General features: G+C 68.8%; 42 protein-coding genes, 1 tRNA gene and 1 pseudogene (1 of these 44 running past the window's edge). 20 read left to right on the forward strand and 24 right to left on the reverse strand.

Annotated features, from left to right (window positions below; all coding sequences use genetic code 11):
* Nucleotides 1-41: 41 nt before the first annotated feature.
* The 6 genes from CKO31_RS09855 to CKO31_RS09880 form a co-directional block, all read right to left on the reverse strand.
* Entirely contained in the window at nt 42-548 is a 507-nt protein-coding gene (locus tag CKO31_RS09855; protein WP_200236496.1) for a DUF1249 domain-containing protein, read from the reverse strand.
* 74 nt (nt 549-622) lie between these two features.
* A complete protein-coding gene (trxA, locus tag CKO31_RS09860; RefSeq protein ID WP_200236498.1) occupies nt 623-994 on the reverse strand; it encodes a thioredoxin in 372 nt (123 codons plus the stop codon).
* Nucleotides 995-1,109: 115 nt separating this feature from the next.
* Nucleotides 1,110-2,861 (reverse strand): RyR domain-containing protein, encoded by a 1,752-nt coding sequence (locus CKO31_RS09865; protein ID WP_200236501.1) that lies wholly within the window; start codon nt 2,859-2,861, stop codon nt 1,110-1,112.
* 20 nt (nt 2,862-2,881) lie between these two features.
* Nucleotides 2,882-3,343, reverse strand: a complete 462-nt coding sequence (locus CKO31_RS09870) for an OsmC family protein (protein ID WP_200236504.1) — start codon at nt 3,341-3,343, stop codon at nt 2,882-2,884.
* 63 nt (nt 3,344-3,406) lie between these two features.
* A complete protein-coding gene (locus CKO31_RS09875; protein WP_200236506.1) occupies nt 3,407-3,850 on the reverse strand; it encodes a gamma-glutamylcyclotransferase family protein in 444 nt (147 codons plus the stop codon).
* Between the two features lie 35 nt (nt 3,851-3,885).
* The gene (locus CKO31_RS09880) at nt 3,886-4,119 is read right to left on the reverse strand and encodes a DJ-1/PfpI family protein (RefSeq protein WP_242475273.1); all 234 of its coding nucleotides are present in this window, start codon (nt 4,117-4,119) and stop codon (nt 3,886-3,888) included.
* A gap of 112 nt (nt 4,120-4,231) precedes the next feature.
* Here CKO31_RS09880 and CKO31_RS09885 point away from each other — a divergent pair, with 112 nt between their 5' ends.
* Entirely contained in the window at nt 4,232-5,347 is a 1,116-nt protein-coding gene (locus CKO31_RS09885) for a PA0069 family radical SAM protein (protein ID WP_242475274.1), read from the forward strand.
* A gap of 91 nt (nt 5,348-5,438) precedes the next feature.
* On the opposite strand, the gene CKO31_RS09890 is transcribed toward CKO31_RS09885, so the two are convergent.
* The 3 genes from CKO31_RS09890 to CKO31_RS09900 form a co-directional block, all read right to left on the reverse strand.
* Nucleotides 5,439-6,653: a glycosyltransferase family 4 protein gene (locus CKO31_RS09890; protein ID WP_200236512.1), complete on the reverse strand. Its 1,215-nt coding sequence runs from the start codon at nt 6,651-6,653 to the stop codon at nt 5,439-5,441.
* 319 nt (nt 6,654-6,972) lie between these two features.
* Nucleotides 6,973-8,061: a sulfotransferase gene (locus tag CKO31_RS09895; protein ID WP_200236514.1), complete on the reverse strand. Its 1,089-nt coding sequence runs from the start codon at nt 8,059-8,061 to the stop codon at nt 6,973-6,975.
* 111 nt (nt 8,062-8,172) lie between these two features.
* Nucleotides 8,173-9,126 (reverse strand): acetyltransferase, encoded by a 954-nt coding sequence (locus tag CKO31_RS09900; RefSeq protein WP_200236517.1) that lies wholly within the window; start codon nt 9,124-9,126, stop codon nt 8,173-8,175.
* Between the two features lie 253 nt (nt 9,127-9,379).
* Here CKO31_RS09900 and rlmN point away from each other — a divergent pair, with 253 nt between their 5' ends.
* The 7 genes from rlmN to CKO31_RS09935 all read left to right on the forward strand — a co-directional run bounded on the left by rlmN (nt 9,380) and on the right by CKO31_RS09935 (nt 17,011).
* Nucleotides 9,380-10,477 carry a dual-specificity RNA methyltransferase RlmN gene (gene rlmN, locus CKO31_RS09905; protein ID WP_200236520.1) on the forward strand — a complete coding sequence of 366 codons (1,098 nt, stop codon included), beginning with the start codon at nt 9,380-9,382 and terminating at the stop codon, nt 10,475-10,477.
* The gene (gene pilW, locus CKO31_RS09910) at nt 10,474-11,232 is read left to right on the forward strand and encodes a type IV pilus biogenesis/stability protein PilW (RefSeq protein WP_200236523.1); all 759 of its coding nucleotides are present in this window, start codon (nt 10,474-10,476) and stop codon (nt 11,230-11,232) included. Before rlmN ends, pilW begins: the two co-directional genes overlap by 4 nt.
* Before the next feature lie 76 nt (nt 11,233-11,308).
* Nucleotides 11,309-12,574 carry a histidine--tRNA ligase gene (gene hisS / locus CKO31_RS09915; RefSeq protein ID WP_200236526.1) on the forward strand — a complete coding sequence of 422 codons (1,266 nt, stop codon included), beginning with the start codon at nt 11,309-11,311 and terminating at the stop codon, nt 12,572-12,574.
* 59 nt (nt 12,575-12,633) lie between these two features.
* Nucleotides 12,634-13,269, forward strand: a complete 636-nt coding sequence (locus CKO31_RS09920) for a YfgM family protein (protein ID WP_200236528.1) — start codon at nt 12,634-12,636, stop codon at nt 13,267-13,269.
* A complete protein-coding gene (gene bamB / locus CKO31_RS09925) occupies nt 13,266-14,651 on the forward strand; it encodes an outer membrane protein assembly factor BamB (RefSeq protein WP_200236531.1) in 1,386 nt (461 codons plus the stop codon). Before CKO31_RS09920 ends, bamB begins: the two co-directional genes overlap by 4 nt.
* A 23-nt stretch (nt 14,652-14,674) precedes the next feature.
* Nucleotides 14,675-16,063 carry a ribosome biogenesis GTPase Der gene (gene der, locus CKO31_RS09930; RefSeq protein WP_200236533.1) on the forward strand — a complete coding sequence of 463 codons (1,389 nt, stop codon included), beginning with the start codon at nt 14,675-14,677 and terminating at the stop codon, nt 16,061-16,063.
* A gap of 216 nt (nt 16,064-16,279) precedes the next feature.
* Complete coding sequence (locus tag CKO31_RS09935) at nt 16,280-17,011, forward strand: response regulator (protein WP_200236536.1); 732 nt, start codon at nt 16,280-16,282, stop codon at nt 17,009-17,011.
* Nucleotides 17,012-17,524: 513 nt separating this feature from the next.
* Here the strand turns inward: CKO31_RS09935 and CKO31_RS09940 are convergent.
* The 6 genes from CKO31_RS09940 to CKO31_RS09965 all read right to left on the reverse strand — a co-directional run bounded on the left by CKO31_RS09940 (nt 17,525) and on the right by CKO31_RS09965 (nt 23,007).
* Nucleotides 17,525-18,271: a thiopurine S-methyltransferase gene (locus CKO31_RS09940; protein WP_200236539.1), complete on the reverse strand. Its 747-nt coding sequence runs from the start codon at nt 18,269-18,271 to the stop codon at nt 17,525-17,527.
* Between the two features lie 10 nt (nt 18,272-18,281).
* On the reverse strand, nt 18,282-19,052 hold the full coding sequence (locus tag CKO31_RS09945; RefSeq protein WP_242475275.1) for a class I SAM-dependent methyltransferase: 771 nt from the start codon (nt 19,050-19,052) through the stop codon (nt 18,282-18,284).
* A gap of 55 nt (nt 19,053-19,107) precedes the next feature.
* Entirely contained in the window at nt 19,108-19,986 is an 879-nt protein-coding gene (locus tag CKO31_RS09950) for a transglycosylase SLT domain-containing protein (protein ID WP_200236542.1), read from the reverse strand.
* A 928-nt stretch (nt 19,987-20,914) separates the two neighbouring features.
* The gene (locus CKO31_RS09955) at nt 20,915-21,571 is read right to left on the reverse strand and encodes a c-type cytochrome (protein ID WP_200236544.1); all 657 of its coding nucleotides are present in this window, start codon (nt 21,569-21,571) and stop codon (nt 20,915-20,917) included.
* Nucleotides 21,572-21,777: 206 nt separating this feature from the next.
* Entirely contained in the window at nt 21,778-22,419 is a 642-nt protein-coding gene (locus tag CKO31_RS09960) for an SCO family protein (protein ID WP_242475276.1), read from the reverse strand.
* 48 nt (nt 22,420-22,467) lie between these two features.
* Nucleotides 22,468-23,007, reverse strand: coding sequence for a gamma carbonic anhydrase family protein (locus CKO31_RS09965; RefSeq protein ID WP_200236550.1), 540 nt, complete (start codon nt 23,005-23,007; stop codon nt 22,468-22,470).
* 139 nt (nt 23,008-23,146) lie between these two features.
* Between CKO31_RS09965 and CKO31_RS09970 the strand changes: the two genes are divergently transcribed.
* From CKO31_RS09970 to CKO31_RS09990, 5 genes are all read left to right on the forward strand, one after another.
* Nucleotides 23,147-23,773 (forward strand): CNP1-like family protein, encoded by a 627-nt coding sequence (locus CKO31_RS09970; RefSeq protein WP_200236553.1) that lies wholly within the window; start codon nt 23,147-23,149, stop codon nt 23,771-23,773.
* Between the two features lie 132 nt (nt 23,774-23,905).
* The gene (locus tag CKO31_RS09975) at nt 23,906-25,981 is read left to right on the forward strand and encodes a M3 family metallopeptidase (protein WP_200236556.1); all 2,076 of its coding nucleotides are present in this window, start codon (nt 23,906-23,908) and stop codon (nt 25,979-25,981) included.
* 162 nt (nt 25,982-26,143) lie between these two features.
* Nucleotides 26,144-26,233 (forward strand) — tRNA-Ser (locus tag CKO31_RS09980).
* 617 nt (nt 26,234-26,850) lie between these two features.
* On the forward strand, nt 26,851-27,756 hold the full coding sequence (locus CKO31_RS09985; protein WP_200236558.1) for a PRC-barrel domain-containing protein: 906 nt from the start codon (nt 26,851-26,853) through the stop codon (nt 27,754-27,756).
* Between the two features lie 394 nt (nt 27,757-28,150).
* Complete coding sequence (locus CKO31_RS09990; RefSeq protein WP_200236561.1) at nt 28,151-28,540, forward strand: hypothetical protein; 390 nt, start codon at nt 28,151-28,153, stop codon at nt 28,538-28,540.
* A 166-nt stretch (nt 28,541-28,706) separates the two neighbouring features.
* Here CKO31_RS09990 and CKO31_RS09995 read toward each other — a convergent pair whose 3' ends face one another.
* Complete coding sequence (locus tag CKO31_RS09995; protein WP_200236564.1) at nt 28,707-29,945, reverse strand: ATP-binding protein; 1,239 nt, start codon at nt 29,943-29,945, stop codon at nt 28,707-28,709.
* A 281-nt stretch (nt 29,946-30,226) separates the two neighbouring features.
* On the opposite strand from CKO31_RS09995, the gene CKO31_RS10000 reads away from it, so the two are divergent.
* Nucleotides 30,227-30,733: a hemerythrin domain-containing protein gene (locus CKO31_RS10000; RefSeq protein WP_200236566.1), complete on the forward strand. Its 507-nt coding sequence runs from the start codon at nt 30,227-30,229 to the stop codon at nt 30,731-30,733.
* A 168-nt stretch (nt 30,734-30,901) separates the two neighbouring features.
* On the opposite strand, the gene CKO31_RS10005 is transcribed toward CKO31_RS10000, so the two are convergent.
* The gene (locus tag CKO31_RS10005; RefSeq protein WP_200236569.1) at nt 30,902-33,007 is read right to left on the reverse strand and encodes a CHASE2 domain-containing protein; all 2,106 of its coding nucleotides are present in this window, start codon (nt 33,005-33,007) and stop codon (nt 30,902-30,904) included.
* Nucleotides 33,008-33,187: 180 nt separating this feature from the next.
* On the opposite strand from CKO31_RS10005, the gene CKO31_RS10010 reads away from it, so the two are divergent.
* The gene (locus CKO31_RS10010) at nt 33,188-33,826 is read left to right on the forward strand and encodes a FecR family protein (protein ID WP_200236571.1); all 639 of its coding nucleotides are present in this window, start codon (nt 33,188-33,190) and stop codon (nt 33,824-33,826) included.
* 126 nt (nt 33,827-33,952) lie between these two features.
* Here the strand turns inward: CKO31_RS10010 and CKO31_RS10015 are convergent, their stop codons facing one another.
* Both CKO31_RS10015 and CKO31_RS10020 read right to left on the reverse strand, forming a co-directional pair.
* A complete protein-coding gene (locus CKO31_RS10015; RefSeq protein ID WP_200236574.1) occupies nt 33,953-34,717 on the reverse strand; it encodes an MBL fold metallo-hydrolase in 765 nt (254 codons plus the stop codon).
* Nucleotides 34,718-34,825: 108 nt separating this feature from the next.
* The gene (locus CKO31_RS10020) at nt 34,826-35,164 is read right to left on the reverse strand and encodes a DUF3127 domain-containing protein (protein ID WP_200236577.1); all 339 of its coding nucleotides are present in this window, start codon (nt 35,162-35,164) and stop codon (nt 34,826-34,828) included.
* A 338-nt stretch (nt 35,165-35,502) separates the two neighbouring features.
* On the opposite strand from CKO31_RS10020, the gene CKO31_RS10025 reads away from it, so the two are divergent.
* Nucleotides 35,503-38,370 carry a UvrD-helicase domain-containing protein gene (locus tag CKO31_RS10025; protein ID WP_200236580.1) on the forward strand — a complete coding sequence of 956 codons (2,868 nt, stop codon included), beginning with the start codon at nt 35,503-35,505 and terminating at the stop codon, nt 38,368-38,370.
* A gap of 129 nt (nt 38,371-38,499) precedes the next feature.
* On the opposite strand, the gene CKO31_RS10030 is transcribed toward CKO31_RS10025, so the two are convergent.
* Complete coding sequence (locus CKO31_RS10030) at nt 38,500-38,943, reverse strand: DUF29 domain-containing protein (RefSeq protein WP_200236582.1); 444 nt, start codon at nt 38,941-38,943, stop codon at nt 38,500-38,502.
* 351 nt (nt 38,944-39,294) lie between these two features.
* Between CKO31_RS10030 and CKO31_RS10035 the strand changes: the two genes are divergently transcribed.
* From CKO31_RS10035 to CKO31_RS10045, 3 genes are all read left to right on the forward strand, one after another.
* Nucleotides 39,295-39,567, forward strand: coding sequence for a type II toxin-antitoxin system Phd/YefM family antitoxin (locus CKO31_RS10035; RefSeq protein WP_200236584.1), 273 nt, complete (start codon nt 39,295-39,297; stop codon nt 39,565-39,567).
* 3 nt (nt 39,568-39,570) lie between these two features.
* Complete coding sequence (locus CKO31_RS10040; RefSeq protein WP_322789122.1) at nt 39,571-39,921, forward strand: PIN domain-containing protein; 351 nt, start codon at nt 39,571-39,573, stop codon at nt 39,919-39,921.
* Between the two features lie 403 nt (nt 39,922-40,324).
* The gene (locus tag CKO31_RS10045; protein ID WP_200236588.1) at nt 40,325-40,990 is read left to right on the forward strand and encodes a hypothetical protein; all 666 of its coding nucleotides are present in this window, start codon (nt 40,325-40,327) and stop codon (nt 40,988-40,990) included.
* Between the two features lie 191 nt (nt 40,991-41,181).
* Here CKO31_RS10045 and CKO31_RS10050 read toward each other — a convergent pair whose 3' ends face one another.
* The 4 genes and pseudogenes from CKO31_RS10050 to CKO31_RS10065 all read right to left on the reverse strand — a co-directional run.
* Nucleotides 41,182-50,082, reverse strand: coding sequence for an Ig-like domain-containing protein (locus CKO31_RS10050; RefSeq protein WP_200236590.1), 8,901 nt, complete (start codon nt 50,080-50,082; stop codon nt 41,182-41,184).
* Complete coding sequence (locus CKO31_RS10055; RefSeq protein ID WP_200236592.1) at nt 50,079-55,988, reverse strand: carboxypeptidase regulatory-like domain-containing protein; 5,910 nt, start codon at nt 55,986-55,988, stop codon at nt 50,079-50,081. The genes CKO31_RS10050 and CKO31_RS10055 overlap by 4 nt, the downstream gene beginning before the upstream one ends.
* Nucleotides 55,989-56,098: 110 nt before the next feature.
* The gene (locus tag CKO31_RS10060) at nt 56,099-56,641 is read right to left on the reverse strand and encodes a hypothetical protein (RefSeq protein ID WP_200236594.1); all 543 of its coding nucleotides are present in this window, start codon (nt 56,639-56,641) and stop codon (nt 56,099-56,101) included.
* A gap of 347 nt (nt 56,642-56,988) precedes the next feature.
* Nucleotides 56,989-57,282: pseudogene (locus tag CKO31_RS10065) on the reverse strand (AAA family ATPase); the annotation flags it as partial.
* 138 nt (nt 57,283-57,420) lie between these two features.
* Between CKO31_RS10065 and CKO31_RS26790 the strand changes: the two are divergent.
* Nucleotides 57,421-57,671: the start of a hypothetical protein gene (locus CKO31_RS26790; protein ID WP_242475277.1), read on the forward strand. Its footprint extends 370 nt past the window's final position; 251 of the gene's 621 nt are visible here — the first part of the coding sequence; the start codon lies at nt 57,421-57,423; its stop codon lies beyond the right edge, outside the window.

Below are 57,671 nucleotides of genomic sequence, written 5' to 3' on the forward strand. Positions count from 1 at the left end.
GGGCTAGGAGGGGCTGGGCGGGGCCGGCAAAGGCCGGAGTCTCAGGCGACCGACGGCGAAGGGGTGGAGCTCGCGTGACTGCGCCGACCGGCGTCGGGGCCGATGCGGTGGCCGTCGCGCAGGCACCAGCCGAGCCACTTGGACAGGAACAAATTGGCCTTCCACTTGGTGCGCAGGGCCGGCGACTCATAATGACTGAAGATGGGCAGCGCCGTCTGGCGCAGGTCCAGCACTTCCACCTGCTCGGCATCGTGGTAGGCCTTCAGCGTCGCATCCGGCTCCGGCAGCCAGTCCGCACGATCGCCGCCGGAAGGAAACACGTGGGTCAGCCGGAAGGTGGTGGTATAGCGGGCCTGCTCGATGACCTCCAGCTGCAGATAGGTATGTCCCGGCCGACCCGAGACCTGCACGCCGGAGAGGCTCGCGAGCCTCGGCACGAGCTGCATCAGGGCGCGATAGTTTTCTTCACACAACGCCATCAACACGCCCACCGTCGGCTGGTCGCCGGTGAGTTCGAGCTTGCTGATGATCGCGGAGGGGGCTTGCATACTGCGGGTGGGTCTTGAGGCTGTCACCGCCGACTGCTGGGAGCAGCCGGCGGACGGTGTTCGGCTTAGGGTGATCAGGCGTTGTCGCCCTGCTGGGCGGCGATGTCGGCGCGCACCTTGTCCATGTCCAGCTCGCCCGCTTTGGTCAGCAGCTCGCGGAAGGACCCTTCCGGCAGTGCGCCGGGCTGGGAGAAGATGATGATCTGATCGCGGAAGATCATCAGGGTCGGAATCGAGCGAATCTGGAAGTGCGCTGCGATCTGCTGCTCGTCTTCGGTGTTCACCTTCGCGAAGACAACGTCCGGATGATCCTCGGAGACCTTTTCGAACACCGGCGCGAAGGTGCGGCAAGGACCGCACCAGGGCGCCCAGAAATCGACAACCACGAAGGCGTTGTCCGCGACTGTGGATTCAAAATTCTCTTGCGTCAGTTCTACAACGGCCATGGCTCAACTCCCCGCGGCTATTTCACATGGCCGGCGAGGATAACAGATCGACCCAGCCCCCGCAGTTTCCCGCCAACAGGGCGCGGGCTTTGCCGGGGCGGGATGGATACTCGTCTCAGTAAGCGAAGTTCCAGCGGGCGTCGCCAGCCGGACTGAGGCGAACCTGCTTGGCGGGCAGGTGGGTGTCCGGCGACGGCGAAGCGGCCTCCTCGCCCAGCGCCAGCAGGATCTCGGCGCGCCGGCCGAGCCAGCCCGCCAAGGCCGCCTGATCACGCAGTTGGATGCGCCGCTCGGCGACGGCCAGCAGCCGCAGCATGCCGAGCCGATGCGCAGTGGACTGGGCCGAGAGCAAGCTCGGCAGCGGGCCCGGCAGCAGCACGAACACCGCCGCGCCGTGGCGGGCGGCGGCCTCCGCCGCCACCAGCCGGGCCGGCAGATCAGTCAAATCCACCGCCAACGTCATCCCCCGATCCGGGTAGCGCGCCGCAAGGCGCCCGAGGACTGCGCGGGTGGTGCGGCGCGAGGGCCCCTGCTGTGCGGGCACGCCGTCATTGCGCACACCGACGATGAGCCGGCGCACCACCCCGAGCCCGGAGCGCGCGAGCAGCGCCGGCACCAGACGCACTGCGAAGCGGTCGAGGTCCTGCATCGCGTCGCTGAGCTCGCTGTAGGGGATCAGCTGGGGATGGCGCTTGCGGGCGTTGTCGCGCTCGGGGCCGTAGGTCCAGCCATCGAGCCAGCGCTCCACGGCCCAGCGGCGATGCTCGATAATCGCCAGGCGCTCGACTTCGGGGGGCGCGAAGGCGAAGGACTCGACCAGCTCTTCCGGCACGGCGCGGCAGTCTGTGACGGCCAGCTTCGCCCAGAGGTGGTCCGCCTGATGACGGTTCGCATCCTTGTAAGACGTAGCCAGCTGTGCCCAGGGACGCCCCGAGGGCGCAGCGGCCGGGTCTCGGCCTTGCGCCGCGGAGGTATCGCGATAGTGCTCGTGGATGACCTCCGCCAGGGCATCGTCGCGCCCCTCCAACAGCACCTCCCGGGAGTAAGCGATGCGCAGCGGCTGCAACGGCACCAGCTGCCCGTCCCAGTCGGCGAGCCGACCCTTGGGCCAGGCGTCCTCCGTGGCCAGAGCCACCAGCGGTGACGCCCCTTGCTCGGCAGCCTGCGAGCCGAGCGCGCGGGCAAGGGACAGTCCCGCATCGGCGCCCGCATCGCAGATGGCGATCATGGTCACCGGCGGCGCGCCGTGACAATCCGGCGTCGGCAGGGCCGTGTAGCGCAGCCGCGCGCAGGCGGACGCCTGCGGGTGGTGTGCAGCAATCCAATCCCGCCAGCGCTCGGGCGTCTCGGCGGCGAGGGTCACCAGCGGCGGCTCGTCCGCGTATTGGCCGACGCGCAACGCGTGCAGCAAGCTCGCCTGCGCGAACGGCCCGAAGCCGGCGACCAACAAATGGGCGACCTGCCCCGCCGGCGGATCCATACTGCGATGCAGCGGCCAGCGCGCGAACATCACACGGGCTGCTGTGCGCAGCGGGTCCATCCATTCCAGCCGCAGGACGCCGGGGGGCAGCTCGGTGCCGGTAGCAAAGTCCGCCACATCATCCGGCTCGCCGGCGGCGGCACCCGGCTCGCGCAACACCACCACCCGCAGCGGCCGCCGGCGTGTGGCCAGTGCGGATCGCAGCCCGGCCAGGCGCTGCGGCAGGTCTGGACCCGCCGCCAGCAACAACAAGCCGGCCCGCTTGGGGATGCGCCCGCGCCGCCGACGCACGCGCACGCCCTGGTCGCTCAGCACCGCGCGGGCCTGGGCCAGCGACGGTGCGTCGCCGTCCCACAGCACCAGCGGCGCGGTGCGCCAGGGCAGCATGGCGGGGCGGCGGCGGTCGCTCAGTCCGAGGTGTGCAGCACTTGCCCCGCCTCGTCCTCAACGGACACGGCGATGGGAATACCCTCGCGAATGCTCGCGGAGACCACGCAGAAGTCCTCGAACAAGCGCTTACAGCGGTCGAGCCGCTTGCTCCCCGCGAGCTCCTCGTCGATGACGAGCTTCACGTCCAGACCGCCAATGCGCAGGCGCTTCTGCTCGTTGCGCACCAGGGTGCAGGTGGCCTCGGCGCGCAGGCTGTTGTCCCGAGGGTCATCTTTGCTGAGACAGTACAACAGGCTCGCCGAAAGACAATTGGCCGCGGCTGCGGCCAGCAGCCGCGAGGCGTTGGGTCCATTGGTCTCGCCCAGCGGCGGCGGCTCGTCGGTCAGCAGGTCGGCCGCGCGCTTCCAATCGAAGCGGACGTTGAGCTGGTAGCCCTCCTGCTGCTCTAGGTGGATGGTGAAGCGGCCTTCTTCTGACATGGCTCTCGGGTCGATCTCCCAGTGGGTTTCGCGGCGGGGTGTCTGGGCGGCTGGCGGCTCGACTCAGTCCGCCGCACCGCCCGCGGCGCGGCGGCGGTGGCTCGGGTTTTTCGGATCGCGGCGGCGCCGGGCCGCGGCACCACGGGGGCCACCACTGCGGCTGTACTGCCGCCAATCACCTTGTGCGAGCCGGACACGGTCGCGGCGCGGGCCGCGGTAGAGGTAGACCCAGGCGCTGCCGTGTGCTGTGGCGATGACGCGGCGGTCGTAGAGTCTGGGATAGTCTTCGAGCTGATCCAGCCGGCGCAAGCCCGCGGCATCGACGCCGTAGACCTCGCCGAAGACGGCCGTATCGCCGCCGGCGACCAGCCCCGGGTAAGCGCCCAGCACCAGCAGCGTGAAGCGCGGCTCGGTGCGGTGGCTGCCCAGGAAGCGTGCCTCGCGCAGCAGATGGTGGTTCACCTCGCCGCGCAGCAGCGTGCCATAGACGAAGACCCGATGCTCCATGTCGCCTCCGATCGGGGCCGCTGCAACGGGGCGCGTCAGGGCTCGACGCGGCTACCCAGCACAGCGAGGAACTGCCGCATCCACTCTGGGTGTGCGGGCCAGGCGGGCGCCGTCACCAAGGTGCCGTGGGTATGGGCGTTGTCGAAGGTGGTGGCGACGGCGTGCCAGCTGCCGCCGGCCATTTCGATATCGGGCTGCAGCGCCGGATAAGCCGTGCAGGTCGCGCCCTCCAGCACCCCCGCGGCCACCAGGATCTGCTTGGCTGCCATCGTCTGCACCTCCAAACTCATGCGTATTCGGAATGCCGCCACCCGGCTTCCGCGGTCGCTCGGCTGGGCCACCGCAGGCGCCGGGGACTATACCACCGAGACAGCGCCCCGGATGCCCATGTCTGACCAGATCCCCGAGCAACCCGCGCCCCGCCCGCCGCCGGCATCGCTGCGCGGGCGCGGCACCAACATGAACCCGGATAGCCGCTACGACGCCCACAGTCGTCATGCGGTGGACGACGGCTGGTGGCAGTCGGAGCCCGACACAGACCCCCGCACCGAGCTCGGCATCGACGCCAGCCGCAGCATCATCAGCCACAACGACTCACCAGACATCCCCTTCGACCGCAGCGTCAACCCCTACCGCGGCTGTGAGCACGGCTGCGTCTACTGCTACGCAAGGCCCACCCACGCCTGGCTCGGCCTCTCGCCCGGGCTGGACTTCGAGCGGCGGCTGTTCCACAAGCCCGATGCCGCAGCCCAGCTGCGCCGCGCCCTGGCCAAGCCGGACTACCGGCCGGCGACCCTGGTGCTGGGGGCCAACACGGACCCCTATCAGCCCATCGAGCGCCGCTTGGGCAGTACGCGCGCCATTCTGGAGGTCCTGCTGGAGGCCCGCCACCCCGTGGCCATCACCACCAAATCCGCGCTGGTGCTGCGGGACTTACCGCTGTTGCGGGAGCTGGCCGCGGCCGATCTGGTGGCCGTGCAGATGTCCATCACCACGCTAGACGCCGAGCTGGCGCGCCGACTGGAGCCGCGCGCGGCGAGCCCGCAAAGGCGCCTGCGGGCGGTCGAGGACTTGGCCAACGCCGGCATACCGACCGGCGTGCTGGTCTCGCCGCTGATACCCGGGCTCACCGACCAAGACATGGAGGCCATCGTCGCGGCCGCCGCCGCGGCCGGCGCGGTGCGCGCTGGCGCCCTGCTCGTGCGTTTGCCTTTGGAGCTCAAAGACCTCTTCAGCGACTGGCTGCGGACCCATTACCCGCAGCGCGCCGACAAGGTGCTGTCATTGATCCGTCAATGCCGCGACGGCCCCCTCAACGCCGCCGCCTTCGGCGAGCGCATGACCGGCACCGGGCCGGTGGCGGCGCTGCTGCAGCAGCGCTTTGGCCTGGCCCTGCGCCGGCACGCCCTGGCGCGGCAGGACAGCGGCTGGCAACTGTCGGCGAAGGCCTTCCGGGCGCCGGCCGTGGACCCCCGCCAGCTGTCGTTGTGGGACTGAGCCCTATGGCGGCGGCGCGTGCGCAACGACGCCTGCCAATCGACTTCAGGGGGTTCGAGGTCGTTGCTAACCTGTGGGCAGCGGCCTGGTGTCAGCGCCCCGCCACCCGCTCGCAGAGCTCCTGAAAGAGCCGCGCCCGCGCCGCGGAGCTGGATTCACGCGCGACCTGCAGTCCGCGCTCGCCCATGGCGTCGCGGCGCTCGTCGTCCAGCAGCAGCTGCGAAATGGCCCCGGCGACGGCGGCCACGTCCTCGCCGTCGACATTGAGTCCCGTCTCGCCGTGGCGCACGGCCTCGACCACGCCACCGGCGCGCCCGGCCACCACCGCCTTGCCGCAGGCATTCGCCTCCAGAAAGACCAGCCCGAAGCCCTCGGTGTCGTGGTTGGCGAGCTCGCGGTTGGGCATGACGAAGAGGTCGCAGAGCTGGTAGTGGGCCACGAGCTCGTCATGGGGCACGCGCCCGGCGAAGATAACCTGATCCGCGACACCCTGCGCCACCGCCAGCGCCTCCAGCTCAGCGCGGTAGTCACCCGTGCCCACCACGAGATAACGCGTCTGCGGGCAGCGCGCGAGGATCTCCGGCAATGCGCGAATGGTGGTATCGATGCCCTTGCGCTCCACCAGCCGGCCGACGGTGAGCAGCACGCGCTTGCCGGCCAGCCCATAGCGCTCCAGCAGCGTCACTGGCTTCGGCCCGGGCTGGAAGCGCTCCGCGTCGACGCCGTTGACGATGAGCTCGATCCGCTCCGGCGCGACGCCCATTTTATCGATGAGCGCACGGCGGGTGAACTCGCTCACCGCCACCACGGCATCTGCCTTGTGCAGATATTGCCGCCGGCGGCGGCCGAAGAGTCGGTAGGGCACATCCGTGGTGATCTCCTCGCCATGGATGTAATTGATGTAAGGGATGCCGAGCATGCGCCTCAGCAGCAGGCCGAGCCAGGAGCCGGAGCTCAGCTCGCAGACACAAACGACGTCAATCCCCTCGCGCCGGATCATGCCGATGGCCTTGCGCAGCACCTTGAGCTTGAGCGGCAGGTCCACGGACAGTTGCAGCCAGGCCGAGTGCAGCAGCGAGCCCGGACTCGCCGCGGGCGGGCGCAGCAGCTCGATGCGCTCGATGGGGAAATCCACCCGCGCATCGTACTCGCGCCAGCCGGCCACCTCCTCGCCGCTCAAATAGTGGCGCCAGGGCGCGAGCACATGCATGGTGCCGCGCGGTGCGAATTGGCACAGGCTCTCGTACACCACCGCGGAGCCGCCGTTGATGGGCGGGAAGATATTCGCAACCAGCAGGCATTTCATCGAGCACCGGGCTCCGCGTCGGCGCGCAGCGAGCGAATGTCACCGCGATGGGTAAGTCGGGGCCGGGTCTTCACCATGGGCGATTCGAGCAAGGATCTTGACGGCATTCTGACCTTGCTCCCGCGCCGAGTCTACCGCCAGCGCCCGAGCCGACTCGGCCCCTGGCCTCAGTCGCTGGCGTCGGCCCCTGGCATCGGCACCTGGCATCGGCCCAAGTCGCGCCCACGCTAGTGACCCCCACGCTGGTGCCCCCGCCACGGTGACCCGCCCGCCAGTAACCGGACGCGACCCGCACAGCCAAGCCGCACCAACCGTCCCGTCACGCGTCCAGGAAGCGCGCCAGCTCGTGCTCGCAAGCAGCCTCGATGTCCTCGAACCAGGCCGCGCTGGCGTAGCTCGGCCAGCGCTCGGGCGCCAGGGGCTTCAGAAGCGGCGCGTACGCATCCGTGCTGACCTGACCGCCGTTGATCCCAAAGCGCTCGAACACCGGACGCAAGGTCCCCGCACAATCGCGCACCAGATCCTCGTAGGCGATGCTCACATCGGCGTATTGCTGCCCAAAGAGATAGGACAAGCGCCAGAGCAGGTAATGCACGGCATAAGCGTGATCGTGTTGTCCGGGGTCCAAGCAGGGGAACACTCGGCGCAGGTCGCGCGCCCAGGCCAGGGTGTAGAAGTAGTCCTCGGTCTCGTCCGGGCACAGCCGGCGCTGTGGTGGGGCTCCGGAAGAGCTCCGCTGCACCGACAGCCACTGCTCACGCGGATTCCGGTACAGCAGCAGCACATCGGCGTGCGGGAAGACGCGGCGCAGCCACGGCAGCCGAAAATCGAGCCGATTGCATTGCAGCACCGGCCGCTCGGGTGCGCGCGCGACGAGCTCCGCCAGGTAGCGGGCCAGGCGCCGGTCACAACTGCGCGCGTCCATATAGAGCTCGCGAAAGGTCCAGGCCGGATCGAACCATTGCGCGAGGTCCGCCATCCCCGCGTACTCGGCCCCATAGCGCTCGGCGTTGAGGTGCGTCGGGTCCGTTCGCTCGGCATCCGCACCCCCGCGGAACCACTGGCGCTCGTTGAGCGGCTCGTAGAAGGCCGTCACGCCCGGCGTGTGGCGGAAGATGTTCCACAACAGAGTCGAGCCGGAACGGAAGCGAGCCGTGACGAACAGAGCGCGGGCGCCGTCATCGCGCCTGGGTGTCGGCGCCTGCTCGCTTTCAGTCACCGCCGGCGCAGTGCCGTAGCGCGCCGGCGGCGGGCCATAGGTGATGCCGCGCACCCGTGCTGCCTGCTGACCGCTCACGAGCTCCCGATTCGCCTCTCGCCAGGTCAGATTGAAGCGGTAAGAGCGCGCCAAGGCATCGAGCAGCCGCGCCGATAAACGCCTGAGCAGGTTGCTGTGGCTCGTGCTCATCGGGCCTGCACCGCGCAAGCGCTCGGGCGGCTGGCGCCCGGGCGCAAAAGCCACCGCCTCGCGCGCCGGCGCGCGGCCGGGCTGCGGATGCGCGCCGCGGCCAAAGCGGTCTCAGAAGCCGGCGACGAAGGCGGCGATGAATTCGTCCAGGGCCGCCTCCGGCAGGTGGTTGATGCCGGCGGCAGCCTTGCGACCACCGCCCGTCTCGAACTGCCGGCACAGGGCATCGGCCCCGTCGCGCGTGCTCAGCGGGGCGCGCACGCTGACCAAGTAGCCGCCCTCGGCGCGGCCGGTGAGCATGGCATGCGCACGCTCGGGCTCGGCCTGCGCCAAGGCATTGGCATAGACGCCGCTGACCCGACGCGCCCAGGGCGTCGCCGGCAGGATAACGTAGGTATGCCGCGGGCCGGGGTGCACCAGCTCGGCGGCTTCGGCGCGGGCCATGTCGTCGCGGTAGCCGTCGCGGAGCCGGGCGAAGGCCGGATCCTCGCGGGCGAACGCCAGGGGATCCGCATAGGGTGCCAGGGCGCGGAACAGGTCGGCAGGCGGAAAGTGCAGGTCTTCCACCGTCGCGCCATAGCCGTTGTAGTTGATGAGGATGCCGAGCTCGCGCAGCAGCGCCAAGTCGCTCGCGGCCAGACCCAGCGGCTCGGCGGCACGGGCGGCGGCCTCGTCGAAATTGTCGCCATAGGTGCCGACCACGGCCCAAGACCGCTGGGCACCCCCCAGATAGTCGTCCACCAGCAAGCTGGTCCCCTTGTCGGGCAAGGTTTCGATATGGACCTCGAGCGCGGGATGGACGGGGACCTCTCCGGCGTAGTGATGATCGAAATAGCGCACGGAGACACCCTGCTCCAGCAGCCGCAGGCATCCGTCGCGGTTCTTGTCGAAAGAGATGTCCAGCACGGTTACCCGGTCGCCGCCCGCGGCGCAGACGCGCTGCACCAGGTCGATGTCGCGCTTGACGCCGGTCACCAGCGCGGTCTCGCGTGGCTCGCTCAGGCGCAGCTGCTGCAGTGCACAAATGCCGTCTGCATCGCCGTTGAAGACGTCATGGTGGGTCATTGCGATCTCTCCGCGGGAGCAGTGCCGATGCGCCGGGCAGATTAACCGCGGCGGGGTGAAAACGCGAGCGTCGGCGATTGCCTGCTACTGGCGTGACGGCCGCTGCGCTCGCCGCGACAAGCTGCACTGGTTGGACGGCCCAAGGCCCCACGGCCTATACTCTAGGGTTTGCGTAAGCGCGCGAATCGCCGCAGCAAATGCCGTGCGCCCGGCAGCGCGCCCGCCCCGATTTCCCGCACACGATCTCTACACCATGACCAATCCCGAGCCAGCCGCGCCCGCCGCCGGCCGCCATGATCTGCTGAGTCTCGACCAGCACGGCTGCGCGGCGCTGGCACAGGCGTTCGGCTGCAAGCCCTTCCACGGCCGCAACCTCTTCAAGTGGATGCACAAGCACGGCGTCGACGACTTCGACGCCATGACCGACCTGCCCAAGGCGTTCCGGGCCCGACTCACGGCCGAGGCCGAAGTCGCGCGCCTGCCAGTGAGCACGGAGCAGCCCTCGGCGGATGGCACCATCAAATGGCTGCTGGAGCTTCGGGATGGGCAGCGCGTGGAGACGGTGTTCATCCCCGAGGAGCGGCGCAGCACCCTGTGCGTGTCGTCCCAGGTGGGCTGCGCGCTGGACTGCGCCTTCTGCGCCACCGCCCGCCAGGGCTTCAACCGCAACCTGAGCGCCGGCGAGATCGTCGCCCAGGTGCGCCATGCCGTGCAGCGCATCGGCAGGCCGCCGACCAATATTGTGCTTATGGGCATGGGCGAGCCGCTGGCCAACTTCGAGGCCGTGGTCAGCGCGACGAGCGTCATGCGCGACGACCTCGCCTACATGCTCTCCAAGTACCGGGTGACCCTGTCCACGTCGGGCATCGTGCCAAGTATCTACCGCCTGGCGGAGGTGAGCGACATCGCCCTGGCGGTGTCCCTGCACGCCCCGGACAACGCCCTGCGCGACGAGCTGGTGCCCATCAACCGCAAGTACCCGCTGGAGGAGCTGATTCCGGCCTGCCGCGCCTACCTGCGCGGTGATCCGCGCCGGCGCATCACCTGGGAGTACGTGATGCTCGACGGCGTCAACGACAGCATGGCCCATGCCAAGGCCCTGATCCGGCTGCTGGAGGGGACGGCGTCCAAGGTCAATCTGATCCCATTCAACCCTTTCGCGGGCAGCGGCTTCGACACCAGCCCGCCCGAGCGCGTCGACGCCTTTCGCCAGCGTCTGCTGCGCGCCGGACTGGTGGCGACCACGCGCAAGACCCGGGGCGACGAGATCGCTGCCGCCTGCGGCCAGCTGGTGGGCCGAGTGCAGGACCGCCGCCGGCGGCCCATCGCAGCCGTCCCGGCACACCCATGACCCCAGGCGCACGCGCTTACTGGCTGCTGATCTGCCTGATCCTGCTCACCGCCTGCGGCGGCGGACAGGCCAAGCGGGAATCCACCGCCCTGGGTCTGGATCAAGAGAGCAGCCCCGGCGACCTCTACGTCAACATGGCGGCGGCCTACTTCGAGCGCGGCCAGCTCAATGCGGCTCTGGAGCATGGCTTGCGGGCACTCAAAGAAGACAAGCGCAATGCCGACGCACATTATGTGCTCGCCATCATCTACCGGCGCCTCGGTAAGTCATCGGAAGCCGATGCGCACTTCGCCGACGCCCTGCGACTGGAGCCGAGAAACCCCGAGTTCCTCAATGCCCACGGCACCATGCTGTGCGTGGAGCGTGACTACGAGGAGGCCCTGGCGCTGTTTCGCCAGGCAGCGGCGAACCCGCTGTATCAGACGCCCGAAGTGGCCTTGATGAACGCCTCGGACTGCTCGCGCCGGGCGGGCAGTCTACGCGATGCCGAGCGCTTTCTGCGCGAAGCGCTCTCGCGTAACGCCAGCTATCCACCGGCGCTGCTCGCCATGGCGCAGCTCGCCTACGAGCGCGGCGAGCACCAGAGCGCCCGGGACTATATGACCCGCTACGGGCGCGTGGGCCGCCCCACCCCGGCTGCGCTGCTGTTGGCCTATCGCATCGAGGCCAAGCTCGGCAATCGCGAGTCGGCCACGACCCTGGCGGATGCGCTGCGGCGCCGGTATCCGGACGCGCCCGAAGTCATGGAGCTCTGAGCAGGACCTCGACCCGAGCCGCCAGCGCGACAGCGCCCCCCACCCCGCAACACCCATCACCGAGCCCGAGTCACCAATGCCCGAGCGATTGCAAGCCATCCGCGGCATGCACGACGTCCTGCCCGAGCAGGCCCCCATCTGGCAGCACCTGGAAGACCATGCCCGCGCCGTCATCGAAGGCTACGGCTACCGCGAGATGCGCACGCCGCTGCTCGAGCCCGTGGAGCTGTTCAAGCGCTCCATCGGCGAGGTGACGGACATCGTCGAGAAGGAGATGTACGCCTTCGAGGACCGCGGCGGCGACCGCCTCGCGCTGCGCCCGGAGGGCACCGCCAGCTGCGTGCGCGCCGCCATCGAGCACGGCTTGCTGGACCAGCCCCAGCGCATCTGGTACCGCGGCCCCATGTTCCGGCGCGAGCGCCCGCAGCGGGGCCGCTACCGCCAGTTCCACCAGATCGGTGTGGAGGTATTCGGCCTCGCCGGGCCCGACATCGACCTGGAGGTCATCGCCATGACCGGGCGGCTGTGGCGGGCGCTGGGACTGGCGGACCTGCGCCTGGAAGTGAACAGCCTGGGCGACGCCGACGAGCGCGCCCGCTACCGCGGGGACCTGGTGGCGCACCTGCGCGCCCACGAGCCGGCCCTGGACGACGACAGCCGCCGGCGCCTGTCGACCAATCCGCTGCGCGTGCTCGACAGCAAGAACCCGGACCTGGCGCCGGTCATCGCCGCTGCGCCCAGCCTGCTCGACTACCTCGGCGAGGCGAGCCGCGCCCATTTCGACGCCCTGTGCGCCGGCCTGGACGCCGCCGGCATCGGCTACAGTATCAATCCGCGCCTGGTGCGCGGGCTGGACTATTACAATCGCACCGTCTTCGAGTGGATCACCGACGCGCTCGGGGCCCAGGGTACCGTCTGCGCCGGCGGGCGCTACGATGGCCTGGTGGCGCAGCTCGGCGGGCGGGACACACCGGCGGTGGGCTTCGCGCTGGGCACCGAGCGGCTGCTCGATCTCATCGACACCAGCGCCATCGCCACGGGTCCGGACGCCTATCTGGTGGCCCTCGGCGACGCCGCGGCGGCCGCCGCCCCCGCCCTCGCCGAGCGCCTGCGCGATGCCGTGCCCGGGCTCAAGCTGCTCATGCATTGCGGGGGCGGCAGCTTCAAGAGCCAGTTCAAAAAGGCGGACCGCAGCGGCGCCCGGCTGGCGCTGATCCTCGGCGACGAGGAAGCCGCCGCCGGCACGGTCTCCTGTAAGCCCCTGCGCGGCGGCGGCGAGCAGCGCACCCTGGGCTTCGATGAAGCCGTGGCCCTGTTGCGCGAGGCCCGCGCGGCACGCTGACGCCCGCCCGCGCCCAGGCTGGATCAGAACACGAGCAAAGCAACAACGACGGAGTAGTCATGGCAGAGCTGGACACAGACGAAGAAAAGGTCGAAGCCATCAAGCGCTGGTGGAAGGCCAACGGCGTCGCCGTCATCGGCGGCGTCGTCATCGGCCTCGGCGCCGTCATCGGCTGGCGCACCTGGGTCGAGTACCGCACCAGCCTCGCCGAGCGCGGCAGCATCGCCTACGAGCAGCTGCTGATGACCGCCGAGGCCGGCGACGCCGCCTCGGCACAAAAGCAGGTGGAAGCTATCGTCGACGACTACGGCTCCACGCCCTATGCGATGTTCGCGGAGCTCACGCGCGCCCGCCTGGCACTGAGCGCCGACGACCCCGCCGGCGCCGAGGCCGCCCTGCGCGCGGCCATCGACCGCGCGCCGGACCCGGCGCTGGCCACCCTGGCCGCCTTGCGCCTGGCCCGGGTGCAGCTGGACCGCGGCGAGCTCGCCGCCGCCGCCGACACCATCGATCGCTATGGCGACGACGCCGCCTTCACCGCCGACTTCGCAGCGCTGCGCGGCGACATCGCCGCCGCCGAGGGGCGGATCGAGGACGCCCGCGCCGCCTACCAGCGTGCGCTCGACGGCGGCGTTGCCAACGCCCGGCTCATCGAGCTCAAGCTCCAGGATCTGACGGCGGACAAGACGTCATGAGCCATCGCCGACCAACCCCGATGACCCGCTTCGGGTCGCGGGCTGCTTGGATCTGCATCGCGGCGCTCGCGCTGCTGCTCGGCGGCTGCGCGCAGCTGCCGTTTCTCGGGGGCGAGCGCGATCCGACGCCGCCCACCCCGCTGGACAAGAAAATGACCCAGCGCGCGACCCCGCAGGTGCTGTGGAAGACGCGCATCGGCAAGGGTACGGACGAGCGCCAGCTGCGCCTGCAGCCCGCCTTCGACGCTGGCCGGCTCTATGCCGCCGACGCCCGCGGCGTGGTCGCCGCCCTCTCGCCGGGCGACGGGCGCATCATCTGGGAGCGCAAGACCGACTTCCCGTTCAGCGGCGGTCCGGACGTGCAGGGGGAGACCCTGGTGCTCGGCTCCACGGACGGGGACCTGGTGGCACTGTCCACGCGCAACGGCGCCCAGCAGTGGCGCGCCCAACTGGATAGTGAAGTCGTCTCCCTGCCGCGCATCATCGGCGACTTGGTGCTGGTGCACACCGTCGACGACACCCTCTACGCCTTCGACCGCGCCGCCGGCAACGAGCGCTGGCGCTACAGCTTTCCGGCACCGGTGCTGACCCTGCACGGCACCAGCTCGCCGGTGCCCACCGCCGAAGGGGCCATCATCGGCGTCTCCGGCGGTCGCCTGGTCCACGTGGAGCTGGAGCGCGGCCTGCCCTTGTGGGAAGCCATCATCACCCCGCCCCGCGGGCGCAGCGAGCTGGATCGCATCGCCGACGTGGACGTGGACCCGGTGGTGGTCGGCGACACCGCCTATGTCGCCACCTACAACGGTGACCTGGCCGCGGTGGACATCCCCACCGGCGATGTCCTCTGGCGCCGGGAGCTCTCCGCCCACGCCGGGCTGACCGCCGACGAGACGGCCCTCTATATCACCGACTCCGACGATAACCTGTGGGCGGCCAGCCGCACCAACGGTGCCGGCCTCTGGCGCCAGGAAGGCCTGCGCTATCGCCGCGTCACCGCTCCCGCGCTGCTCGGCAACTACTTGGCTGTGGCGGACCTGGACGGCTACGTCCACCTGCTCTCGCGCCGCGACGGCGCTCTGCTCGGCTTCGAGCGCGTCAGCAAGGCCCGCATCGGCCATCGGCCGGTGGTCGCCGGCGGCGTCGCCTTCGTCTATGCCAACGACGGCACCGTCGCGGCGCTGCGGCCCAGCACCCGGGCGGCCGCCGGCGGAGCAGCGGCGGTCGCGACGCCGGAGCTGGGCCGGGACGAGCAGCCGGAGCTGCCGCCCGGCGTGGCCCCGGAGACGGCAGCTCCGCCGCCGACGCAGCCCGCGGGCGCGCCGGCACCGCCGCCCGCCGAGGGCAGCCCGCCGATACCGCCTGCGGGCGGCACAACCCCCTGAGCCGGCCAAGGGACGCAACATCGATGCTGCCGGTCATCGCCTTGGTCGGGCGGCCGAACGTCGGCAAGTCGACGCTCTTCAACCGCCTGACCCGAACCCGAGATGCCTTGGTGGCGGACTTCCCGGGCCTGACCCGAGATCGCCAATACGGCATCGGCAAGCTGGGCCCGCAGCGCTATGTCGTCGTCGACACCGGCGGCATCAGCGGCGGCGACGGCGTCGCAGCGCTGATGGAGCGCCAGGTGCAGCAGGCCATCGACGAGGCCGATCACCTGTTGTTTCTGCTCGATGCCCGCGACGGCGTCACCGCAGGCGACCTCGACATCGCCGCCAGCCTGCGCCGCACCGGCAAGCTGCTGACGCCGGTGGTGAACAAGATCGACCACTTGGCCGAAGCGCTGGCGGCGGCCGAGTTCCACAGTCTCGGGCTCGGCGACCCCTGGCTCATCGCGGCCACCGAGGGCCGCGGCGTCGCCGCGCTGATGGAGCACGTCTGCACCCTTCTGCCGGAGGCCGCGGAGGCGGCGGCCGAGGACCAGGCACGCGTGCGCATCGCCGTGGTGGGACGACCGAACGCCGGCAAATCCACACTGATCAACCGAATCCTGGGCGAGGAGCGGGTGGTGGCCTATGACAGCCCCGGCACCACCCGCGATAGTGTCTCCATTCCCTTCGATGTTGGCGAGCACCGCTATACCCTCATCGACACCGCCGGGGTGCGGCGCCGGGCCAAGGTCGCCGACGCCGTGGAGAAATTCAGCATCATCAAGACGCTGCAAGCCATCGAGGCCTGCCACGTGGCGCTCTTGGTGCTGGATGCTCGCCTTGGCATCGGCGAGCAGGATGCCACCCTGGCCGGGCATATCGTCGAAGCCGGGCGTGCCCTGGTGGTGGCGGTGAACAAATGGGACGGGCTCGACGCCGAGCAGCGCCAGCGCGTCAAAAACGACTACCAACGCCGTCTCGGCTTTCTCGACTTCGCCGCGGTGCACCGCATCTCCGCGCTGCACGGCAGCGGCGTGGGGCTGCTGCTGGAGACCGCCGACGCTGCCTACGCCAATGCGACGCGGGAACTGCCGACGCCGGTGCTCACCCGGCTGCTGGAGGACGCGGTGCAGGCACACCAGCCGCCGCTGGTGCGCGGACGGCGGATCAAGCTCCGCTATGCCCACCAGGGCGGCCGCAACCCGCCCATCATCGTCATCCACGGCAACCAGACCGAGGCCCTGCCCGCCGCCTATCGCCGCTACCTGGTGAACCGCTTCCGCAGCGCGCTGGACCTGGCCGGCACGCCGCTGCGCCTGGAGCTGCGCTCCGGGGAGAACCCCTATGCCGGGCGCCGTAATCGGCTCACCCCCCGCCAAGCCCGCAAGCGCCAACGCCTGAAGGACTTCGTGCGCCGCAAGCGCTGAGCACCACGTCCGCGCAGGCGCCGCCGACCGGGAGCAAGCCCCCCGGGGGCCAGTTCCGACATCAGCGACCTTCCTAGGCTGGCGAACAACAGGTTTTTAGCTCCAACTAGCAGCCCGGGCCCTGTCGGCGCCCGCGCTGAGGCGACATACTCAGCCTAGGCGCATGGGTGCCCGCACAACGGCTTGCGCGGCGACCGAGAGTGAGGTGAACACCCGATGTACAGGCTGCTGATCGTCGACCGGCGACCTCTCTTCGCCGACGGTATCCGCCGCATTGCCGATGATGCCGGGCTTGCGGTGACGGAGATCGTTCGCGCCGGCCCCGCAGACTTCGCCCAGGCGCTGGCCGACACCTCCTTCGACGCCGCCGTGGTGAGCATCGCCGCACCCAATGCCCTCGGCATCGAGCCGTTGCACCGGCTCACGCGCCTGCCGGGCGCACCGCCGGTGCTCGTGGTGTCCAGCCCCTGTGAGAGCGTCCACGGGGTGCGCTTTCTGCGTCTTGGCGCACGCAGCATCATCAGTGCGCAGGCATCTCCACAGGAGATCGCAGCCGCCTTGGCACGGACCCTGGCCGGCCGGCGCCATGTGAGTGCGGCACTGGCCGATCATTTGGTCGCCCATTTCGTGGCGCATGTCGTCGCCGATAGGGAGCAGAAAGAGATTGGTCTGCGCGACGCCGTCGCCTCCGACGCGCAGCTTCGCATGATTCAGCTGCTCGCCCTAGGCAAGCCCATCGATGTCATCTGCAACCTCCTGCGCATCACCGCCGAGGACGCCCGAGCGCAACGCCGGGAGATACTGCGCCGCACCGGCCTCGCCGACGAGCAAGAGCTGAAGCGCTGCGCCTTCGAGCAGCAGCTGGTCCCGGACCGCCGCGCGATGGGCGTCGACGGCAGCCTCGACAACCGCGCAGGGCGCCCCTCGCACGGACTGCCGACGCGCTAGGGACAGGCCGGTTGCTTGGCGTCGCTCGCGCAGCGACACCCCCCGGATACAGCCGTCAATCCGTAGACACGTGATCCACCGATACACCGAGCCGCCCGTAAAGCGTCGGCCCGCTTGCGCTCTGCGCTGGCTCTTCAGCTGCGCTTTGCCGCACCGGCATCTCTCCGGCGCATCCGCCAAGCGCGCCCAGCGCCGCAAGCGCCAGGAGCCCGGCGAGGAAGCGCACCGGCAGGGCGCCACCGTGGGGAGAGGGGCTGGTGGGAGAGGGGCTGTGGGGAAAGGAGCTGGGGGTAAACGGGCTGGGCGCTTTGGTTTGCATAGGCATACACCGATTGCGTTGAACAAGCATGCCGGCCCAGTCCGTCCCGGAGCGGGCGCAGCGAACGCGCCCTTCCCATGGACGCCTGTGCCACCGAGCCCTACCGGGTCCGACATGGCAGCATTACACCCAGTCTGACAGGGAAGCACCGCTCAAACCGGTGCTTCGCTCGCTCCACAGGCGTCAGGGCCTCGTCAGCGGCGATCGGCGAGCGCCCCTGCAATATCCCGCAGCTCCAGGCGATACACGTGCTCGGTGAGCTGATCGAGACCGCGCTCGCGAAAGCGTGGATTTTCCGCCAATGCGTCGAAGGACGCCAAGGGCTCGATAGCGAAGGCTTCTGCAAACAACGCGCGCACCTCCGCGTCGCCCACTGCGAAAGGCGGCCCCTGCATTTGCGACTGGTCATAGTCGAGGGAGACCAACAGGGACTCGGCGGGCTCCTGGTGGGAGCCTGCTGCACACAAGAGCTTGCTCAGGTGTGCCGCATAGGCCGGGCGCGACTGCGGCGGCAATGCAATCAGGGCGGCACGGTCGTAGACGGCATGAATCGCGCCGCCATCACCGCCGCCCCTGCTGTCGAGACTCGCCTGCGCCAGCTGCGGCGTCAGGTCGAAGAAATCTCCCACCAGGAGCACCAGCTCGTCCACCGCGAAGCGCAGGAAGGGCGCGGGGCTCAGATCCGTCACTTGCGGCGTCAGGCCGTTGTCGCGGAAAAAGGCCTCGGCGGCGATCGGGCTCAGCTCGACACCGAGCACGCGGTGGCCCTGACCGGCGAGCCACAGCATATCCAGAGCCTTGCCGCACAGAGGCACCAGCACCCGAGCCTCGGCGCCGATGTGGAGCTTGGACCAATGCTCGGTGAGATGACGGTTGAGCTCTTCGCTGTGCCAGCCGATTTCCCCGCGCTGCCAGCGCTGATGCCAGAACTCGGGTGTCATGGCCGCCTCCCTAGTCGCCGAGCTTGCGGAAGCGCAGGAAATAGTTGGTGCGCAGTTGCAGCGGCTCGTCCAGATACTCGAAGCCCGCGCCCTGCACTTCCTGGACCACCTGCTCGCGCCCCGCCCGCACATGGCCCATGACCCAAGGGCTGCTGAAACCGGGCTGACGTCGGAAATCCAGGATAGCCAACACACCGCCCGGCTTGAGCGCCGCGTGAATGGAATTGAGCATGCTGCGTGGAAACGCGAAATGGTGATAGGTGTCCGCCAGAAACACCAAATCGACGCTGCCGGGTGGCAGCTCCGTGCTGCGCTCGGTGTTGACGATGCCGACGATGTTGCCCGCATGGTAGTCGCGGGCGCGCTTCTCGATGGAGGCGACGAAGCTCGGCGAGATGTCCACCGCATAAACGACGCCGGACTCGCCCACGGCCCGGGCGAAGAGCATAGTGTAGAGGCCGGTCCCGGCGCCCACGTCCGCCACATGCATACCGGGGCGCAGATCCAGTGCGGCCACCACTTGAAAGCGGCGGTCGAAGACCTCCCGGCCGCTGCTCTCGAAGATGCTTCGCCAGTGCTGCACGTCGGCATCGAGGTAGTGCGCATTCATGCTCTCGGGCACGGCGCGCTGCTCGGGCGGTGCCGGCGCATCCGTCACTGCCCACAGCGCCGGGGCGCCGAGCGCGCCCGCCAGCAGCAGGGCCCACCAGCAGCGACAGCGCGATCGCCACAGCCCCATCCATTTCGGGCCCATCAATGTCGGGCTATTGAGGAAAGACATAGGCTTAAAGCTCGGCGGCGTCACGTGCGCCGCCGTTGATGTGCCAGACAGCGGATCAGTTCAAGCGCTCGATGATACGCCGCACATAATCCTGCGTCTCGGCATAGGGCGGGATGCCGCCGTATCGCTCCACGGCCCCTTCGCCGGCGTTGTAGGCGGCGAGCACCAATTTCAGGTCGCCATCGAAGTAACGGGTCAGCCAGCGTAGGTAGGCCATGCCACCGCGGATGTTCTGCTCCGGGTCCCACACGTCGCGCACGCCGAAACGCTCCGCCGTCTCCGGAATCAACTGCATCAACCCCTGCGCATTCTTGGGCGAGCGGGCTCGGGGATTGAAGTCGGATTCCACCTCGATCACCGCCAGCACCAGATTCGGGCTCAGCCGGTAGTCCGGCGCCAGACGCCGTACCAGGGTCGCCACGCGCCCTTGAGCCGGATGCTCGCGGGTGATCGCGACCTCGCGGGTACCGCCACCGCCCGCCCCGGCCTGCATCGGTCTCACAACGGCACCCTCGCCATTGGCGCGCCCGCCGTCGGAGAGCAGACAGACCGCGTCCTGGTGCGGCTCGCCGGTGTAGCCAAGCCGCGCCAGCATCCGCTCGGCGTGGGCATCATTCTGCTGCGCCGCGCGATGGAACCAGGCCGCGGCCAAGGCGTCATCGCGCTCGCCGGCGCGACCCACCGCATAGATCCAGCCGAGATGATAGTGCGCGGCGGCGTCGCCCCGAGCCGCTGCCTTGCAGTAGAGTCGGATGGCGTGATCGATGTCGCGCGCCACACCCTCGCCATGCTCGAACCGCCGCCCCCACCGCGAGAGCTCGCGTGCACTGTTACCCTTGATGACACTCTCGAACGAGCCTGCGCCGGCAGGCACCGTCACGGCAGCGACGGCCAATGTGACGAGCCCGGTTGCCAAAAAGTAGCGCAGTGGCATGCCTTGTCCTGTGGGTGGCTGCGTCGGCGAGCAGTTCTGGCGCGCGCTCGCCCGATGCGCACGCGCAGGACGCACGCCCCGGGCACTGGTGCCTGCCGGCCGTCAAGTGTAACGCCAGTAACGCCCTTGTGAGATGCAGATAATACCCCGGACCACTTCCCTACACACGGGCCGGCTGGTGCTTGCGCCTGCTGATCCGCTGCAAGCCGTCGATCAGGCGACCATCATCGCCGCCCTGCACCGGCTCGATTTACTCGGGGCTCAGCGCGGCGATGCGGCGGCCAGCGCTTTCGCCGCCGGCCCAGCGCTGGGCGCGCTCATCGGCTTTACCGGCTGTGCGGTGCAGTTTGATGGCGAGGGGCCAGCAGCCGCTGTTGGGCCGTGGCTTCGGATACCGCCCTCGAGCGAAGCGCCGCGCCTGCTCTGGGGCCGCAACACACGCCCGCCGCGCTGCCCCGCCTGTAGCGCACCGCTGCGGAGTTGGCGCGCGCGGCTGCCGGTGGCTGCCGCGGGGGATGTTGCGCCAGCATCCTGTGACCCTGCATCCTGTAACGCAGTCCAGCCGTTGCGCTGCGACGCCTGTGAGACAACCTCCCCCGCCCTGCGTTGGCGCTGGGGCCGCCACGGCGGAGCCGCTCGGAGCCTCGTTCTGATCGAGGAGGTTTTTCCGGGCGAAGGCACGCCCCTGCCCGCCCTGGTCAAGGCGCTGGATGCCCTGGGAGCGGGCCCCTGGGTCTTCTTCTACATCCAGGATTGACTGCTGAGCCCGGCCGCCGCGCGAGCATGGCGACGGCGAGCGCGGCGCGGCAGCTGACCAGCGACAATCTCGGCGCCAGGGAAACGCCACTGAATCGGTGTTTCCCTAACCGCTGCCTACGGAGAGCCCGCGCCGAGCCGCACGAGCGCGGCTCGGCGCGCAACAGCGGCGTCAGCGGCTCAAGCCCTCGATGTACGCGGCGACGGCCTCGATCTCCTCGTCGGTCATCTTGCCGGCGACGCCCCGCATCATTTGGTTGGGGTCGTTCGCGCGCTCATGGGAGCGAAAGTGCTGAAGGGTTTGCGCGACGTACTCGGAGTGCTGCCCTGCGATACGCGGGAACTTGGCAAGGTTACTGCCCAGACCGGCCGGACCATGGCAGCCGGTGCAGGCGGGGACGCCGGACTCGGGGTTGCCGGCGCGGTAGATCGACTCGCCCTTCTTGACCAGTGCGGCTTCGGCAGTACCCCCCGATTGCTCCAAGGTCGCATAGTAGGCAGCCAGATTCTTCACGTCGTCCTCGGTCAGCGGCATCGCCATCGGTGACATCTGCACGTTGTAGCGCTCATTGTTCTTGAAATTCATGAGCTGCTTGTAGATGTACTGCGGATGCTGGCCGGCGAGCTTGGGCCAAACGGGCTGGCCCGGAATGCCGTTGCCATCCATGCCATGGCACGCCTGGCAGACCTGGTTCGCTTTCTCCTTACCCTTCTCCGGATCACCGTCGAGGCCGAAACTTTTCCCCGATTCCGCCGCGGGCGACGCGAGCGCGGTCCCGGCGGCGAGCAATGCAGCGGCGGCGAGTGTTGAGCTCAGCGAAATCTTCATGGCACCTTCCAAGTCGATGGTCGTTGAATGTTCTTTGCCCTGCGGTCGGCTGTGCGCCGCAACGGACCCATCAGCTAAGCCTTTCATGTATATCAGCACATAGCGATATGGGTCAATGGCATGGGCCACCCAGAGGCTGCGGATATGGACGAGCGCACCCTGCGAAAGTTCCTGATCGCAAGCGCTCGCAGCACGTCGCGTCTGCGTCAGGACGACACCCGCAGCAGCTCGCGCAGCTGTGCGACGATCGCCTCCGCCGGCGTCGCATGGGGGAGCGTGTCCACCAAGCTCCCGCCCTGATCGATCACATAGGTAAACGCCGAGTGGTCCACCAGGTAGCCCATGGCGGAGTCGGAGGCCGCCGTGCGACGGTATGCGGCACCATAACGTGCCGCGGCGTCCGCCACAGCCGCCGGCGAGCCGGTAATGCCGAGAATCCCCGGATCGAAGTAGGCGGCATACTCGGCGAGGCGCTCCAAATCATCGCGCGCGGGGTCGACGCTGACAAACAATACCTGGACCTGCTGGCGCTCGGCCGGGGTGAGCTGCTTCAGGGCATAGCCGATGATGGCGAGATTCGTCGGGCAAATGTCCGGGCAGGCGGTGTAGCCGAAGTACAGCAGCACGACTTTCTCGCGGAAGTCGGACAGCGCCACGGGCCCGTCCACGGATTGCAGCCTGAAGTCGCCGCCGGCAGGCGCAGCGGCGAGCTCGAGCTGGCGGTGCGCGCCGTCGCCTGGGTGCCCTGGCTGCCAGGCCCACAACAGCCAGACCAGCACGCCGGCCAGCACCACCACCACCAGCCCCGGCAGCAGCAGTGCCCATCGCGCCCCTAAAAAGTTAACCAAGCGCATCCGCATCCGGGCAACGGTCGGTTGGCCGTGGCTCGCGGCGCATCACCCGGCGGTGGCGCGGTGGCGCACCGCCAGCTCCATGTAGTGCACCGCTGCATAGTCTAGATACTCCAGCTCCAGGTCGGTCAGGGCCCGCGCGCGCTTGGCCGGCGCTCCCACATAGAGCCACCCGCCGTCGAGCTTCTTGCCGGGCGGCACCAGGGCACCGGCGGCCAACATCACCCGCGGGCGCAGGACAGCGCGGTCCAGCACTCGCGCACCAATGCCCACCAGACAGTGGTCATGAATCTCGCAGCCATGCAGCATGGCCTGATGACCGACGGTGACGCGCTCGTGCACGATGGTCGGCGCGCCCCCCGGCAGGAAGCGGCTGTCATGGGAAACGTGCAGGACGCTGCCATCTTGGATGTTGCTGCCCGCGCCGATGTGAATACGGTGAATGTCGCCGCGTACCACTGCCATGGGCCAAATCGACGCCTGGGCACCCACCTCCACGTCACCGAGGACCACGGCGGTCTCGTCCACATAGGCGTCTGGTGCAATGCGCGGCTCCAATCCCTGGTAGCTGCGGACGTTGTTCATCTGGCCCCCCACCACGTGCGGCATCATGCAAACACCAAATGCTAACACGCAGACGTGCGCGCCAGCGCAGCATCAAGTCTGCCAGCAGCCCTTTGCTATCATCCGGGCCCGAACCCCACACCTGCTTCGGCCTACCGCAATGCGCTCCAAACCCCTGCGGTCCACCGACCGCGTCTTCGATGGCCTCCGGGTCGCCCTGCTGCTTGCGGCAGCGAGCCTGCTAGCCGCCTGCCAAGGCGGGCTCGGGGGCTACAGCGACACCCCCTTCAAGCCCGACCCGGAGCCCCCGACGCCGAGCAGCGTCACGCCCGGGCAGAAGTGGAGCGAAGACGACTACAGTCTTCCCGCCTGGCCGCGTGAAAGCGACCTGGTCGAAGTCAAGCTCGACGGCCCGGACCAGCCGCTCACCCATGCCATCGACACCCGCAGCTTGCGCACCGGCAGCGACGGCGTGGTGCGCTACACGGTAGTCACCGAGTCCCCCGGCGGCGCACGCAATGTCAGCTTCGAAGGGCTGCGCTGCACGCCGCAGGGCCAGTGGACGACCTATGCCTACGGCGCCGACGGCCGCTTCACACCCGCGGGCGAGCAGCGCGCCTGGGTCCGCGTCAACAAAACCGGCACGGACCAGCTGCACTACGAGCTGTGGCGCCACTACCTGTGCACTCCCCTCGCCTTCGAGCCGAGGCCGAAGCGGGATCAGGTGCGCACCCTTGAAAGCGGCCGTGTGCCGCGCGTCGAGAACGCCGGCTTCATGCCTGACTGAGCGCCTGCCGAGGGCTGCCGTCGCGGCGCTGGCACCTGCCATTGAAACCCAGCCACAGGGACCGAGTTTTCGAGGCAGAGCCGGCCGCGTGCAACGGCACCCATATCACGAGCCCAACGGAAACCGCCAGCAATGACCAACCCGCTCCTCGAAGACCGCATCCTCCCCGATTTCCAGCGCATCCAGCCCGAGCACATCGAGCCCGCCATCGACCGGCTACTCGCCGACGGCCGCGCACTGGTGGCCGAGCTGGGCGCAGCCGCGGATACCGCCACCTGGGAGAGCTTCGTCGAGCGCATCGAGCTCGAAGACGACCGCCTGTCGCGGGCCTGGTCGCCGGTGAGCCACCTGAGCTCGGTGATGAGCTCCGATGAGCTGCGCGCCGCCTATAACGACTGCCTGCCGAAGCTCTCGGACTACGCAAGCGAGGTCGGCCAGAACACGGATCTCTACCGCGGCTACCAACGCGTCGCCGAGCAGCCGGGCCTGAGCGATGCCCAGCGCAAGATGCTCGCCGACATCCTGCGCGACCTGCACCTAGCCGGCGTCGACCTCCCGGAGGAGAAAAAGGCCCGCTTTCGCGAAATCAGCCAGCGCCTGAGCCAGCTTACCAATCAGTTTGCCGAGAATGTGCTGGACGCCACCAACGGCTGGCACAAGCAAATCACCGACGAGGCCGCCCTCGCCGGCGTGCCGGCGGCGGGCAAGGCACTCGCCAGGCACGAAGCCGAGTCCCGCAGCCTGGACGGCTGGGTGCTGACCTTGGATTTCCCTTCTTTCGAGCCCGTCATGAAGCATGCGCAGGACCGCGGCCTGCGCCGCGAAGTCTACGAGGCCTTCAGCACCCGCGCCTCAGACCAGGGCCCGCAGGCCGGCCAGTGGGACAACACGCCCGTCATGGAAGAGATTCTGGCATTGCGCCACGAACAGGCGCAGCTCCTGGGCTTCGACAGCTATGCCGAGCTGTCGCTGGCACCGAAGATGGCCCGCGACACCGACGAGGTCATGGGCTTCCTGAACGACCTGGCAGCCCACGCCCTGCCCCAGGCCCGCGCCGAGCTCCAGGAGCTGCGGGACTTCGCCCGCGACACCGACGGTTTGGAAGACCTCGCCCCCTGGGACCTGATGTACTACGGTGAGAAGCTTCGCGTTGCACGCTTCGACATCAGCGACGAAGCGCTCAAGCCCTACTTCCCGCTGGAAGGCGTCATCAGCGGCATGTTCCGTGTCGCCGAGAAGCTCTTCGACGTACGCATCGAGCAGGCCGAGGCAGGCGCTACCTGGCACCCGGATGTGCGCCGCTATGTCATCCAAGACACAGACGGCACCCCCGGCGCCGAGTGCTACCTGGATCCCTTCGCGCGCCAGAAGAAGCAGGGCGGCGCCTGGATGAACGGCGCCGTGAGCCGGATGATCATGGGTGGGCGCACGCAGCTGCCGGTGGCCTATTTGGTGTGCAACTTCACGCCCCCGGTGGCGGGTCATCCGACTCTGCTGAGCCACCGCGAGGTGGAGACCCTCTTCCACGAGCTCGGCCACGGGCTGCATCACATGCTCACGCGGGTGGACTACCCGCCCGTGGCCGGCATCCACGGCGTCCCCTGGGACGCCGTAGAGCTGCCGAGCCAATTCCTCGAGAACTGGTGCTGGGAGCGGGAGTCCCTGGACCTCTTCGCCCGCCACCACGAAACCGGCGAGCCCATCCCCGACGGCCTCTTCCAGCGCATGCTGGACGCCAAGCATTTCCAGTCAGCCATGCAGATGGTCCGCCAGCTGGAGCTCTCGCTGTTCGACTTCCGCCTGCACCTGGAGTACGACCCGAGCCGGGGCGCGCGCATCTACGAGGTCCTGGACGAAGTCCGCGACCAAGTGGCCGTGCTCAAGCCGCCGGCCTGGAACCGCTTCGCCCATGGCTTCTCGCACATCTTCGCCGGCGGCTATGCGGCGGGCTACTTCAGCTACAAGTGGGCCGAGGTGCTCTCGGCGGACGCCTTCTCGCTGTTCGAAGAGCGCGGGGTCTTCGACCCGGACACCGGCCGCGCCTTTCGCGAGCTCATCCTCGAGCGCGGCGGCTCTGCCGATGCCATGGACCTCTTCACCGCCTTCCGGGGCCGCGAGCCCAAGGTCGACGCCCTGCTGCGGCACAGCGGCATCGGCACCGCCGTGCAGCCGGCGGACGGCGATACGGATATGCAGCGCGTCGCCTAGGCGCTATACTGTCGGGCTTCGTTCCAAGCCGTGCCAGCTGCGGATAGGGCCACCCAGTCGTGGGCCGACATCACAGCGCCGGCCCGGGAACGGACTGTCGGCAGCAATAGCGATTGCGCATCCGAACCCTGCCGGCAACACGCCTGAGCCAGGCGAGCCTTTGGAGAGGTGCCGGAGCGGCCGAACGGGCCTGACTCGAAATCAGGTGTACGCGCGAGCGTACCGTGGGTTCGAATCCCACCCTCTCCGCCACTTCCGCCTAATGCCTGCCTTGAAATCAGCCCTGCACAATCTGGGCTGAAATCCGCTCCACCGTGTTCATGTGCGCGGTCCAAGCTGATCGCACCCGAGCACGGCTCTCGCGCTTCACTCGCCCGCACTGCGCGCGCCTTCGCCCCCAATGCTTGTCATCTCTCGCTGGCGCCCACTCTCGTCGCCGACGCGATTCCCGGCGCGCGAGCCGGGTACCCATGCACGTCCCCTCAGCATGAGCGCCGACTGCCGTTTTTATAGCGGCCGGACCCTTCGCCGGCGGGTGAATTCCCCCATCGCAGGGGCATAACGCGCAGTCCGACCCGCCGCCGGCCCCAAGAGTCCCGTCCTAAGGAGACGCCGATTCACTGGCCGTCCCCGCCAAAAATCACACGCAGCCTGGCCTGATGCCGTCAAGGGGCGGCTTCCTGGCTCCTGCATTGTCAGCAACTTAGGTCGCTGACAATAGCGTGGGCCTGCTTAGCACGAGCAACGCCGATGAATGGGCGTTTCCCAACGACCGCGCCTGCCCTGGCCTCACCTTTGCAGCAGCCGAGGGGAGTGCAGACCGCACGAGGCGGTCGTCTTTGTGCAAGCAACCCTTAAGGAGCACATCTATGACCTTCGATACGACGCGTTCTCACGTCCCTGGACTGACCTGTGTGCCGACCCTCGCCGCCGCAGCCGTCGCAAGCGCCTGCCTGTTCTCCGGCGCCGCAGCCATGGCGGCCCAGTCGGGGGCTGCGCAGTCGGGTGCCGGCGGCCAACAAGGCCAGGCGCAGCAAGCGCAGCAACAGGCCGGTTCCGACCCGGCCGAGCAGTCCGCCGGGGCCGACAAACCAGTGACCAAGCAGCTACTAGACCGCTACAAGCTCAGCACATGGCTCGGCAAGTCCGTGCAGAACGCCAAGGGCGAAGAGCTCGGTACCGTCGAGGAATTGGTGATGGACGACGCCGGCCGCGTGCGCTACGTGGTAATGCAGAGCGAGCTGCTCGCGGAGCGCAAGGCGGGCGACTTGGTCGCCGTGCCGGCGGGCCATTTCGCCTATCCGGCGGCGCCCGAGCATCCACTGATCTTCGACGTGACCCCCGGACAGATGCAGCAGGCCCCAGCCTTCGGCGCCGCGGGTATGCCCGACATGGGCCACCCGACGGTCAGCAGCATCGTCGTCGCCTATTGGCTCCCGGAGGGTGCAGGCGAGCAGCGTGCGAGTGAGCAGACCGATTACGACATCGACAAATACGAGCCCAACCGCGACATCATCAATCTGTCGCAGCAGCAGGGAGCGCTGTTCGAGAAGCTCGACGATAACGGTGACGATTTGATCAGTCGCGAGGAGGCTCAGGACCATGAGCGTCTATCCGAGCGCTTCGGCAAAATCGACAGCTATGGCAACAAGGCCATCACCCGATCCGAATTCGCCGCATTCGAAATCAAGGATGTGGTGAGCACAGGCGATCAGTCGAGCCAGAACAAAGGCAACGAGTCCGGGAAGCAGCCGGAGATGAGCCAGAGCCAGTAGTCTCGGCTGACACTGTCCCCACGCCGGCGCAGGGACGCGCTGTCAGAAAGCGGAGGTAACGATGAAGCCCAACAACATCCTATTGGCAATCCTGGCGGTCGTCCTGCTGATGGCGGCCTATGCAGCCGTGCAAGAGCGGGAGACCGCGCCGGCAGGCGCCAGTGCTCAACAAGCACAGGCGAGAGGTGGCGCAGATACCGACAGAGGCCCGAGCATGGGGACACCCGCCGCCTCGCCAGCGAGTCAGAAGGCGGAAGCTTCGGCGGCAGCGGAGGCGCCAGCAGACGCTGAGGCGTCGGGCGACGACCTCGAGCAGCCCTTTGGCTTCATGGGCGAAACCTTTGGGGGCGCGGTCTCCGCGTCAGCGTCGGCCCCCGCCACCACAGGCGCTGCAATGAGTGATGAGATGCTCGAGGAGACCATGACCACAGTGGAAGAGACCGCCGAGGCCATGGGCGCAGCGGCCAAGGAAGCCGCACAGGCGGCGGAGCCAGTGGTTGATGCCGCAGCCGACGAGCTCGGCGAGGCCGCCCAAGACGCCGCGCGGGAGGCCGGGGCCTTGGCAGCCGAAGCCGCGCAGGAGGCCGGTGCCGCAGTGACGGAAACCGCCCAAGAAGCCGGAGCTGCGGCCCTGGAAGCGACTGGGCAGGCTGCGCAAGAGGCAGGCACCGTCATCACCGACACGGCCGCAGAAGCCGGCGAGGTCATCAGCGAGACGGCTCAGGATGTCGGCGAAGAGACCGCCGATCTGGTGACCGGCGATGACGCCTCCGGGCAAGACTGACCTCCACGGCCCGGGCTAATGGGCACGGCCGCCCCCGGACGACGACACGTCGGCGGCGGCCTCGCAGACGCGCGACCCGACGGTCTCCCGGTGGCGTACAGACGCTCGGCCTACCGGGCGGTGTCGCGCTGCATGAGGGCAATCGGCGCAGCGCGGGGGCGGAGTCTCAGCTCCGCCAAAGCAGCGGCAGCCGCAGGTGGCGCTTGATGGCCGCGCCGACATAGGGCCAGAGCCGGCCCTTCTCCCAGAGCATCCGGGCGTAGAGCGACACCGGCTGCCCCGGCGGCTTGCGATAGCCATCTCGGGGCCTGAGCCGAATCGCGCCTTGGTCGCAAGTGGGGATGCAGACTCCGCAGCCCAGGCAGACGTCGGCATCCACCGCCGCCCAGCGTTCGCCGGGCTCGCGGCGGCTGCGCTGCGGTGCGCCTGCTGCCGGCGCGGGCGTCGGTAGCCTCTCGCCGCCACGCGCACTGCTGCCAAGGCCAATGCACTTCGCGTTGCAGGCGCGTAGGCATTCGCCGCAGTAGTCGCAGCGCTCCGGGTCGACCTGCGCAATAAAGGGCGTCTTACCGAGCCCGTCCGGATAGCCATTCTGCACGCCGGCCATGAGCTCGCAGCAGCAGCGGCAGCAGTTACAGAGAAAGGACGGCTGCTCGCGGACGTTGTCGGTGACGTGCGTGAGGCCCAGGGCGCGGGCGTGGTTCAGGGTGTCGAGCATCTCGTCGATGGACTTCTCCTCGGCGAGACCCCGGCGCACCAGGAAGCGGGCGCCCTCCCCCAGCACCATGCAGATGCCGTCCACCGGCGCGCCCTTCTTGCAGGACTGGCCCAGGTGCTCCTTCTTGTGCCGGCAGTAGCACATCGTGACGGCGCGGAAGCTCGCGCGGCGGATGATCTCCCGCGCGTCTTCAAAGGGGGTGATGCGGGAGCTGACCGGGATCTGCTCTTCGTCGACGACGGCCCGGGCGATGGGTGTCCTGCTGCCGAAGAACTCTTTGGCCTGGCCGTCGCGCTCGTGCAGGTACTCGGTCATCAGCTCCGCAACCCGCTGTACCGGCAGGTCCGTGCGCCGGCGCATGAAGGTGAACTCGAAGAAGCCGATGAGCCCCGGCATCAGCATGTAGTAGATCTCGCCGGCATAGGGCAGATCCATTACCAGGCCCTTGTTGGCCATGGATTCCAGGATGCCGTCCAGCTCCGGCGCCGCGATGCCGGTGGCCTCGGCCAGCTCCGCCAGCGTCGCCTCCATCAGCGGGAAGCAGGCGGCGACATAGGCCTCGCGCGCATCGAACAGCAGTGACAGGATCTCGCGCAGCTTGGCGTTGTCGACCAGGCCGACGGGATGTTGGTTCAAGCGGTCGATGAGCGGCACCAGGTCGGACTTGGCGCTGAGGAGGTGTCCCATGGCGGCGGGCCGGGTCGGCGGCGGCGGTTGCAGGCACGATGGCGCGGTTGCCGGCAGTATAGGCAAGGATGGCTCGGCGCGAATTGATGCAGGACCAGATGACCTCGACCCACTCTCCAGCGACGGTGTCGCGCTCATACGTGCCGGTTGTGCGCGCCTTTCGCCACATCCAGGCGCTCCGCGCTCCGTGCGCGGACTCGCTGGGCCCGAGGTCGGTTGACCAGAACCGCCAGCCTGTCGGACGCTTACAAATTGTCCCGAAACCCCAATAGGAGTCTCCCATGCGACGCGATCCGAGCCTGCGCCGGCTCTCGCGGGACCATCACACCGGCCTGGTGCTGGCCAAGCGCACGCGCGAGCTGGCGGCTGCCGACGCGGCTCGGCGGGACGCCGCCTGGGCCGAGGCGCAGGCGCGCTTCGCCGACGAGCTGGAGCCGCACTTCCGGCTCGAAGAACAGGGGCTGCTGCCGGCTCTGCGCGCCGTCGGCGAAGACGCACTGGTCGAGCGCACACTGGCCGAGCACGCCGAGCTGCGCGAGCTGATCGGCGGCGGGGCCGAGCAGGTCACGGAGCGGTTCGCAGAGGCATTGACCGCGCACATCCGCTTCGAGGAGGCGACGCTGTTCGAGACGGCGCAGCGCGTCCTCGACCCGCAGGTCCTCGCGGAGCTCGGCACGCTGCACGAGCAAGCGGCGCGGCCCGCCTGCGCCCTGTCGGGATCGGGGTCGGGATCGGGGTCGAGATCGGGGTCGGGCGCGGGGTCAGGATCGGGCGACGGAGCGCACTGAGCCCCGCACCCATCGCAACTGGGATAGCCGGGCCGGGCCGCCTATCCAATCGCAGAATCCTGACTAGCGTACCATCGCGACATACCATACTGCTCGCGCACCAGAGATAGGAGACAGCGATGGCCACCATGTCGGTTCGGTCGACTTATGCACTAAGGTACGGCCGACTCACTGCTCCAGCCGGATCTCGACACCGCTCCCACCGGCGCGCAGGCGCTGCAGATGCAAGCGCACCAGCCCGTCTTCCGGAAAGCGCGCCGCACACGCCTCGAAGGCGGCGAGGGCCTGCGGACTTCGCTGCTCGGCCAGGTGATAGGCGTGGTCATAGGCCATCGCGAGCCCGCTGTCGATCTCGGTCTGCGTGAGCGGCGTGTAGGTCTGGATGGGGTTGCGCTTGCCCTTCAGTATCAGGGCGCCGATGGGCCGCAGCGACGTCTGCGGACACTGCGCGGCTGTATCCCCGCTGACGGCGACGCGCGTGCCGAAGTGCCGGTTTGAGGACTCGAGCCGGGCGGTGGTGTTGATGGGGTCGCCAAAGGCACGGTAGTCGAGCTGGCTGCGACCGCCGAAGTTGCCGACGATGACCTCACCGGTGTGCACGCCGATGCGGGTGTCGCCGAAAGGCACGCCCTCACGGCGCATGCGCTCGGCAAAGTCCGCGGCGAAGCGGTCGATGGCCAGCGCGCAGTCCAGCGCCCGCCGCGCGTGGTCGGGCTGGACCACGGGGGCCGAGAAGTGCACCGACACGGCATCGCCGACGATGCGCTCCAGGGTCCCATCATGCTCGAAGGCAATGCGGATGAGCCCGTCCAGATACCGGTTCAGCAGATCCACCAGCGCCTCCGGCGCCGCGCGCTCCACCAGCGGCGTGAAGCCCGCCAGATCGGTCATGACGAAGCTGCACTCGCGGCGTTCGCCGCGCAGGCGCAGCTGCTCGGGGTGGCGCATCAGGTGGCGCACCAAGTTGGGCGAGACGAAGCTCGAGAAGGCGCGCTCCACGAAGCGCCGCTCGCGCTCGGTGATCGCATAGCCGGCGAGCGACAGCGCGGTGAAGACGGCGACGATGGTGATGCCGGGCGTCAGCGCATCGAACAGCAGCAGGTGCGTGCGGAACAGCCAGAAGCCGCCGGCGAGCACCGCCGCCACCAGCAACAGCCCCGTGACCACCAGCCAGGCGCCGCGGAGGCGAAAGGACAGCAGGATGAGCAGCAGCGACCCGAGCGCACCCGCCAGCGCCTCGGCGCCGACGGCCCAGCGCGGGCGCAGCGGGTGTGCGCCGGTCAGCAGCTGGCTCAGCGCCTGGGCGTGGATCACCGCCGCGCTCAGGCTTTCCCCCAAGGTCGATGTCACCGCGCTGCCGATGCCGGGCGCGGAGACACCGATCAGCACGATGCGCTCCGCCACCAGCGGCGCCGGTACCTCGCCGTCCAGTACCTCAGCGGCACCGAGCACGGGTAAGGACGAGCGCGGGGCATAATGGAGCCAGATCTCGCCGTTGCCGTTCAGGGGCACTGTGCGGGGGCCAATCCGAATGGATAGCGGCACATCCGTGGCGGCGTCGGCTGCGATACGCACCACATAGGAGCCGGCGCCAGTGGCCACCCGCAGCACCTCGGCGACCAGCGACGGATAAAGCTCCTCACCCCATTGCACCACCAGGGGCACGCGCCGCAGGCGCCCGTCGCGATCGGGCAGGACATTCAACGCGCCTAGCCCTTGGGCGGCGCGGACACTCTCTGCGGGTGGTAGCAGTGTCCCGCCCAAGTGGCTGTGCAGCCGCGGAGCCGCCGCGCCGACCATGGCCAGCCCTGCGGCGCGCGGGGGCGGCGCAGCGCTGCCACCATGCGCCGTCAGTGCATAGCCGATGACGCTTGGCACCAAGGCGAGCGCCACAGCCAGCCGGTCTTTGGGCATTTCGAATCCCGAGTCGCGCTCGGCCCTGGGTGGCGGCGCATCGGGCTCGGCGGCCTCCGCCGGGATCAGCGTCAGTGCCACCGTCTCGGCGCCGGCGGCCGCGAGTCGCTCGAGCAAGCGACCGAGCGTCTCCTGCGGCCAGGGCCAGGGGCCGGAATCCGCCAGGGCCTGCTCGTCGATCTCGACGACGGTGACGGGTGCCCGGGCCCCCGCGGGGAACACCGCCATGTAGGCATCGAACAAGAGATTGCGCATGCTGGAGAAAACCTGCGGGCAGCAGATCTGCGCATACACCGCGAGCGCGAGCAGCACCGTCGCCAGCAGCGGCGGCAGCAGTCTCGGGCGCAGCCGCCGGATCATTCGACAGCCTCGCCGTATTGGCGCTTCAACCGCCGCTCAATACCTGCGAACATGGCAGCGCTCGTACACTTTCAACCCAGCTCCATCCGGCATCGCAAAGCGCTCGTGCCGAAGACCAGCGTCAACTTTGGATCAGAGGGCAGGCTCAGGTGGGCGCAGGCTCGCATCGAGGTACCGCCGATGAACGTGAAGCTTCCCGCAGCCCTGGCCGCCGCCATCGCCCTGTGGCTGCCGATCGGCGGCCATGCGGATGAGCCGACCGCACGGGCCGAGGTCGGCGCGGTGGACCGCGTCCAGGCGCCGGCAGATGCCGTCTTCGCCGGTGATGCGCGTACTCTGGAGCGCGCGGCACCTGTCTATTTTCTGGACCTGCTGCGCACGGGCGAGGCCGCTCGGCTCCGAGTCACCCTGGCGGACGCATCCACCATCACCATGGGCGAGCACGCAGCGCTCGAAGTGAACGAGCTCGTTTATTCGCCTGAGCCGACGTCCACCACCGAGGCCACCCTGAATCTGCTCAAAGGCGCCCTACTCTACATCGGCGACAAGCTGCGGGGTGAGGAGCGCCGGCGTGTACTGATCCGCACGCCCGTGGCCATCCTCGGCGTGCGCGGCACCCATTTCTGGGTGGGCCCCATCGATGGCGCCACCGGCGTGCTGGTGGTTGGCGGCGAGGTCTTGGTCAGCAACCCCAAGGGCCGGGTCCGGCTGGGCGCCGGCGAGGGCACCATGATTGAAGCCGACGGCGCGCTGTCGCCGGCCAAGACTTGGGGCCAGGCCAAGGTGCAGCGCGCGCTGGACATGGTGGCGCTCGACTGAGAGCGGCGACGACGCCGGTGCGTCGGTACCGGCATCGCGGGCGGTAGTGAAATCGATGCCGCGACAAAGCCCCCTCGGCGTATCCGCCCGTTGTCCGTTCGGCCGCGGCATGTCCGGGCGGCCGTCTTAGCCAAACCGGGGCCGAAGCAGGATCTCCCGGCCAGCGCCGCCTTCGGCACAGTGCTCCCCGTAGGCCTGGCGGAACGCGGCGCGCGCGGCATCGCCGGTGCAGTGCGTGGGCGCCACATAGGCCACGTCCAGCGCCTGGAGGGCGCCCACGCAATGGGCGATCTCCGACGCGCCGGCATACATCAGATGAAAGCCGCCGATGGCCCAGTCGATGGGTCGTGCGAGCATCGCCGTGCCCCGCTCCACCAGCCGCTCCATCCCCGGGTGAGCGCAGCCGCTGACGACGGCACTGATCTGGGCCCCATCCGGCAGCGTCGTATCCAACACCAGCCCCTGCTCCGGCGGCCCCTGCTGCGTTGAGCGCGCGCTCAGCATGCCGGTGCTGAGCAGGCCCGGGGCGAGCTGCCGCGGCTCGGCGCCGACCACCACCAGGTCCTTGCACTGCCCGCGCAGGTCGGCGATCAGGTGCTTGGAGAAGCCCTGGTGCAGCACCAGGGTGAGCGCTGGGCTGCACTCCAGCACCGAGTCGAGACCGCCGATGTGGTCCCAATGCGGATGCGAGAGGAACAAAACATCCACGGCAGTCGGGTCCAGGCCCAGGGCTGCCATGTTGCGCAGCAGCGCGCGCCCGTTGCTGCCGGTGTCGAACAGGACGGTTTGCTCACCTGTCTCAATCAGCGCCGCGAAGCCCCAGAGGCTCTCGAGCCCGGGCAGCCCGGGGACGTTGTCGAAGAGGATGGTCAAGCGTGGCGAGTTGGACATGTCGTCGAGCCGCCTGACATCTCGAGGTCGAGGGTACGACGGGCATTGGCGCTCCCGCCGTCACATCGCTGGCTGCCGGCCGACCCGAGGCGGCGCTCCCAGGGGTCGTCAGAACGGCGGCTCATCGAATGGCGGCGGTCCGCCGCTCTGGTCAAAGTCGTCCGCTGGCCCCGAGCTCGCGCCGGCGGCATCGATGCGCCAGGCCTTCACGTCCGTGTACCAGCGGCCGTTGTACTCGCGGCTCTCCAGATCGAAGTGCACGGTGACGTCCAGGCCCTGCTCGATTCTGAACTGGTCGATCTTGTCGCCCCAGAGCATGAAGCAGACTTGGCGGGTGAAATCCCCTTGGGTGGTCTCCAGGACGTACTCCTGCTTGCGCCAGGGGCCGCGGGCGGAGGTGCCGGACTTCTCCGGCAGGACTTGCGTGATCTTGCCTGACAGTTCCAAGGCTCGTGGATCTCCGGAAGGATTGGGTGGTTAGATGGACGGGTGTGCAGCGACAGGCTGCATAGCTGCCATGCTACCGGACAATGCCCGCGGACGCCGAGGACAGACGTGCCGATCCCGATCGAATCCCGCACCGGCGCAAACGGCTCGGCAGCCCGCGACTTGGGCCAATATACTGGCGAGCCTGACCCTGCGCTGCAGAGCGGGCGGCAGGCGTCTCACCCGAGATCGCGCGACGCGGCGCGTCCAGCCCATCCCTCGACACTGGCTGCGCACACCCGCCGCAAGCCGAATCCATCTCCATCCCATCCCGTAGACCTGACCAGCACATCAGCGCCATGCGCATCCTCACCTACCGCGGGCTCGACACCGCCGCCATCCCCGGCATCGACAAGCTGACGGACCGACTCGCGGCGGACGACTTCCGCTCCGCCGACGTCAAAAAGGTCGGCGACAACCTGTACCGAGCACGTCTGGATCGCAGCAACCGGCTGCTGTTCTCGCTGTATCGCCATCAGGGCGAGCGTTGCGCCCTGCTGCTGGAGTACATCCCGAGCCACGCCTACGAGAAATCCCGCTTTCTCGCCCGGGGCGTGGACATCGACGAGGCACGCATCCCGGCCGCAGACGCCGAGGCCGCCGACGCGGCCCCGGAGCTGCCCTACCTGAACCCCGCCCTGCCGCGGTTCCATCTGCTGGACAAGGTACTCTCCTTCGACGACGACCAGGAGCACATCTACCAACAGCCGCCGCCGCTGGTGATCATCGGCTCCGCCGGCAGCGGCAAGACGGCGCTGACGCTGGAGAAGATGAAGGACGCCGCGGGCGACGTGCTCTATGTCACCCGCTCGCCCTTCCTGGTGCAGAACGCGCGGGACCTCTACTACGCCAACGGCTGGCAGCGCGACGACCAAGACGTGGACTTCCTGTCGTTTCGCGAATACCTGGAGAGCATCCAGGTGCCGGACGGCAAAGAGATCACGGCGCGGGCCTTCGCCGGCTGGGCGGCACGCCAGCGTCTGCCGAAGGCGCTCAAGGACAGCCAACAGCTGTTCGAGGAGTTTCAGGGCGCCATCACCGGCGCCGACCCGGCACAGGCATACCTGAGCCGCGACGCCTATCTGGCCCTCGGCGTCAAGCAGTCGATCTACCCGCAGGAGACCCGCGCCGAGGTCTACGACCTGTTCGAGAAATACCTGCGCTTTCTCGACGAGCAAGGCTGGTTCGATGCCAACTTGGTCAGCCATGCCTGGCTGTCGCGGGTGACGCCCCGCTACGACTGGGTGGTGGTGGACGAGGTGCAGGACCTCACCAATGTCCAGCTGCTGCTGATCCTGAAGTCGCTGCGCGCGGCCGAGCACTTCCTGCTCTGCGGCGACGCCAACCAGATCGTCCACCCGAATTTCTTCTCCTGGTCCAAGGTCAAGAGCCTGTTCTGGCAGCAGCAGGCCGACAGCCCCGGCACGCCCACGGATCTGGTCCGTATCCTCAACGCCAATTTTCGCAACTCACCGCAGGTGACGGAGACCGCCAACCGGCTGCTGCATATCAAGCACGCCCGCTTCGGCTCCGTGGACCGCGAGAGCAACTATCTGGTGCGCAGCTGCGGCCCCACCCAGGGCCGCGTCGGGCTGTTGCAGGACAGCGAACGGGTCAAGCGCGACCTGGACCAGCGCACCGCCGCCTCCACCCGCTTCGCCATCCTGGTGCTGCACCCGGAGCAGAAGTCGGAGGTGCGCAAGTTCTTCCGCACGCCGCTGGTGTTCTCCATCCACGAGGCCAAGGGCCTGGAATACGAGAACGTGCTGCTGTACGGCTTCCTCTCCAGCGAAGAGAAGCGCTTCCGCGACATCGCCGCCGACCTGACCGAGGCGGACCTGCAAGGCGAGCTGCGCTATGCGCGCGCCCGCGATAAGGGCGACAAGTCGCTGGAGATCTACAAGTTCTACATCAACGCCCTGTACGTGGCCGTGACCCGCGCGGTGCGCAATCTCTACCTCATCGAGCCACGCCCGAAGCAGCACCTGCTGGCCCTGCTCGGCCTCACCGAGGTGCACGAGGGCGTCGACGACGTGGAGGCGACGACCTCCAGCCTGGAAGAGTGGCGCCACGAGGCGCACCGGCTGGAGCTGCAGGGCAAGGAGGAGCAGGCCGCCGAGATCCGCGAGCAGATCCTCAAGCAGCGCACGCCGCCCTGGACCGTGCTGCGCGGCGAGGCCCTGGAGACCCTGAAGCAGAAGGCGCTGGAGCGCGGCGAGAAGAAGGCCGGCATCGCGCTGATGGAATACGCGCTGATCTACTACGACCAGCGCCTGCTCAATGCCCTGATCCAGTCCGGCGTCAAGGCCGCGAAACAGCCGGACAAGGCCCTGGCGACGCTGGAGAAGAAGCACTACCTGCCCTACACCCTCAAGCACCCGGGCGGCGTGCTGCGCGAGACCGAGCAGTACGGCGTGGACTTTCGCAACGTCTTCGACCAGACCCCGCTGATGGTCGCAAGCCGCATGGGCAACGCCGACCTGATCGAGGCCCTCCTGGACCGCGACGCCGACACCAATCTCGTGGACGCGAACGGCCTCAACGCCTTTCAGATCGCGCTGGAGCGCGCCTGTGCCGACGAGCGCTTCGCCCGCAGGCGCCTGCCCGCCGTCTACGAGCGCCTGGCCCCACCGAGCATGGACATCCAGGTGGACGGGCGCCTGGTGAAGCTGGATCGGCGACTGATGGAATACCTGATGCTCTGCATCGCCATGGTGCTCTTCTACCAGCGCCTCGGCGAGAACTATGCGACCCGCGCCGCGCTCCTGTCCGCGGCCGACTTCGAGGAAATCCTCGCGCAGTTCCCGGAGTCCATCGTCCCGGTCCGGCGCAAGAAGCGGCAATACATCTCCTCGATCCTGGCCAAGAACGAGATCGACCGCGACGACCCCTACAATCGCAAGCTCTTCCTGCGCTGGCGCCGCGGCGAGTACATCATCAACCCCCGCCTCTCGCTGCGCATCGAAGGCGACTGGCGGCGCATCTACGATGTGCTGTCACCGCAGCGCCTCGGCGCGCAGCTGCGTGATCCGCTGCGCTGGCGCCAACACCTCGTGCACGACCCGAACGCCGCCGCCGAGCAGGCGCTGGACTCGCTGCGCGCGCATCTGCAGGCGCTGAGCGATGGGCGCAAGCTCGCAGAGCTGTCTCGGGGATCGCGCCGCTGAGGCGTCGGCCGTACCCTGGCGGGCGACGGCCGCAGCCGGCGGTGACGTGCAGACTCCCGCCCCTATCCCGGCAGCCATCCACTCCCAGACCCGAAAAGTTAGGCTTCGGCTGGGTATGGAGCCGCGTGCTCAGTCGTCGGGGAGCCAGTCATCGGCGAGTAGCTGCTCCAGGCTGTAGGGGCAGTCGTCCGGAAAAAGATGACCATCGAGATCGGTCTCGATGACAGCGTCTCGAACCGCCTTTCGGTAGACCTTTCCCAGATTCTCGGCGCCCAGCATCCGCGCAAGACTCGGCGACTGCTCCAGCAAGCGTTCTATGGCGGTACGCTGGTGGTTGATGGTGAGCTGCCAGCTCTTGCCGCGACGCTCTGGCTGGTACTGGTGCTTCAGCAGATGCAGCAACAGCACCTGTAAGCGGTTCAGCAGCTCGCGGCGCTCGCTCGCCCCCATGGATTCCAATTCCTCCGCAATGTGCTCAACGTCCAGCTCATCAAGCCGGCCTTCGCGCAACAGCTCAGCGTTGCGCAGCGCCCAAGCGTGGAAGTCGGTGTCGTAACTCGTGGCTTCGGTCATTTCAAAAATATGCGGGCCGAGCGCGTGTCGCCTCAGGGATAGTAAGCAAGGTCCAGCGCCTGCTGGGCGAACATCGCCATCATGCTGGCCACAACGCGGTGAACTGCGCCGACGCCGTTGCCTAAGTCCGGTCGTTGCACCGCGTCACCCGCTGGCCTCAGCCAGTCGGCTCTCCACATCGATCAGGACGCGACTGTGGCTTCAGTGTAGCGCCCAAGGTGACTGCGGCAAGCACCAGCTCGTGGCGCTGGCCCCTTTTCCTCCCGTGCCCCACCTACCGCCCTTGCCCCGGCTCTCAGCCCAGTCCATATTCACCATAGCAAGCAGAACGGTCGTAGAGGTCGAAGTGCCATGATCCACGAAATCAGTGCCGTCGCCTTTCGCCAGAACCTGGGCGAAATGCTCAACCAGGTGCAGTACCGCCACGACAGCATCCTGATCAAAAAGGACGGCAAACCCGTCGCCGCGCTGATCGATGCCCGCCTGTTCGAGCGAATCCGACGCATGCCGGCCCGCTTCGACGCCTTGTGCCACCGCATCGAGACCGCATACGCCGCCGTCCCCGAAGCCGAGGGCCTGGCCGAAATCGACGCAGCCGTCGCCGAAACCCGCGCCGGGCGCTGACTCATCACCGCGTGGAAGCACGGCGCGCTGGAGGTGGTGCTCTCGGAGTACATCCTCGACGAGCTGCGGCGGGTACTGCCCAAACTGGGGCACCGGCATTGCCTCGGTGCGGATGAAATTGACGACCTGATCGATGCACTCGCGATCCAGGCCGAGCTGGTCGCGCCCGTGGACGCCGGCTTGCCCGAGCTCTCCGACGCCAACGACCTGCCCGTACTGGGCACCCTGATCGCCGCCCAACAAGGGGGGCAGGCGAGCGTGCTGATCACCGGCGACAAGGCTCTGTTGACCTTTGGCGACCGCTATCCCATCCATACCCCGGCGGAGTTTTGGGCGGCTCACGGCGGGTTGTGAAGGGGGGCTCCGCGTCCGCCAGAACGCGCCACCGCCGATAGGTCATTCACGGACACCACCAAGCACCGTGTCCCCGTTCGTTGTCGATCCGCATGGGCACAGAAAAAGTCCCCACCCTACCCGTCTCTTCCAACTGCACCGTTCACCCTGGCACCAGCTGCGGGGCAGGATTCGCCGTGCCGAACGCGGACGAGGGAGGATCGCGGGATCCATCCATGGTTCCGCCCTACGCGGTCTGACCTTCAGGATGCCGCCCCGATGTTGCCGACTGGAGACACAACCAACGCAGACGACGAGGATTCGTGCGAGGAGTGCCTCGCACACGCAAAGCCATGCCCATTGGCGCAACCCCTCCATGGTTTCGCAGATTGAGTGACGGATTTCAGAGATAGCACAAGCACAAGTGCGACGTGAGACCTGGCCCCATGGCACGAACGGCCTCAACGCCTTTCAGATCGCGCTGGAGCGCGCCTGTGCCGACGAGCGCTTCGCCCGCAGGCGCCTGCCCGCCGTCTACGAGCGCCTGGCCCCACCGAGCATGGACATCCAGGTGGACGGGCGCCTGGTGAAGCTGGATCGGCGACTGATGGAATACCTGATGCTCTGCATCGCCATGGTGCTCTTCTACCAGCGCCTCGGCGAGAACTATGCGACCCGCGCCGCGCTCCTGTCCGCGGCCGACTTCGAGGAAATCCTCGCGCAGTTCCCGGAGTCCATCGTCCCGGTCCGGCGCAAGAAGCGGCAATACATCTCCTCGATCCTGGCCAAGAACGAGATCGACCGCGACGACCCCTACAATCGCAAGCTCTTCCTGCGCTGGCGCCGCGGCGAGTACATCATCAACCCCCGCCTCTCGCTGCGCATCGAAGGCGACTGGCGGCGCATCTACGATGTGCTGTCACCGCAGCGCCTCGGCGCGCAGCTGCGCGACCCGCTGCGCTGGGGCCAGCACCTCGTGCATGACCTCAACGCGGTCGCCGAGCAGGCGCTGGACGCGCTGCGTGCGCATCTGCAGGCGCTGAGCGATGGGCGCAAGCTCGCAGAGCTGTCTCGGGGATCGCGCCGCTGAGGCGTCGGCCGCACCCTGGCGGGCGACGGACGCAGCTGGCGGTAGCGCGCAGACTCTCGCCCCTATCCCCCAGGTCATAAACGCCGACCACCGACGAGCCCGGCTTCGACGCCCCCGCTCCGGATTTTGAGCACTCGGGCTGGCAGTACAGAGAGCCGGCTTTATGCGGCGCGGAGCAGCAGACGTGCGCGTCAATCGCAGACGGCTTTGATGCATCGACTGCCATCCGTGCCGTCATCACCGTAGAAGCCATCGCCGCCGATGGCTTGGAGATTGGTCTCGGGCAGGATCATGTCGGTGCTGTACTCGATCGCGATACGACCGCCGCCGCCGCCGACATTGTTGGCGCCACCGCGGTCGCCGCCGTCGGCCTCGATGGTGCCGCTGCCCGCGAGCGTGCCGGTGCGGATGTTCACCGCACCGCCGGAGCCCATGCCGGAACGGGACGCAGCGCCAAGCCCGCCGTCGGCGCGGATGGCGCCGTCGTGGATGATGTGCTGCGCGTCGATCAGCACCCGACCACCGCCGTCGCCGCCGTCGCTGTTGCCGGCGGCACCGCCGCCGCTGCCCAGCTCCAGCGGGTCGAGCGAGTCGCCGTAGACGGGGTTCGGCGTGTTGCTGGCCGAGAAGCGCCCGCCAAGGCCGCCATAGCTGCCGCCGGCGTTGGCACTGGCGCCAGGCTGGTTGCCGAGGGTGCGCCCGGCCTCGTTGAAACCACGCCCGCCCTCGTAGCCGCGCGCGGTCACGTCGATGCGGCTGTCGGCGTCGAGCGTCAGTGTGCCAACGCTCAGCTCCAGCACGGCCTCGTAGCTGCGCGTGGTCTCGGGGTGGGTCAGCAGGCCGTGCTCGGCGATGGCGAGGGTGTCGGCGACCACCAGCCGGTCGCCCACCTCCAGGTGACCGCCGCGGCGGACGCTGAGCTTGTCGAGCCGGTAGACGCCGACGTAGGTCTTGCCCGCCGCAGCGAGGTCGGCGAAGGCGACGCCGTTTGCGTTCGGCGTCGCCACGGTGACGCTGTCCTCGCCGTTGGCGATGATCGTGAAGGCTTCGTCCTGGGTTGCATCCGGATTGAGCCGCAGACCCACCAGCGCCTCGGGCAGCAGCGGGAAGGCGCCGTCGGTGGTGAGCGTGTCCGCGCTCACCGCAAAGGTGATGCCGGGGCCGATCAGCGGCAGCGGGGTGCCGGTGGGTGACGTGACGCCGCTCTCGTTGTCGTCGATGATCAGCTCGCTGATACCGCCGATGTGCAGGTAGACCGTGCCGGCGCTGCCGGGCGGATCATCGTAGAAGCCGCGCCCGCGCCAGGCGGTGACATTGAGCAGGTCGCCGAAGTCGGCGTCGGCGTCGATGTAGTCGGCGTAGAGCGCCACGCGCCCGCCGCCACCGCCGGCGTTGTCCGCTCCATCGCGACCGCCGCCGTTGGCGGAGATGCTCCCGCTGCCGGCGAGACGCTCGGTCTCGATCAGCACCGAGCCGCCGGCGCCGTCGCCGGAGGCCGAGGCCTGGCCGAGCCCGCCGTCGGCACGCACCGCGCCGTCGATGATCACTTCGTCGCTGGCGACGATGTGCACCCGCCCGCCGCCGGCGCCGCCGTCGCTGTTGCCGGAGGCGCCGCCGCCACCGCCGAGCCGAGCCGGCCAGGTCGGGTCGCCGTAGACAGCGCCCGGGGCACTCGCGCCACCGCTCGCGCCGAGCCCGCCGTGGCTGCCGCCACTGCCCGCGCCCGAGCCCGCGATATCGCCCAGCGTGCGGCCGGCCTCGCTGAAGCCCTCACCGCCGCGGTAGCCACGGCCCGTCACGTCGATGGCACTGCCCGCCTCAACGATCACGCGCGTGGCGTCGATGCGCAGGCCGGCAGTGTTGCCCTGGCCGTGGGTCAGCACCGCATTGGCGTCGAGCAGCAATGTGTCGACCACCTGTATGCCGCCGTCTGCCACGGCGCGGGCGCCATTTCGGAGAATGATGTTCTCGAAGCGCAGGTTGCCGGGGATCTCGACGCTGTCACTGGGCTGGATCCGCCCGTAGCCATCGATGATCAGATCGCCGACGCTCTGCCCTGGCCCCTTGACGATGACCGTGCCATGCCCGCCGTCATCACCGTAGAAGCCATCGCCGCCGATGGCTTGGAGATTGGTCTCGGGCAGGATCATGTCGGTGCTGTACTCGATCGCGATACGACCGCCGCCGCCGCCGACATTGTTGGCGCCACCGCGGTCGCCGCCGTCGGCCTCGATGGTGCCGCTGCCCGCGAGCGTGCCGGTGCGGATGTTCACCGCACCGCCGGAGCCCATGCCGGAACGGGACGCAGCGCCAAGCCCGCCGTCGGCGCGGATGGCGCCGTCGTGGATGATGTGCTGCGCGTCGATCAGCACCCGACCACCGCCGTCGCCGCCGTCGCTGTTGCCGGCGGCACCGCCGCCGCTGCCCAGCTCCAGCGGGTCGAGCGAGTCGCCGTAGACGGGGTTCGGCGTGTTGCTGGCCGAGAAGCGCCCGCCAAGGCCGCCATAGCTGCCGCCGGCGTTGGCACTGGCGCCAGGCTGGTTGCCGAGGGTGCGCCCGGCCTCGTTGAAACCACGCCCGCCCTCGTAGCCGCGCGCGGTCACGTCGATGCGGCTGTCGGCGTCGAGCGTCAGTGTGCCAACGCTCAGCTCCAGCACGGCCTCGTAGCTGCGCGTGGTCTCGGGGTGGGTCAGCAGGCCGTGCTCGGCGATGGCGAGGGTGTCGGCGACCACCAGCCGGTCGCCCACCTCCAGGTGACCGCCGCGGCGGACGCTGAGCTTGTCGAGCCGGTAGACGCCGACGTAGGTCTTGCCCGCCGCAGCGAGGTCGGCGAAGGCGACGCCGTTTGCGTTCGGCGTCGCCACGGTGACGCTGTCCTCGCCGTTGGCGATGATCGTGAAGGCTTCGTCCTGGGTTGCATCCGGATTGAGCCGCAGACCCACCAGCGCCTCGGGCAGCAGCGGGAAGGCGCCGTCGGTGGTGAGCGTGTCCGCGCTCACCGCAAAGGTGATGCCGGGGCCGATCAGCGGCAGCGGGGTGCCGGTGGGTGACGTGACGCCGCTCTCGTTGTCGTCGATGATCAGCTCGCTGATACCGCCGATGTGCAGGTAGACCGTGCCGGCGCTGCCGGGCGGATCATCGTAGAAGCCGCGCCCGCGCCAGGCGGTGACATTGAGCAGGTCGCCGAAGTCGGCGTCGGCGTCGATGTAGTCGGCGTAGAGCGCCACGCGCCCGCCGCCACCGCCGGCGTTGTCCGCTCCATCGCGACCGCCGCCGTTGGCGGAGATGCTCCCGCTGCCGGCGAGACGCTCGGTCTCGATCAGCACCGAGCCGCCGGCGCCGTCGCCGGAGGCCGAGGCCTGGCCGAGCCCGCCGTCGGCACGCACCGCGCCGTCGATGATCACTTCGTCGCTGGCGACGATGTGCACCCGCCCGCCGCCGGCGCCGCCGTCGCTGTTGCCGGAGGCGCCGCCGCCACCGCCGAGCCGAGCCGGCCAGGTCGGGTCGCCGTAGACAGCGCCCGGGGCACTCGCGCCACCGCTCGCGCCGAGCCCGCCGTGGCTGCCGCCACTGCCCGCGCCCGAGCCCGCGATATCGCCCAGCGTGCGGCCGGCCTCGCTGAAGCCCTCACCGCCGCGGTAGCCACGGCCCGTCACGTCGATGGCACTGCCCGCCTCAACGATCACGCGCGTGGCGTCGATGCGCAGGCCGGCGGTGTCCTGGTCCGGATGGGTCAGCTCGGCGCCGTCGCGCAGCCACAGGAGGTCTGTCACCTCGATGGCGCCGCTCGCGATGACGCGGGCGCCGTTCTGCAGGATCAGGGCATCGAAGGTGCGCCCCACCGGCAGCATCAGGTCCGTGAAGGGCGAATTGGCGCCCTGGCCGTTAATCACCAGCTCGCCGTTGGCCTCGTCTTCCTGCTGCAGGAAGACGGTGCCATCGGCGCCGTCGTCGCCGTAGAAGCCGTCGCCACCGGCCGCGGTGATGGTGGAGAGGTCGAAGGTGGACAGGTCCAGATAGCGGATCGCGACGCGCCCGCCGCCGCCGCCGACGTTATTGGTGCCGTCGCGGCTGCCACCATCGGCACGGATAGCCCCGCTACCGGACAGCGTCCGGGTCGCGAGATTGATGGCGCCGCCGGAGCCTTCACCCGAGGCGGACGGCTCGCCGAGCCCCCCGCTTGCGTCCAATGGCCCATCGGCGACGACGTTGATCGCGCTGATGAGCATCCGCCCGCCGCCGTCGCCACCGTCGCTGTTGCCGGCCGCACCGCCGCCACTGCCGAGGTCGGTGGGTAGGATCAGGTCGCCGTAGACGGGATTCGGTGTATAGCTGTCTGAATGGCGACCGCCGAGTCCGCCATAGCTGCCACCCGCGAAAGCACTGGCGCCAGCCTGGTTGCCGACGGTGCGGCCCGCCTCGCTGAACCCGCGCCCGCCGAGGTAGCCGCGGCCGACCACATCGACGCTGCTGCTCGCATCGACAGTGATCGTCCAGGCGGTCAGCTCGATGCCGACAGCATCCTCGGTGTCCGTGGCGTCGCGGTGGGTCAGCACGGCGCCGTTCACCAACTCGACGTTGGCCAGATCATGCGCACCCACCAGGGTCAGCGTCGCGCCATCGACGCGCACGCTGCTGCCGTTGAAGCTGGCAGCGCCGAGCTCCGTGTCGCTGTCGATGATCAGCACTGGCGCGCCGGTGGCGATGCTCACGTCCGCGCCGGCATCGCCGATGAAGTCACCGGCACCGTCGGTGGGCAAGGACTCGCGGTTGCCCGCCAGGTCCACGCCGACGGTGGCAAATTCGTAGCTGCCGTCGCCGCCCATGTGCGTCGCGTCGAAGGCGATGGTGGCCTGATCGCCGTTCTCGGGCTGGAAGGCGCCATCGTCGGTGCCGTCCGGCCCGGTGTAGCGGTTGAAGGTGCCATGGCCATCGCGCCGGAAGTAGAGCTCCACGTGGCTCAGGTCCGCAAGGCCGTCGTCGATGCGATAGCTCACCGTCGTCACCGCACCCGCGCCCGGGTCGCTGGCCTGCGTGGCAACGGTGACCGGCGGCGTGATGTCCGCGCCGGTGAGGATCACGTCCACCGGCACGGCGCTGCCCTCGTTCCCGCTGGCATCGCTGGCATAGGCCATGAGCCTGAGGTCCTGGCCCGGAGTTCCGGCCGGTACGGTGAATTGGAACTCGGCGGATGCCTCGGTGGGCGCCGCCGCGAATTCCTGCCGGTCCGATAGGCTCAGCGCACCCGAGGTCTCGACCCGGATGGCAGCGACGCCCACCGCGTCCTCCGCCTGCACCTGGATGACGATCTCGTCACCGAAGTTGTAGGGCGTCTGCGCGGCCGGCGCGGCGATGACAGCCGCGGGCGCCGTTGCATCGACAACGTCGAGGGTGACCGTCGCCGGCGGCGCCGCTTGGGCCGCGGTGTCCGATGCGGTGGCCTGCAGCACGATCTGGGCACCGATGGTCGCCGTCTCCGGCACCTGCAGCGTGAAGCTGCGGCTCGCGTCCGCGGACGCCGGGTCAATGGCTTCACTCTGGCTGTCCACGATCTCGCCGGAGACGTCCAGCGCCAGTGAGACGACACCACCCACCGCATCCTGTCCGCGCACCGTCACGCTGATCGCATCGCCCCGCTCCACGCCGGTGCCCTCCGCCGGGGCCAGAATCGACACCGTCGGGGCCGTGTCCGCCGTGCTGTCCACGACGACCGGCACTGCGACCGGTGCGATGTCGGGCACGGCCACATAGAGATTCGCGCTGCCGTTGCCGCGCGCGGTGGTGAGCCCAGCTGCGGAAATGGTGACGACGGCACCGTCGGCGCTGGAGAAGCTGGCGGTGCCCGTCAGTTCGCTGCTGCTGCCATCGCTGAAGCGGCCAGTGACTACCAGCTGCCGCGTCTCCCCGAGGAAATCGAAGGCGAGATCACCGGGCGCCACCGCGATGGTCTCCAGGGTCACAATGTCCACCGACACGGGGACCCGCTGCTCAATACCGTCGAAACCGACGACGATCTCGGCGCTGCCGCTGGCGACGGCGGCCACGCGTCCGCCGTCGCTGACGGTGGCAACGGCGGGCGCCGTGCTGGCCCAGCTCGCCTGCGCCGTGACATCGCGCTCGCTGCCGTCAGCGTACTCGGCCGTGACAGCCAAGTCGCGGTACTCGCCTGCCGTCGTCAGCGTGAAGCCGGTGGGCGTGACGGACATCGCACTGACCACCACCGGCAGCGGGATGGTCGCCTCCGCGGCTTCGCCCGGGTCCGGCGAGCTCGCGAGATCGAACGCGCGTACCGCTACGCGCTCACCCGGCAGGGTGTCGATCTCGCCGGAGAAATCGCCGGCCGCATCGGCTGTCAGGGTGATGATCAGCCCGGTGTCGAGGTTCTCGATCTGAATCCGGGCGTCGGGCACGCTGGTGCCGGTGACCCGGGAGCGGCCGTCGCGCGGCGGCTCAACGGCCGTGAGCACCGGCGCGGGTGGCGGATCGCCGGCTGCGGCCGCGACTACCTCGAACAGCAGGGAGGCGCTCGGCGAATCAGGGTCCGTCTCCGTGCCCGCATTGCTCGTGGCCAGCACCACCAGCCGGTGCAGGCCTGGTGCGAGCGCCGCGGTATCGACGACGAGACTATCGCCCACCTGCTCCCAGGGCTGCGGCGCGGCCGGGTCATCGAGCCAGAACACCACCGAGACAATGCCGGTGGCATGGCTCACCTGGGGCACCACCTGCAGCGGCTCGCCCTGGACGAAGCGCGTGCCGTCGGGAACGCCGGGGAAGAGCACGTCGGGCTCGATCCCGCCGGCGTCCAGCGTGAAGTCGAAGAAGGCCTCGCCGATCTGCCCGAGGCCGTCCTCGGCCTCCACCCGGATCTGGTGCGGCCCCTGCGGCAGGCTCGCGGTAGCCAGGGAGGTCGTGAACGGCGCCAGACCGACGGTTTTGAACGGGTCAACGCCGCCGTCTAGGTAGAAGCGCAGGGTCCGCACACCCGCGGACACGGACACCGGCGTCAGGTCCAGGAAGGTCCCTGCGGGGACAGGGTCGGTCGGGGCGTCCGGCAGCACCAGGGACGGCGGCGCCGCGGATGCGGCGATCACCAGGGACAGCGTCGCTTCGGTGCCGTTGCCGGCGCCGTCGATGGCCGTGACCCTGAGCTCATAGTCATGCCCGGGCGTCAGGGCCGATGAGTCGATGGCGAAGACGAAGGGCGGCTCGTCGCCGGCGGTGGGGGTGCGTTGATCGATCAGCCGCTGTGCGCCGTTGGGATCGCCCAGGTCCCGCAGCCTTGCCTCCACCCGCGCGATGCCGCTGCCCTGGTCGGCCGCGTAGGCTTCGAGCCGGACCAGCTGCCCCGGCAGCACCCGGTTGGGGTCCACCGGCGGCCGCACGGACAGCGTGAGCTCGGGCGCGGTGAAGTCATCGAGACCAGTCCCCGTGGTGGTGAACTCGCTGCTCCACTCGGTCTCGGGCGGGATGCCGTCGAGGTCCGTCACGTCGGTGGTGACGACGACCGTGTAGCTGGCATTCGGCGCCAGCCCGCCGAGGGTCTGCCAGACCGCAACGGTCCGGTCGTTGAGCACGTCCAGCCGCAGAGTGCCGGGTACCGGCGTCTGTGCATCGCTGTAGACGTTGAACGAGCCGCCGGGGCCGGTGATGATGCTCGCCAGGTCCATTTCTTTGCTGAAAAAGGCGACCACCGGCGAGTCCGTATTCACGCCCGTCATATTCGGCGTCGGCAGAAGGCTGACCGCCGGGACCCCGTTCGGATCGGCACTGGCGGGCGGAAACTCGCCGATCAGGCAGCCGATGGTGCCGACGGAGACGCGCAGCGAGATGTTTTGATCGGCGGCGCCCATACAGGAGTTGATGGGGCCGGATTTCAGTGGCCGGACCTTGAACACCTCCGTCAGCGCCTCGCCCGGCAGCAAATGGCCGAGATTGCGCAGCTCCGGGCCCACCACGGTCTCGCAGACCGGCTCCAGGGCACCGTCAGGGATGCTGCACGACACCAGCTCCGCATCCAGCCCCATGTCCAGCTGGAGGCTCGCGTACAGCGCAGGGATCACGTCCGTGTTGCGAACGCGCACCTCCAGATCGTAGAGCTCTCCAGCGACCACCTCGTCCGGATGCCGCAGCTCCACATCCAGCGTCGGCGGACCCTTGACCTCCAGGTCCGTGGTCGCGCTGCCGTTGAAGGGGATCGGCTCGTCCTCGGGGATGCCCCGTCCGATCAGCACGCCGCCGAAGTCCACCCGCACGTTGTGGGTGCCGATGGCGTCACCGCGGACGATGAGCTCGCGCTCCTCCTGTCCGGGGCTCTCGCTGTCGCCCGGGGGGATGTCGCCATAGGCGACGAGTCCGCCGTCCGGCACCATGACGGTCAATGCCCCCTCGGGGAGCTGGATCTCGGCGGTGACATCGCTCAGCGTGAAGATGCCCGAGGTGTTCATGAGCAGCAGCCGGACGGAGAACAGCTCCTTCAGACTCTTCAGGCGGCCGTCGATGACGATGACGCCGGGCAGCCGGATCACCCCCTGGCCGGGTACCTCGACGGGCCGCTCGAAGACCAGCACCTCGGCGTCGCGGATCCGCGGCGTGCCCCCGCTGCCGCCGCGACCGCTCTCTATCTTCAGTGTCTCGAAGCCGATTTCCGGCTCGGTCTTCGGCAGCACGATCGGAACCTGGATTGGAACCGACTCCTGGGCGATGGTGAGCACGACACTGAAGACCGAGACGTTGTAGTTCTCCGGGTCGTCCAAGTCCAGGTCGCCTCGTGCGACCAGCTCTTCCACCTGCTCTACGGACAGCCGCTCGGAGACGACGCGGGAGACCACCACCGACTCCAGCGAGACCTGGGTGATGTCGATGCTCTGGGCCGCGCTGGCGCCGCTGGCATCGGTGGCGGTGACGGTGAGCTCGTTGACCGAATTGCGCAACAGCGGCAGGTTCAGGTCGAAGCTGCCGCCTGCGTCCGGCAGGCTCTGGCTGGCTCGTCCGCCGGGCCCCGTGACCTCCACCAGCACGTCCGCGCTGCCGGGCGCAGCGCCGAGCAGCAGCAGCGCCAGCAGCCCCCAGCAGCGCAACAGGGTGCGGCTCATGGCACCACCTCCAAATAGACGTCGCCCGGCGGCACCCTTGTGAGCTGCCAAACCCCGTTGCGGTCGGTGAGTGCGGAGATGCCGTAGTCGCGCGCGAAGACGCTGGCACCCGGAATCGGCAACCCCGTCGCCTCATCCAGTACGCGCCCGGTGAGCGCGCCCGTGGTGGGGTTGTCGGTCTTGAACACCTTGACCTCATCGGAGCGGCCGATCACCGGGTTACCCTCCCCGTCCAGCGACTCGACGACCACCCGCAGCCGGGTCACGCCCTCGCCGATGCTCACGGTCGTTTCGAACTCGCCGTCCAGGACGGTCAGCGGGGACTCGACGTCGTTGCGCTCCAGCACGGCGGAGAGCAGCGTGCCGCCGATGACGAAGCCCCGAAGGGTCACCTGATCCAGATCCGTCTCGAGTCCATCGGCCGGGCCGACGATGGCGACGACGGGCGCCGTGCCCTCGGCCGGCGCCTCGGTCTCCGGCGTCTGCACCGGCGTGTCGACGATGGTCGTGTCGCCCGGAGTGATGATCTGCACCGGCACCACCGGGACCTCGGGCGGCGGCGGCCGGTCGTCCGGCGGCGGCGGCGGCTGGATCGGGACAAATTCCATACGCTCGGCAAAGGTGTGCCCGACCGCGTCCAGCAGCAGCTGAAACTGGCCGACCTGGCCGTCGCGGGTGCGCACCAGCAGCGCGATCTCGTCCGGCAGGTCCGGCCCGCGCAGCCCGCGCAGCTTGAAGATGCCGTGCTCGTTGGTGCGCGCCTCGACGTCCTCGAGGCGCTCCGGGATGCTGACGCGGGCGCCCACCAGGGGCGAGCCGTCCGGCAGCAGCAGCCGCCCGCTGAAGCCAAAGGCGAAATGATTCATGCCCCGGTTGTCGAGCCACATCAGGGCCTTCTGATGCCCGGCGACGCGCAGCTCGGCCGGGCCCGGCAGGTCTTCCGCCAGCGTGTAGAGGTCGCGGATCCAGGGCTCGTCGTTCAGGTCCTGGTAGAAGCCGTCGCCGCGCTTGTCGGCCGGGATCACGACGATCTCGCCGCGGCTGCCGTCGCCGACGTACAGGTTGCCGGCGCTGTCGGCGTCGATCCCGGTGATGCGCGTGAACGGGCTCGCGTCCTGCGGGAACAGCAGCGACCTGTCGTTTCGGTTCACATAACGGAACAGATTGTCGCCCTGAGTCACCAGCAGCTCCCGGTCAGCGTCGTTGACGGCCATGCTGGTGTCGGCCAGCACCGGCACGTCGCCGGGGGCCGTGATGGGCTGGCTGACGTAATGGCCCGGGTCCGGCGGAAAGCCGCCGTCGGCCGGAATCTCAAGCTCGCGGATGCCGTTGGACGCCTGGTCCGCGATGAAGAGCATTTCACCGCCGAACATACGGCCGGCGGTCATGGACTGGACCGCGGCGGGCTTGGAGTACATCAACAGCCGGCTGAAGTACTGCACGCTGCCGAACAGGGCGCGACCCAGCTGCTGGTTCCAGCGCCAGATGCGTCCGCCGAAACGCTGGTCGCTGGCCGCGTTGTCCATGTAGATGTTGCCGAGGGCATCGACGGCGATGCCCGCCTGGTACGGCGCCTTGAAGCCGCTGTTCAACAGCAGCTCCGGCGCACCCCCGGCGAAGGAGAACACACTGTCCAGCTCCGGCACGCTCATCAGGATGTCGCCGTCATAGCGTCCGAGCTGCGGCGTTGCAGCGAGCTGCACCGGCAGCTTCACACCCTCGGTGGCGCGCGGCAGATAGATGCGCCCCGCAATGCTGGGATCACTGTCCTGCAGTCGCACCTGCTTGAGCAGATTGATGCCCCGCTGGGACATCGCCTTGGCGAAGTTGTATTGATTCATGCCCGGCGGCGACAGTACGCCCAGCACCTGCCCGATCCAGAACCCGCTCTCGCTCCATGTCTGCGTGATCACCGGTCCCTTGCCGATGATGCGGCGGGTCGTTACGAAGTAGCTGAGCTGGCCTTCAGGTGGGTCGGTGTCGACGAAGGCGTAGAGCGTCTTGCCGTCGCCGATTCGGGAACTGGGGTAGAGTTCGCCGCCGGCGCCCGGGAAACCGACAAAGATGCGCTCCACCAGGCCGCCGGGTCGCTCCCGGTAGATCTTGTAGGCGAAGTGTTGCGGTGCGCTCCCGGGCTGGCCGTCGAAGCCGCCGCTTTGCAGGTACCTCTCTTCGGTGGGCGAGATCTCGAAGGTCACCAGCACCGCCGCGCGCTGATTGGTCCCGTAGGAGACGATGGGGTCGGCATTGACCGCCCCCGGCGGCGCCGGGCGCACCGACGAGACCACCTGCGCAATCACCTTGTCCAGCGCCGCGTACATGATGTCACGGCTGATGGTCGCGGCCTGCCCCTGGATGACGCCGGCGGTGCCGTTCGCCAACAGCTTGGTTCCGAACCGCTTGAACTGCAGGAAGCGGCCCTGTTTGGTCGCCTGGTCCATCATCCGCGGCAACGCATCTTCCAGCCCCTTCATGGCCGTGATCCGAGCGCGCGGATAGCCGATGTTGGCGGTGCGATTGAACGCCTTAAGATCATTGGCCGCGGCAAGCTTCGCGTCGAATTTGCTGATCGGCGCAGCGCCCTGGAGCCAGCCCCACAGCTGGCCCTTGACAGCGCCCGTAGCGATGCTCTTGGGCACGGCGCGGTTGAAGACGCAGGCGACCTCTTCCCAGGTAGCATCCGCGTTGGAGAGCTTCGGCTTGAAGGCATCGTCGCAGGCATCGCCAGCCGTGATGGCGATGGTCGTCTCGGCGGTGTCGTGGCCGGCGGCGGATACGATCAGCTTGACCTCGTATGCGCCGGACTTGTCGGGCTTCAGGTAAGCGATCTTCTCGTCGATGCGGGTGAACGCCGGCGAGCTGCCGAGCGGCTTCTGGGTCAGCGACCACTGGTAGCGAACCTCTTCCAACACACCAAGATTCAAATAGTCGAGGGCCGCGAGCTGCAGCTTCTCGTTGACATGTACCTCATACTCCGCGCGCTCGGCCCGGGCCACCAGCGGCTGTGCGGCCACCGCCTTCGGCACCAGGAAGTCCAGCAGGCTCCCCGCCACGGACGGCCCGGCGGGACCCGGCGCCTGGACCGCGCCGGCGAGCTCCGGATAGTCGAGGATGATGGCGTCGTGCAGGGCCTCGGGGTCGAGGGTGCGGGCCGCATGGCGCAGCAGCGTCAGCTCCATCAGCGTCGCCTGCAGCGCATTCAGCGGCAGATCCGCGACGATGGTGGGCGGCGCGGCCAGCAGCGTGCGCTCAGGGTTGAACAGCAGGAACAGCAATGCGTTGCGGCGGTCACCCGGGTCGGACCAGGCCGCGTCGACGACGGTTTGGATGGCGGCCAGCCAGTCCAACAGCGTCGGCGGCTCGCCGGGGCCCCAATCCCAGAGGCCAGTGTAGGTCTCCAGCACCTCGGCCAGGGTACGCCGCTCGGTGAGCAGCATGCGCTCGGCGATGGTGGACACCGTATCCTCATTGAAGCTCCAGAAGGGGACATCCTCCCCCACGTCCGGATTCTGCTGATTGCCATCGGCATCGAGGATGCCGATATCGCGGCCGCCGACCAGCATCAGCGCATCCCGCGTGATGTCTTCGGCCTCAGCGAACGACATGCGCCGGGTGGCGTCGCCGATGCCCCGCGCCACCAGGCTCAGCACCGAGGCTGAGGGCGTCGCGTCTGCCGACAGTACCCGCGGCTCGACTGCGATCTCGCCCAGCTCGATCTCTTCGCCGGCGACGGCGTCCACCCGCGTGCGCACAAGCGCATGGTCCGGGGCATTGACCAGCAGTTGCCGCTCGCCCGCCGGCACGCCGGGGAGGCTGAAGCTGCCGTCCGCGCCACTGGTAGCGCGCAGGGCGGTGCCTTCCACCGAGATCAGGGCGTCCGCAATCGGCTCACCGGTCTCGCTGTCCCGCAGCACCCCGGTCAGCGTCGCGGTGCCCGGCAGCACGGTGAAGGCCAGCACCGACACCGCGATCTCGTCGCCGGTGGCCGCGCGCAGCTGCCGCTGCCCGGGATCGGCATCCGGAGCGACGGTGATGATCGCCTCCAACCGGCTCGGCCCGAGCACGGTGACGGCGTCGACGCTGATGCCGTCGCCCAGATCCAGGGACGTCGACCCAGCGGCGAACAGCGTCTGCCAGCGGCCGGCGTCGGCGCCGGTCAGGGTCAGGCTCAGGGTGTCGCCTTGGGCCGCCTGGGTCGGCGCGAGCCCGGTGATCAACCCGAAGGGCGCCGGCGGTGCCCGGGCCTGACCGCTGCCGTTGACCGCGCCGGTGACGCGCGCGCGGGTCGAGAAGGTCGGCGTATCGACCGGATCGACGACCAAGGTCAGAGCGTCACCCACGGCCTGGGGCACGTCCTCAACCGTGACCCGAAGGCTGGCCTCGACGCGCTCGGTGCCGTCGTCGGCGGCGAGCACCAGATCATAGGTGCCGGCCTGATCGAAGTCCGGCGCGAACTGGATCAGCTGCTGTGCCGGCAACAGGACGGCGTTGCCGGGCAGACCCGTGACCGAGAGCTCGGGCAGATCGCCGTCCGGGTCGCGGACGTTGAAGGGGATGGCGATCTCCTGGCCCTCGTCGACGCGATGATCCGGCTCGACCTCCAGCGCGGGCGGGGCATTGACGGGCTCGACCTGGATCTCCACCACCCGCCTGTCGGTCAGGCCCCAACGGTCCCGCGCGCTGAGCTCGACCAGGTAGGTGCCCGCCTGGGCGTCCCCGGGCGTGAACCGGTAGCTGCCCTGCGGCGTCACCGTGGGCGTAGACGTGAAGCTCGCATTCGGCAGCAGCGGCGTCGCACTGAGGCTCACCACATCCCCGTTCGGGTCGGTGGCGCTCGCATCGATGCTGAGCGTCTCGCCCTCGCTGACAACCAAGGTGGTCGCTGACACCTGGAGCTGAGGCGGACTGGGCTGCGGGGCATCATTGACCCTAATGACGACGGTGTCGGGTGTACTGGGCTGATCCTGGTCGTCATAGACGGTCAGGCTCAGGCTCCAGACGCCGGGACCGAGCTCGATCTGCGGCTGCACCACGTCATCGGGGTCGGCATCGCCGCCCCACTCCCAGCGCGTGATGTTGCCGTCAGGGTCGCTGGAGCCGCTGCCGTCCAGCGCCACCGTGACTCTGGTCTCACCCAGCGCCGGGGTCAGCGTCTGATCGGGTCCGGCATCGGCGGTGGGCGCCTGATTTGGTGCCGGATCAATGCGGACCGTCACTGCATCCGCCGGGCTCGGCTGGTCTTGGTCGTCGTACACCACCAAGCTGAAGCTGTAGGTGCCAACGCCAAGATCTAGCGTCGGCTGCTCAACGTCAGCGGGATCAGGCACACCGGTCCACTCGTGGCGGGCGATGGCGCCGTCGAGATCGCCGGAGCGGGTACCGTCCAGAGTGACCTGAATGGTCGACGCCCCGGCCGCCAGGGTCAGTGATTGATCCGGGCCGGCGTCGGCCACCGGTGGCTGGTTGACCACCTCCGGCACGTCGCGCTCCAGCCGCAGCGTGGCGAGCAGTTGTCCGCGCCCGCCGCGGAAGCCGAGCCGATGGCTGTAAGTGTCACCCGGCGCAAATCGCGCGTCGGCCGCTGTGCTCAGGTCTGCGTAGGGCTCGCCGGCCGCGGTGCTGCCGTCGCCGGTGACCAGGGTTTTGTTAGCGCTCTCCACCACCAGCCGCAGCGGACCGGTGAGGGCCTCGGCGCCCTGGTGGGTAACCGTGACGTCGAGCCAATACGTGCGGGTGCGGCGGTCGTAGAGCGGCCGGGGATGGGTAACCTCGATGCCGGGGTCGGTAACGGGCTCGTAGGCGGCGAGGAGCGGTGCGGGCAGCGCGGCGAGTAACAGCAGGCCCACCGGCAGCAGCCAGGCGCGCAGGAGGTCACAGCCGGCGCAGGGCCACCAGGGACGGTTCATCGATTGTAGCCTCCTTGAGACGCCCGCGCCGCGGGCTGTCCGGCTCACCGCGACCAGGGCCGCCGCTGGCGAGCGCAGCGAACTGGTGACCAGGTTGGAATAGGCGCGCTTTAAATGCGTCGGAAGCGCCGTTGCCCGAGAATCGAGCTGAAGCGCCACCCGATCCCGGGCGACCCCGGCATCGAGCCGCCGCGCAGCGAGCGGCCTATGAGCGGCACCAGCCCAAGCAGCACCAACGCCGCCGGTGACGGCAGCGGCGCCTCTGCCACGCTGATATTGCCGACCTGGAGCCAATCCGCCCTCGTGCCGTCGCCGTCCTGCAGGAAAAACTCGAGCAGGACATCGGTGCCTGCGAATGCGCTGATGTCCGTGCTCGCAGTGCCGGCGCTTGTCGCGGCTGAGGTGTCCAGCGCGGCCGGAAAGAGGTCGATCAAGTCGGAGAAATCCGCCAGCCAGAGCGTCGCCTGCACGAAATCGGGATTGGCCGGGTCGCCCGCCGTCAGCGACCAGACGTAGTCGAAGCTCAGGCTCACCGCGGACGCGGCCAGCGTAAGGCCCTGATAGAGCACGATGTCGGAGTAATTGTCGTCATCGCTCAAGCGGGCGAAACCGCCGCCTTCGAGCGTGAAGCGCGGATCGGCCCCGGGGTCCACGGCCTGAAACGGGTCCAGGGGGCTGGGAGCGATGTCGCCTGACCAGCCGTCGAAGCTCGCGAAGGAGCCGTTGAGGAGCGGCCCGGCGCCTATCGGCCCGGCAAAACCGAGCAGAACCGTCAGGATATATGGCAGGTACCGCCGTTGGTGTTTTGTGCGTCGCATACCTCATCCTCTGTGCTGCAGAGGCATTTTGTGTTGTCACGAGTATTCTCTGTAAACGATCCCCTGGTCAATCAGCCAAACACCTACAAAAGCCATGTGCACGCATGTGCATGCCTCGAAAAAACGCCGGTCATCCCTCACAGCAACCCCGTCATCGGCGACAACGCCGCGCAGGGCCATAGCCGAATCTGGATGCGGGCGATGGCGCAGATCTGATCTTCGTCCAGGGGGTGGAAGACGACGATCTCGTCCAGGCGGTTGATGAGCTCGGGCCGGAAGGCCTGGCGCACGATCTCCATGACCGCGCCCTTCATCTCCGCGTAGTTGACCTCACCGGCCTTCTGCTGAATGACGTCGGAGCCGAGGTTACTGGTCACGACGATGACCGTGTTGCGAAAGTCCACGGTGCGCCCCTGCCCGTCCGTGAGGCGGCCGTCGTCGAGTACCTGCAGCAGGATGTTGAACACGTCCGAATGGTAACCGTTTAGCCCCTCCCCCCAGCAGTGATGCCTGAGGGCCTGGCTCTCCACATCAGGGGGTTGTAGGAAGAAGCTCGTGCAGTATGGCAAGATTGTGCGCAGAGCGCGCCGCGACGGCGCCTCTGCGGTACGACCATGCATCTCAGCGACCACGATCTGCGCCAGCTGGACGACGCCTACCTGGCGGGTCTCACCCCCGAGCAGGCGCGAGCGCTGCTGTCGAAGGTGCTGGCGGATCTAAAGGCCGCGCGGGAGCGCTTGGCACAGGACCCCTCCAATAGCTCGCGACCGCCAAGCTCGCGCGCGCCCTGGGAAGGCGTCGACGGCGAGCCTGAGGCTGACGTCGGTGATGGCGATGTCGGCGTTGCTGGACCGACCTCGGGCGA

Source organism: Thiohalocapsa halophila, from assembly GCF_016583825.1.
Taxonomy (GTDB): Bacteria; Pseudomonadota; Gammaproteobacteria; order Chromatiales; family Chromatiaceae; genus Thiohalocapsa; species Thiohalocapsa halophila.

What these genes read in the sequence shown, in the direction of transcription:
- CKO31_RS09995 (WP_200236564.1), bottom strand. Translation starts at nt 29,945, where the DNA reads ATGGGACACCTCCTCAGCGCCAAGTCCGACCTGGTGCCGCTCATCGAC.
- CKO31_RS09920 (WP_200236528.1), top strand. Translation starts at nt 12,634, where the DNA reads ATGGCAGAGCTGGACACAGACGAAGAAAAGGTCGAAGCCATCAAGCGC.
- rlmN (WP_200236520.1), top strand. Translation starts at nt 9,380, where the DNA reads ATGACCAATCCCGAGCCAGCCGCGCCCGCCGCCGGCCGCCATGATCTG.
- pilW (WP_200236523.1), top strand. Translation starts at nt 10,474, where the DNA reads ATGACCCCAGGCGCACGCGCTTACTGGCTGCTGATCTGCCTGATCCTG.
- CKO31_RS09890 (WP_200236512.1), bottom strand. Translation starts at nt 6,653, where the DNA reads ATGAAATGCCTGCTGGTTGCGAATATCTTCCCGCCCATCAACGGCGGC.
- CKO31_RS09945 (WP_242475275.1), bottom strand. Translation starts at nt 19,052, where the DNA reads ATGTCTTTCCTCAATAGCCCGACATTGATGGGCCCGAAATGGATGGGG.
- CKO31_RS09955 (WP_200236544.1), bottom strand. Translation starts at nt 21,571, where the DNA reads ATGAAGATTTCGCTGAGCTCAACACTCGCCGCCGCTGCATTGCTCGCC.
- CKO31_RS09900 (WP_200236517.1), bottom strand. Translation starts at nt 9,126, where the DNA reads ATGACCCACCATGACGTCTTCAACGGCGATGCAGACGGCATTTGTGCA.
- CKO31_RS09965 (WP_200236550.1), bottom strand. Translation starts at nt 23,007, where the DNA reads ATGAACAACGTCCGCAGCTACCAGGGATTGGAGCCGCGCATTGCACCA.
- CKO31_RS09985 (WP_200236558.1), top strand. Translation starts at nt 26,851, where the DNA reads ATGACCTTCGATACGACGCGTTCTCACGTCCCTGGACTGACCTGTGTG.
- der (WP_200236533.1), top strand. Translation starts at nt 14,675, where the DNA reads ATGCTGCCGGTCATCGCCTTGGTCGGGCGGCCGAACGTCGGCAAGTCG.
- CKO31_RS09880 (WP_242475273.1), bottom strand. Translation starts at nt 4,119, where the DNA reads ATGGCAGCCAAGCAGATCCTGGTGGCCGCGGGGGTGCTGGAGGGCGCG.
- CKO31_RS09990 (WP_200236561.1), top strand. Translation starts at nt 28,151, where the DNA reads ATGAGTGATGAGATGCTCGAGGAGACCATGACCACAGTGGAAGAGACC.
- hisS (WP_200236526.1), top strand. Translation starts at nt 11,309, where the DNA reads ATGCCCGAGCGATTGCAAGCCATCCGCGGCATGCACGACGTCCTGCCC.
- CKO31_RS09970 (WP_200236553.1), top strand. Translation starts at nt 23,147, where the DNA reads ATGCGCTCCAAACCCCTGCGGTCCACCGACCGCGTCTTCGATGGCCTC.
- CKO31_RS09865 (WP_200236501.1), bottom strand. Translation starts at nt 2,861, where the DNA reads ATGCTGCCCTGGCGCACCGCGCCGCTGGTGCTGTGGGACGGCGACGCA.
- CKO31_RS09935 (WP_200236536.1), top strand. Translation starts at nt 16,280, where the DNA reads ATGTACAGGCTGCTGATCGTCGACCGGCGACCTCTCTTCGCCGACGGT.
- CKO31_RS10025 (WP_200236580.1), top strand. Translation starts at nt 35,503, where the DNA reads ATGCGCATCCTCACCTACCGCGGGCTCGACACCGCCGCCATCCCCGGC.
- CKO31_RS09940 (WP_200236539.1), bottom strand. Translation starts at nt 18,271, where the DNA reads ATGACACCCGAGTTCTGGCATCAGCGCTGGCAGCGCGGGGAAATCGGC.
- CKO31_RS09875 (WP_200236506.1), bottom strand. Translation starts at nt 3,850, where the DNA reads ATGGAGCATCGGGTCTTCGTCTATGGCACGCTGCTGCGCGGCGAGGTG.
- trxA (WP_200236498.1), bottom strand. Translation starts at nt 994, where the DNA reads ATGGCCGTTGTAGAACTGACGCAAGAGAATTTTGAATCCACAGTCGCG.
- CKO31_RS10050 (WP_200236590.1), bottom strand. Translation starts at nt 50,082, where the DNA reads ATGAGCCGCACCCTGTTGCGCTGCTGGGGGCTGCTGGCGCTGCTGCTG.
- CKO31_RS10030 (WP_200236582.1), bottom strand. Translation starts at nt 38,943, where the DNA reads ATGACCGAAGCCACGAGTTACGACACCGACTTCCACGCTTGGGCGCTG.
- CKO31_RS09855 (WP_200236496.1), bottom strand. Translation starts at nt 548, where the DNA reads ATGCAAGCCCCCTCCGCGATCATCAGCAAGCTCGAACTCACCGGCGAC.
- CKO31_RS10005 (WP_200236569.1), bottom strand. Translation starts at nt 33,007, where the DNA reads ATGATCCGGCGGCTGCGCCCGAGACTGCTGCCGCCGCTGCTGGCGACG.
- CKO31_RS10015 (WP_200236574.1), bottom strand. Translation starts at nt 34,717, where the DNA reads ATGTCCAACTCGCCACGCTTGACCATCCTCTTCGACAACGTCCCCGGG.
- bamB (WP_200236531.1), top strand. Translation starts at nt 13,266, where the DNA reads ATGAGCCATCGCCGACCAACCCCGATGACCCGCTTCGGGTCGCGGGCT.
- CKO31_RS09885 (WP_242475274.1), top strand. Translation starts at nt 4,232, where the DNA reads ATGCCCATGTCTGACCAGATCCCCGAGCAACCCGCGCCCCGCCCGCCG.
- CKO31_RS09950 (WP_200236542.1), bottom strand. Translation starts at nt 19,986, where the DNA reads ATGCCACTGCGCTACTTTTTGGCAACCGGGCTCGTCACATTGGCCGTC.
- CKO31_RS10000 (WP_200236566.1), top strand. Translation starts at nt 30,227, where the DNA reads ATGCGACGCGATCCGAGCCTGCGCCGGCTCTCGCGGGACCATCACACC.
- CKO31_RS10010 (WP_200236571.1), top strand. Translation starts at nt 33,188, where the DNA reads ATGAACGTGAAGCTTCCCGCAGCCCTGGCCGCCGCCATCGCCCTGTGG.
- CKO31_RS09895 (WP_200236514.1), bottom strand. Translation starts at nt 8,061, where the DNA reads ATGAGCACGAGCCACAGCAACCTGCTCAGGCGTTTATCGGCGCGGCTG.
- CKO31_RS09870 (WP_200236504.1), bottom strand. Translation starts at nt 3,343, where the DNA reads ATGTCAGAAGAAGGCCGCTTCACCATCCACCTAGAGCAGCAGGAGGGC.
- CKO31_RS09975 (WP_200236556.1), top strand. Translation starts at nt 23,906, where the DNA reads ATGACCAACCCGCTCCTCGAAGACCGCATCCTCCCCGATTTCCAGCGC.
- CKO31_RS10035 (WP_200236584.1), top strand. Translation starts at nt 39,295, where the DNA reads ATGATCCACGAAATCAGTGCCGTCGCCTTTCGCCAGAACCTGGGCGAA.
- CKO31_RS10055 (WP_200236592.1), bottom strand. Translation starts at nt 55,988, where the DNA reads ATGAACCGTCCCTGGTGGCCCTGCGCCGGCTGTGACCTCCTGCGCGCC.